Here is a 57,671-nt window from a genome sequence, read left to right on the forward strand (position 1 = left end):
AAAAATTGTGGCTCTAAAACGGTGGGGTATTAAATGGAGCGGAAGCCCTCGACTTCTGCGAGAAATAGAAGCTCGGTACCTTCCCGTAGAAAGTGAAAGTGAGGAGAGTACTGAAAAAGTCCTTTCTAGTAACTCAAAGAAGAGTAATGGCTCCGCTCATTGCAAGGCTTTCACTAAAGGCCACTGAAAAAGTTTGGTTTAAACTTTTTCAGTGGCCTTGAAAGCGAGTGGCTGGAGCACAATGGAACGAACCTGTGGCGGCTACATATTTCCGTAAAAAAAGGGAAGACCCCTCTTCTGTTTTTCATTCGATGTTATCGTGCATCGGAATAAAAGATAGGAAATGATTATTGCACTAAGACAGGAATCCATTTCCAGCCTTTCTTGGTTCTTTTGATTCGTCCTAACCCTGGGAAGGGATAGTGGCAAACAAATAGTAGTGCTGATTTGGATGATGCCTCTTCTAAGAACATTTTCCGAGTTTCTAATGCTTGTGTCGGTGCTTGCTCTACACGAATATGGGAAGGCAGATGCTCTAGCGTTACTGGATGATTAAGGATATCGGAAGCGAGCATTAGATGTTCCCCTTTTGAAAAAATAGAAAGAGATAAGTGACCTGCTGTATGGCCAGGTGTATGAATGAGACGAATGCCAGGGAGGATCTCTTTGTTTTCTGATAGCAGTTTAATATGAGTCTTTAGAGGGTGTAACTGCTTATATTCATTAGAATCTGGCTGACTTGTCCATACATCCCATTCTTCTTTGTGCATCATATATTGTGCATAGGGAAAAGTTGGTTTTCCATTCGTTAGTATTCCGCCAGTATGATCTAGATGGGCGTGAGTGATGATGACGGTTTGGATATCCTTTCGGTCAATTCCTTCTGCTTTTAAATTGGAAAGCAGTTTGCCTGCTGTTGGAGAGTGTGCATATCCAAGTCCCGTATCGACTAATATCTTCTTATCTCCAGTATCAATCAATAAAAAGTTTAAAGGAGCATTATATTGAGGTGGAATGTGTTGGATAAGCTCATCTGGTGTCTCTGAAAAGAAAAAATCTCTTGTAACAGGAAAAGCACCATCTGATATAGCTATTAATTTGAAAGCTCCCAATTGAAAAGGGTGTGTTTGATTTGTCATAATTCCTCCTTAATACAAGTCGCAATTATTACGATTTGTATTATGATAGGATAAAGTTTCAAAGTCAAATAGAAAGTATTGAGGTAGGGACATAGGAGCTATAGTCAAAGAAAATTCGAATGATAATTCAATATTCCCAAGTGATCATTAATGAATATAAGTGAGTATCCACCTCGATTCATCATTGATGTTTATTTTCCATAATGGTAACCAAGCTCATAAGCTCTATTTAACCAAGTTTCAACGTATCCTGATTTAACATTGACAGTTTCGTAGAAAAGCTCAAAGGTTGAATGAGGAATGCCACAATAATCAGCTAAACCGACATTAAAGTAGTGAGTAATCATGTGATCGTATTTTCTTTTTTCAAAACGTTCAATCGGAGCCCCTGCTAGACTCAGCCACAAAACGTGACTATGTTGAAGCTTGCCCAGTCCGTATGCAAATCCGTAATTCCAGACACGATCGATATAGCCCTTCATCATAGCTGGCATACTCCACCACCAGAGTGGAAAGATAAATGCTAATGCATCGTATTCATTTAACTTCTTCATTTCGGCTTCGACATCAGGAGAATAGCTTTGTTCAGTTGCTTTCCAATCTGGCTCATCCTTCTCCCGTAGTACCGGGTCAAAGCCACTTCGGTATAAATCGAATATTTCCGTTTCGTGACCTGCGTCCTTTAGTCCTTTAATAAATGAATGAGCTACTTCAAAGGTTAATGAGTCTGATCTTGGATGTGTAACGACGGTTAATACTTTCATTATGCATCTCTTCCTTTCTCTTTGGGATATCGTGTAGTTTCAGCTTATAATAGAATTATCATTCAGTAAAATAGATATTTATGATAAATATGATCAGTAAAAATGATAGGAGGGTTGAAATGGAGCTTCGTCATCTTATTACGTTTAGAACAATTGTTGATTTAGGGGGATTTAACAAGGCTGCTCAAAAATTAGGTTATGCTCAGTCGTCCATTACAGCTCATATTAAAGAGTTAGAAACCGAATTGGGCTATCCACTTTTTGATCGATTAGGTAAAAAAGTAACATTGACACAAACTGGCCGGCGCTTTCTCCCTTATGCGTTGGATATTATTACCTTATATACGAAATCAAAAGAAATGATTAAAGAATCGGATGAACCTTCAGGGGAGCTCACGATTGGTGTTAGTGAGTCGTTAATGATTTATTGGTTTCCAATAATCATTATGAACTTCATGGGACAGTATCCTAACGTTCAATTAACCGTTAAATAGATTGAGTATGAGAATTTAACAGATTAGCTACGAAAGGGCGAAATAGACGTGGCTATTCTAGTCGAAACAGCCGGTTGGACAACGAATGAATTGACCATTACTAAAATGGAGGATACTAGACTATCACTCATTCAATCTACAAAGTACAAAAATCACTCTCAACAGCATACGATGCTTGTATCGGAAAGTGCATGTAGCTGGCGTTCGATAATTGACGAATATATAGGTTGAATTCGAAACGAGCGACTAAGCTGAAAGCGGAAAAGCTAAAGAGGAAAGGAGGGTTACGAAAAAGCTTTAAATGGGGCACAGGGAAGGAGAGCGTTTCTTTTCTGTGCTCTTTTTGTATTGACAATGGAAAATTCGGTGTTATACTGTGTATGTTAATATATACACTATAACATTGAGTGTGATGAGGAGTGTTGCTAGATTCTCAATTAAAGAGGATATAGAATTTGTGGGTCGGTTACGTGCGTTTCACAATTACCTGAGAGAAAGCCATTGTAACGATTATGTACGTCGCAAGTAAGAAAATCCGCTATCGCGGTTTCTTATTTATTAAAACGTATTTGTGCTTTTATTGGTTTCCGGTAGTAATTGATCATTTGGAATCCACTAGAAAATCAGTCTTAAGTCTTAGATTGGAACAGACTCAAGCACGTCGAGTAGGATATTCCTTCCATGTATAGTAGAGAAGGAAATGATGTGTGGATGAAGCGTCCATGCATAACAATGAAAAAAGCGAGGGGTTTTAATGAGTATACTGCGTAAGATTTTAGAACGTAAAATTTTAATTGGACTTATGGTTGTATTGGTTTTTATCGTAGGGGCTTATTCGATTAATAAGCTTGATAAGGAACTCATACCTAGTATTGATTTTGATATGGCTCTTATTTCTGTCTATGCGGGTGATATGCCGGTATTAGATGTTGAGGAACGGATCACACAACCACTTGAGCAACTATTAAGTGGAACGGACGGAGTAGAGTCCTTTCAGTCGAATTCAGCGACAGGGAGTAGCTCTTTATATGTAGAAATAGAAGATGGACGCTTACAAGATGTGATGAGAGACCTCGAGGCTGGGGCGAGTCGTTTGGAGGCGGAGCTGTCGGAGGTACAATTTATTGAAGTGTTCCCGATGTCTACAGATCAAGGATTTGAGTTTTACATGGAGCTGTCTAATGGTTCGATGGATGAGTTGAGTAACTTTGCTCGAAATGAAGTGAAAAAAAGACTTGAAGCCCTTGCTTCAGTAAGGGAAGTTCGTTTAAGCGGGATTGAAGAGAAGGAGTATGTCATTGAATTTGATCGTGATGAGTTAGCGGAACAGGGGCTTGATATGAATCAAGTGATTGGTGTTCTACAGCAAGAAAATGTTGCGATGTCTTTAGGGGAATTGACTGAAGAAGAGAATGCACCGTCACTCCGTTGGGATACAGCCTTCCATACGCTAGAAGAATTGGAAGAGACGATGATTCCGACAATGAATGGAGCGATTAGACTCGATGAAATTGCGGATGTAAGAGAGGAAGCGAACCAACATTCATCTATCGCGTGGAAGGATGGGAGTAGGGATTTCATTCTAATCGAAATTGGTCGTGCGAATGGCTATACGCAATTAGACATGGCTGAAGCTGTTCGTGCTGAAGTAGAGGCGATGAAAGAAGAAGGGATTTCGTTTTCCTTAACGGAAATTGTTACGGAGGCTGATTATGTCAGTTCAGCGTTAGATGGAGTGACACAAAATATTATCATCGGTGGAATGATTGCGCTTGTTATCTTAATGCTGTTTTTACGAAACATTCGAGCGACAGTCATTGTTGGATTGACAATTCCTGTATCCATTCTTTTAACCTTTGCAACGATGTGGTTAATTGGATATAGCTTAAACATTTTAACATTAGTTGGCCTTGGTCTTGGAATTGGAATGATGGTCGATGCGTCAATCGTTATTCTAGAATCGATTTATCGTAAGAAAGAACAAGGTTTTGTTGGAATGGACGCTGTTATAAAGGGTGTTCGTGAGGTAGCGACTGCTGTTCTTGCCTCGATGTTAACAACAGTTGTTGTATTTGTTCCTGTAGGGTTATTTGGTGGCGATTTCGGTGTGTTTATTCTTATTTTAAGTGTCGTCGTCGTCATTACGTTAGTTAGTTCGGTCGTGGTTTCCTTTAGTCTGATCCCTTCTCTTGCGGAAAACTTTTTGAAGCTGAAAAGAAAGGCAGATAAAAAGAAGCGAGCGAGTCGAATGATTGAAGGATATGGTAATTTGATTGGTTGGTTAAGTGGCAAGAAAAGACGCCGTTATTCGATGATTGGTCTCTTCTTTCTCATATTTGTTGGCTCAATTGTGATGACAACGAAGGTACCTATTACACTCATGCCAGATGTATATGATCGTTATGCTGAGGTTGGTATTGAGCTTGAAAGTGGTTTGACTCCTGCTGAAAGAGATGAAATCGTTCAAGCAGCGAGTGAGAAGTTATCAACAGTTCCTGATGTTGAGACAAGTATTTTTCTCGATAATGTACAGTTGTTGTTTGCCCTTATTAATATGACCAAGGGTGATGATATTACGACTGATCAGGAAGAGGTGAACATTGCGATCAATGAGGCGTTAAGAGAGCTTGAAGATGAGTATCCTGTGAAAAGCGTTGGTATGATGATGGGACCAACAGGTGCTGCGCCTATTCAGTTAGTCGTAAAAGGCGATGATTTATCAACAATTCAAGAGCTAGGTGATCATTTAGTAGGGGAACTTGAAGGGATTGAAGGCTTAGTAAATGTTGGAACTTCAATCGATAACACAAGTGAGGAGCGCTTATTAGTGCTTGATGAGGATGCCTTAGAAGAGGATGGTTTAGCCGCTTCAGAGATACTTGGACAATTACAGGGGGCTTTTTCTACTACACCTGTAGGAGAAATGGATGAAGATGGTTTGACAATTCCAGTTGTAGCTAAATTAGATGTTGTGCTTGATAACGAGGAAGCGCTAGAGGAGTTCGAAATTGCGACATTGACTGGAACGAATCCGTTATCGAATTATATGAGCCTAGAGACGGTTCACTCACCATTAGAAATTAGACGACATAATGGAGAGCGTTATTTGACGGTATCTGCTGAGATGGAAGGCAGGGATTTAGGGTCAGTCTCACGTGATGTTCAACAGGTTGTCGCTGATTTTGATAGCCCTGTTGGCTATTCGGTTGAAATGTCTGGTGATATTGAATTACAGCAAGAAATGATTATGGATCTGTTAATTGTTTTAGCCATCTCGATTTTCCTTGTATACTTTGTTATGGCTGTTCAATTTAACAGTTTAGTTCATCCGATTATTGTTATGTCTGTTATTCCGATGACAGTGATTGGAGCCATTTTGGCATTATTAATCACACAACGTGAACTAAGCGTATTTTCTGCATTAGGGTTGTTAATGCTAATTGGAGTTGTATTAAATAATGCGATCTTACTAATTGATCGAACGAAACAGCTTCGTAATGAGGGACTTACCGTTCATGAAGCAGTCAAAGAAGCTGGGAAAAATCGTATTCGTCCGATTTTCATGACGACATTAACAACAGTTGGTGGGATGCTTCCGCTTGCTCTTGCAACGGGAAGTGCTAGTGCGTATCAAGCACCTTTAGCGACAGTTATTATTGGTGGATTGTTGTTTGCAACATTGATTACGTTAGTGCTAATTCCATCCGTTTATCTGCTATTTAACGACGTTGGACGTGGTGTGAAAAGGTTATTTTCGCGCAAAAAAAGAAAGGGAAATACTAGTGTAGAGAACGCATCATAATAAATGATGAAAAAACGTGTGACCGAGATTGTTATAGTCTCGGTATGCACGTTTTTTTCTATATTGGCAAAAATTATTGATAAATTTTCTAACAAATATGATGCTCATTGGCAAAAAATCATTTATTTTAAAAATACAACATAACAAGAGCGCTCAAGGGTTCCGCTTTTACAAAATGGTCTGGTCCAAGAGCTGCAACATTGGTAACAATGTGAAGTCTGGGAGGAAAAGTCCAGTGAAGAATAAAATTCTTCACTGGACTTTTTTTTAAAAGGTAAGAATTGATGAATTTCTCAGAAGAAAGTGGTGTAAGTAGATTTCTTGGAAGTATGTCGGTGGATACGTTATAGGTTTATATGAAAGAAGGTCAATTTCAAACGACATAATTAAGAAAATCTTGCACGTAAGTAGGGAGGTTGATAAGTCATTTCTAGTGTTTAATGTAAAAAAAGGAGGTAAATATATGGAGAATAAAACTGTAGATAAAGAATATTCACTATCAGCTGTACCACAAGGGAATCGTCAAGGTTTTTGGAGGATGTTTGTTGTGATGGTTGGTTTTACGTTCTTTTCGGCAAGTATGATGTCAGGAGGTTCTCTGGGGGACGGCTTGCCGTTTATGGATTTTGTACTTATTGTGTTGCTTGGTAATTTTGTCTTAGGGGCATATACTGGTTTGCTCGCTTTCATTGCTTCAAAAACGGGTCTCTCTACACACCTTCTTACTCGTTATGCATTTGGAGAAAAAGGTTCATACTTATCGTCATTTATGTTAGCTACAACACAAGTTGGTTGGTTTGGTGTAGGGGTTGCAATGTTTGCTTTGCCAGTAGAAAAAGTTACAGGGATCAATGAATATTTCTTAATTGCGGTAGCAGGTATATTAATGACAATTACCGCTTATTTTGGAATGAAGGCTTTAACGATACTGAGCTTAATTGCGGTCCCTTCTATTACAGTTTTTGGGCTCTATTCAGTTTCTGTAGCAACCGAATCAATGGGTGGAATTTCTGAATTAATGAACTATCAGCCTGTAGAAATGTTAGGAGCGGCAGCAGCATTAACGATTTGTATCGGTTCTTTTATTAGTGGTGGGACGTTAACTCCTGATTTTGCCCGGTTTGCTAACACGAAAAAGAATGCGGTAATAACAACGGTTATTGCGTTCTTTCTTGGGAATTCTTTAATGTTTCTGTTTGGTGCTATTGGAGCGATCTCCACAGGAGAATCAGATATTTCTGAAGTGATGTTTTTACAAGGTCTGATTATTCCAGCTATTGTTATTCTAGGCTTAAATATTTGGACGACAAATGATAGCTCTCTCTATGCTTCAGGTCTTGGTTTTGCTAATATTACAAAACTCCCGAAGGATAAAATTGTCATATTTAATGGAATAGTTGGAACGATTCTAGCTCTTTGGTTATATAACAATTTTGTAGGTTGGTTAACCTTCTTAGGGTCAACTTTACCACCTATTGGTGCGATTATTATGGCTGATTATTTTGTTGTTCGAAAAGGAGTTTATCCAAGCTTTGATTCTACTACTTTTAAATCAATTAATTGGATAGCAATTCTTGCTTGGGTGATTGGTGTTCTTTCTGCAACGTATGTCCCGGGAGTTCCACCTATTAATGCTCTGTTAGCTTCTGTGATTAGCTATATTGTCATTATGAAAGCAGTTGAATCTGCTTCTAATAAAAAGAATTTATTAAAGAGGGTGAGTTAATTATGCTATTCAGTGGAGCGATTTTACCAGATAGAGAAGGTCTTTGGCATATTCTAGTACGTAATGGGAAAATTGAACAAATAGCTCAAAGAATTGATACAGATGAGGATGAAAAGATAGATCTCAATGGTAAATTAGTATTACCACCATATGTAGAGCCTCACATACATTTAGATACGACGTTGACAGCAGGAGAGCCTGACTGGAATCAGAGTGGTACGTTATTTGAAGGTATTGAACTTTGGTCAAGACGAAAAAGTAGATTAACGAAGGAAGATGTTAAATTCAGAGCGCGTAAGGTGTTAAAGTGGCAGGTGGTTCATGGTATTCAGTATGTTAGAACTCATGTAGATGTGACAGATCCTAAATTTATCGCGTTAGAGGCATTGTTAGAGTTGAAAGAGGAGATGTCGCATATTATTGATTTACAGCTTGTGGCTTTTCCGCAGGAAGGAATTCTTTCATATCCAAATGGATATGAGCTATTAGAGGAAGCGATAAAAATGGGAGTGGATGTAGTTGGGGGAATTCCTCACTTTGAATTTACGCGTGAAGATGGCGTAGAATCTGTGAAAAAAGCGTTCAAGTTGGCTATGCAATATGATCGACTTCTAGATTTCCATTGTGATGAGGTTGATGATGATCACTCACGTTTTATTGAAGTTGTTGCTGCTGAAGCACTTCGCCATGGTATTGGAGAGAGGGTAACTGCTAGTCATACGACAGCCATGCACTCTTATAATGATTCTTATGTGAGTAAATTAATACGTCTATCAAAGAAAGCCAATATTCATTTTGTTGCCAATCCACTAGTGAATATTCACTTACAGGGTCGATTTGACACGTATCCAAAACGGCGAGGCATTACTAGGGTGAAAGAGTTACTAGATGCGGATATTAATGTTTGTTTTGGTCATGATAACGTATTTGATCCATGGTATCCATTAGGGACTGGTAGCATGATACAGGTTCTTCATCTAGGTCTTCATGCTTGTCATTTAATGGGCTATAACGAGATCAATCAAGCGATTAATTTGATTACTAATAATAGTGCGAAAACGTTACAGATTAGTGAGTATGGAGTGAAGATAGGGGGAAGAGCGAACTTTAATATAGTGGCAGCTGATTCAGTTTACGATTTGATTCGACGCCAAGCGCCTATTCAATATGCGATAAGGGAAGGGCAAGTCATCTTGGAGACAAGTCCCTCTCAGTCTCATATTCGTATAGGGGATGAAATAGAGGAAGTTACATTTATGAAATAAAGAAATTCTCATTCCTCATGCTACTTGCTTTGGAAAAGACGTATTTCGAAGTGAAATTCAAGGTTGTGCACGAGTTGAATATTATCTAGCAAATCAGATTATGGACTAGAACAAAGATTAGAGGATATTTCAAATGAATGTACATAGATAGTAAATTGAAAATGCGAACAAGATCGTCATCTTGTTCGCATGAATTACGTATATAGGATAATCTGATAACTTCAAGTAATTTGTAAGATAGCCGCGTCTTTCATTCTAACCTTTTAAAAACCTAAACAATGTAAGCCCTACCTCTCATACATCCTCATGCTCCGAAGCCAATCCAGTGTGAATAAGCAAAAAAAATCTTAATAGAATGCCAATAAATCTTATATATAAACTTTTATGTTTGTTCTTATCTATTACGTATCATTTGAATATAACATGTAATTGAGGTAATGTCAAGTGTAAATGAAGAAATGATGCTGTATGAGGTTCCTCTTTCCGTTATTTTCTCTTTATTTCGCTTTTTCGCGTCCTTGCGGTTCCTCATTCCTCTATTTTGGCTTTTCTTTCTCATTTCGGTATCATTTTGCTTGATTAGTGGAATGAGGGCTCCCTTTTAAGCTTTGTAAGCACTGTTTAAGCCATTTAGCGGCAGGACGATTCCCTTTGAGTGAATGATTTTTATTTAAACTACTCGTTTTTTCACTGGAATATAAATATCCATCTCCTTTTCAGACCCGTAGCATCGTTCATCATATAACTCGAATTCAGCTGTACCAGTATGTTCATAGTCTGATTGAGGGAACCATTCTGAAAAGATATAATTCCAGGTTGATTGAATATTCAAGGTGAATGATTCTTCCGTTGCTGTTGGCGTTGTAAACACGGCATACTCCATTTCAGGAAATTCCCTATAGACTAATCCATTTGGCGCATCGGTTCCTTGTTCCACTTCTTTACCAATGATGTAAATGAATTCATTGGTTTCAGGGCAGAAATCGGTGCAGATGCCTAGCTCTTCTTTTGGTTTGACTGGGTTTGGAATGTGAGTGCATAGATTGTTTTGCATATACTGCTGCCAAAATTGCGGAATGTCTCGGCTGTTTTGACCGTCGACATTTTTTGTCTTTAGTTCAAAGCCAATAATGTTAAACTTAGGTTTTGTGATCAATTTAGGTTGCATACGTTTTCCTCCAATAGTAATTTTTGGGGTGAGTTGAACTTTTCCACGTAAGGGGCCGGAGATGTAGTTGGCATTGCGGTATTGTTTAGGTGAAATTCCATAACACTTTTTGAATGCACGATTAAACGATTCTTGATATTGAAATCCGACTTCAAGTGCAATGGTAATCACTTTTTCCTCAGTGTAGTATAAACGTTCTGCTGCGGATGTCAATCTTCTTTTTCTGACATAATCCATCACTGATTCTCCAACCATCGTTTGGAATTGCGATGGTACTGGAAAGGAGAAAAGTGGGCAATTTCTGCTAAAGTTGAAAGTGATAGTTCTTCACCTAGATTTTCTTCAATGTAATCAATCGATTTTTGTATACTACATATATAATCCATTCCCCTTGAACCTCCCATATCCTTACTTTAACAACAAATCATTCTGGAATTCTTAACCTTTTTTGCTATATTTATTTTACCATTGAATTGTAGAATGGCATAAGCTAATTTAAGGGGAGGTGGGGAAATGATTCGATATATATATAATCTTTCTTTAATAGGAGCTGCTACTTCTGTAAGTGCTATATCAAATTAATGGCGAAGAAGCGTTTGTCTGTCCTAAATGTTTGGAATGTGCAGAGAGGAGAGCGTTTGTGAAAAAGAGGTAAAGCCCATAGTTGTAAAAGATTATGGGCTTACAGGAGATCTGCGATATTATGATTTAATTGCTCCTTGTGTTACACCACTAATAATGTAGCGTTGTAAAAATAAGTAGAGTATGATCATCGGGAGTAGTGCCATTAAGTAAGAAGCAAATGATAAATTATAGTTGGTTGCGAATTGACCTTGAAAGACATATTGAACGAGTGGTAACGTTTGATCAGCGCGGTTAGACAAAATAACAAGGGGTAATAGGAAATCATTCCATGCCCACAGAGCTGTTAAGATGGCAACAGTTGCATTAATGGGCGATAGAATTGGAAAAATGATTCTCCAAAAAACCCCCCATTGTGAGCATCCATCCACGATTGCAGCTTCTTCTAATTCTTTCGGGATCGTTTTAATATAACCTGTATAGAGAAAAACGTTAAATGCTAACCCGTAAACGATATAGAGTAAAATGAGCCCATTTAAATTCATCAGCCCCATCGAGCTCATTTGATTGACTATTGGTAGCATAATGATAGGGAAAGGAACGAACATGGCGCTGACGAAATAATAAAATAAGAAACGATACATTTTTTTATGCATGTTTCGTGCGATTGCGTAAGCGACAAGTGAGTTTGATAGGACTGTAAATAACACGGTAAATAAAGTTACATATACACTATTTCCTAACGCGTTAAAGAAGTTCGTCATTTCAATCGCTCTATTAAAGTTTGCAAATGAGAGTGAATCTGGTAACGCAAGAATTGAAGCTGCCGTTTCTGCAGGTGTCTTAAATGCGTTAACCACTGTAATATAAAGTGGGAAAAGAATAACGATTGTTCCAAGCATTAATAAAACGGTAACTAGCCAATTATATTTATTTTGACTCATTACATTTGCACCTCCCTTTTCTGGAGCACACGTATTTGAATGATGGAGATGGTGACGATAATGATAAAGTAAATGACCGCGTTAGCTGATTGTAAGGCAAATTGTCCACCTGAGAAACCATCCTCATAAATGAGTAAAGAGATCGATTGAGTTGAACGTCCCGGACCACCACCCGTTAGCGCAACAACATGATCGAATACCATTAAAAAGTTCTTCATTGCTAGTACCATATTAATGGTAAAGAATGGAGCGATTAATGGGAATGTTACTTTCCAAAATTTCATCCAACTGTTAGCTCCATCTAAACTAGCTGCTTCATATAGGTCTTGTTGAATGGTTGATAATCCAGCTAAATATAATATGGTATTAAAGGCTGCAGCTTGCCATACGGCAACAATGACAATTGCTATCCAAGCGTGGTCTCGACTTCCAAGAATACTTGTAGTCAAGGCAGTAATGCCCAAATTCTCTGCGATATTTGGAATGAAGACAGCAAAGATGAAATTAAAGATAAATCCTACAATTAAAATACTTAAAATGTTTGGCATAAAATAGATGCCACGTAATGTTTTATGAAATTTAATTTTGGCATTTAAGCCAAGAGCGATTATTAAGCTAATGGTATTAACTAAAATTGTAGAAACGATAGCAAATTTAAATGTAAAAAAATAAGCATTATAAATGCGGCTATCACTAAACACATTGATATAATTTCTAAACCCAACAAAGTCCCAGTTTCCATAACCACGGTAATTCGTGAAGCTATAAAAGATTCCTTGTAGTACAGGGAGAGTGTGGAAACTAAAAAATAACAACAAAGCTGGGGCGACCATAAAAAAGTAGACTGACGGTTTTTTCTTAATCATGATATGTTCTCCCTTCTTGCGAGCATGGATGTTTAAGGTCACTGAGAACAGTGACCTTAAATGAGTGTAAACCCATATTATTGTCTTGTTAATCGTTCGTATTCTGAGTCTAGTTCAGCTAAAAGAATATCAAGAGAACCATCTAATAAATAATCTTGGAACATAATGTCGACACCAAATCCTTGTGGATAATAATGGTCAGCAAACGGTGAGACTCGTTCATTATCAAAGTAAACTTGTAGCTCTTGTAATGCTTCATCCTCTTGTTCAGCCCCTTCAACAGCAGAAAACATTCGCTGTGTTTCTAAATAGACTTCTATATTTTCTCGTTGTAGTAAGAAATCTAAGAAAAGTTGGGCTTCTTCAGGATAGTCTGTATCGTCCGCAATGGCTATTGCTACATCAACACCGGAAATGACATTATTTTGATTTGCTTCATTTGTTGCTGGCATTGGAAAGACCCCTACCTGTAGATCAGGATTAGCATCTAGAATTGGACCTAATGCCCACACCCCTTGCATATACATTACAGCATCTCCATTGGCGAAAGCTGTGTTTCCAATATCATAATCTGCTCCGAATACATCGTTATTTGTATATTGAAGTAATTCTTTCATTTTTAATGCAATGTCACTATAGACGTCACTAAAAGATGTATTGCCAGCCTCAAGTTCATCAAAGAACTCCATGCCATGTATATTTGAAGCTAATGTATTTAATGGGGGAAGGATGGTCCACGCCTCACCGTAAGTTGAATAAAGTGGTGTTTCCCCAAGTTCTTGAATCGTTTCAGCAAGAGTGATAAACTCATCCCATGTTTCAGGAATGTCTAAACCTAATTCCTCAAATTTCTCCTTATTGTAAAGAACACCATTAGCATTAACTGTATGTGGTAATGCGTATAATTCATCAGTTCTACTAAGGCGTTGAAGCATTTCTTCATATTCATCAATAATGGAGTTGCGATTTTCGTAATCACTGAGATCCATTAACACACCGGCGTTAGCGATTTCACCATACGTAACACCCCCGTTAATAGTCATGATATCAGGAATGTCATTTTGTGATAATCGAGAGAATAGTACGGTGTCTGGATCAGGTACATTGTTTTGCTCGATTCGAATATTTGGATGCTTCTGTTCGAATTGTTCAATAAGAGTGTCAAATTCGCTAACTGCTTCTCCTTTGAATTGGAAAAATTCAAGTTGTACGATTTCAGTATTACCTGATGAATCTCCTTCTCCACAAGCTACTAACATTGATACAGTTAATGCACCTATTATTGTCGCTTTAAGCCATGTTTTCATGTCAATCTCCCCTTTTCATTTTGTATATATTGAAAGCGATCTCAATTACTCTTAACAAAAAACCGATTAAAGAATGAGCATTCGTTAGTAGTATTATTCATAAATAAACTAATATGGATATTAAATTGCTTCATAATCGATAAACGGTTAATTTGTGTAAGTCAATAATATGTTAACTTAATAATGTGAACAAGAGTAATTAATTGCATGATAGGGTAATATATTGCTACCTAAGAAGAAGGTTATTTGACAAACACTTCAGATATTTTTTGTTTGCCTACGCTATTTCTGAATTCAGATGGGGTAAGGGATGTATGCTTTTGAAACACTTTTGAAAAATAATTCGCACTTGAAAAGCCACATTGATTAGCGATTTCATAAATGGGTAAATCATTTTCGATTAATTTTTGAGCGGCCACTTTAATGCGTACTTTAATTAAATAGTTAATAGGTGATTCGCCGATACTTTTTTGGAAAATCCGTATAAGGTGAAACTTAGATAGTTCAGCAGCTTCGGCGATTTCATCGAGTCCAATTGGCTTGTGAAAAGAACGATCGATAAAGTGTAAGCACTTTTGAATCGGTTCAGGAGTTGAACTTGGCTTCGATTGCTGTTGAACAGCGTGGCGAACCTCCATTAAGAAGCGATAAGCGTACGAAGAATTGTCATAAATATGTTTAATTTGATCGGTTAATGCTTTTTCGAAAAGTTTGTCCCAAAATTGAAGGACGTTACTATCAGGAGCTAGGTTTATAATTCTCCCTCCGTTTTCTATGAGTGGTGCCCACAACGGATATGCGTTAAGAGTGAGAGAGAGGTATTTATATTCCCATTTTTGTTTTCCTTGTGGAATGCGATAAGAAAATGGACCAGGAATTTCGATAAGAAAGGCTTGTCCTGCTTTGATGTGGTGGACATTTCCCCCGACCTCTAGTTCTCCTTCTCCTGCAACTGTATATTGAAACAAACATTGTTTGTCCATACGATTTGTGCAATTCCAATCATATATTTCCTCGTCATTATCTGTTCGGAGTTCCCATCCGATCGAATTTAATGTTGGAAGGTCGTCCTGTTTATCTAGAAATAGGCGGACATTTCCCATTTTATGCTTAATAATCGTCAAACTACTCACCTCGTTTTTTATTATCTCCTCTTTTAGCTAGTATAACATTAACAGCAATATAATACTCTTATTGCAATTAATTACCCTTGATATAAGTGTTTATAAGAATATATAGTGTTCAGAGAAGAAGAATTCATATAGTTCTTTGAGCAATATAATGCTGTTTATTATTTTGGAGGGTGGAGTGAAAGATGGGGATTACCTTTGTAGAACAGACACGTACGTTTCACTTGCAAGCTAATGATATGAGTTATGTCTTTCAAGTGCTAGATGGAGGCTATGTAGCTCATTTGTATTGGGGAAAAAAGGTGAATCGTTATCATCATTCGAATGCGATTCGTTATGCGGATCGTGGTTTTTCTGGAAATCCGATTGCTTCAGATCGGACATTTTCATTAGATACGTTACCGCAAGAGTATCCTTCGTTTGGTCATACTGATTATCGTCTTCCTGCTGTTCATATTCAATTAGAAAATGGCAGTACGGTGATGGATTTGCGTTATCATTCACATCGAATTGAAAAAGGTAAGCCACAATTAAATGGCCTCCCAGCTACGTATGTGGAAAATGAAGATGAGGCGGAGACGCTTGAAATTACATTGCTTGATTCGCTTACACAATTACGTGTTGTGCTTACGTATACAGTCTTTGAGAAGTGGAATGCAATGACACGCTCTGTTCGTTTTGAAAATAATGGGGAAGAATCATTGAAAATAGAAAAAGCGGCGAGTGTGAATGTTGATTTTCGTAGTGCTAACTTTGAGATGCTTCGTTTACCAGGAGCTCATTGCCGTGAAAGGCATATTGAACAATCACCACTTCATACTGGGATTCAGTCTGTAGAAAGCCGTCGAGGTGCAAGTAGTCACCAGCATAACCCATTTATTGCACTAGTTGATGAAAATACGACTGAAGATACAGGTGAAGTTTTTGCTTTTAACTTGGTCTATAGCGGTAATTTTTTGGCGACTGCAGAAGTTGATCAATTTTCACAAACACGAGTCACGATGGGGATTAATCCGTTTGATTTCTCATGGTTGCTTCAACCAGGTGAGAACTTTCAAACGCCAGAAGTGGTGATGGTTTATTCTAGTAATGGTTTAACGGAGATGTCACATACATTTCATCGTCTCTATCAACAGCGTCTCTGTAGAGGAGTATTTCGTGATCTAGAACGTCCGATTTTAATTAATAATTGGGAAGCAACCTATTTTGATTTTCATGAGGATAAAATATATGACATAGCTAAAAGTGGTAAAGAGTTAGGTATAGAACTATTTGTCTTAGATGATGGATGGTTTGGTAAGAGGGATGACGATAATTCTTCCTTAGGAGATTGGTTTGTTGATGAAAAGAAATTGCCTAATGGTTTAGAAGAATTAGCACGAAAAATGACAAAGCTAGATATGCAATTTGGTTTGTGGTTTGAACCAGAGATGGTATCAGAAGATAGTGAATTGTATCGTCAGCATCCTGATTGGTGTATTCATGTTCCAAATCGAAGACGTTCGAAAAGTCGGAATCAATTAGTATTGGACTATTCACGGCATGATGTATGTGATGAAATGATTAAGCGAATTTCGACTATACTACAACAAGCTCCGATTACGTATGTAAAATGGGATATGAATCGCCATATGACTGAAGTGGGGTCGGCACAGTTATCGAAAAACAGGCAGCGAGAAACAGGTCATCGTTATATGCTAGGGTTGTACCGTGTGCTAGAGGAACTTACGATAGCCTTCCCACATGTATTATTTGAAAGTTGCTCAGGTGGTGGTGGACGATTCGACCCTGGGATGCTTTACTATATGCCACAAACATGGACGAGTGATAATACGGATGCTATTTCGCGCTTGAAGATCCAATATGGAACGAGTCTTGTTTATCCAATTCGTTCAATGGGAGCACATGTATCGGCTGTTCCGAATCATCAAGTACAACGTGAAACACCTATTGAGGTAAGGGGTCATGTTGCTATGTCAGGGAACTTTGGTTATGAGTTAGATGTGACAACGTTGTCGAGTGAGGAACACCAAGTGATTAAGGAGCAGGTAGCGTATTATAAGACGATTCGTCATATTGTTCAATTCGGTCACATGTATCGTTTAGTGAATCCATTTAAACAGCAGGATGCGGCGTGGATGTTCGTGACAGATGATCAGTCTGAAGCTGTTTTTTCTTATGTGAAAGTGTTAGGGGAAGCGAATGAGCCATTTAAGAGAATTAAATTAAAAGGTCTCATCAAGACAAAAAAATATCACATTATAGAACTGAGTGAAAGTTACTATGGAGATGAGCTAATGAATATTGGGGTTAATATTCCCCAATTAACGGGCGATTTTCAAAGTGTCATGTGGCGCTTAATAGAGGAATGAAGCGTGCTGTGATTTTCGTCATTTGGATATAATGAGCGTAAACTAAGGTGGTTGTTTCGCATAGAAGACGATCCATGAAGGTGTACTCTCGTGGATCGTCTAATTAATAGAATTTCTTCACTTCATAATCATTTCTAATACATCTCCAACTTCAGCAAGTACAACATCTTCGCCTATTGCTGTAAATACTTCTTGTAAGTCGGAAATCTGTTTATTAGGACTATGACTAAAGACTATCCTCTTCGGCTTGAGCTGTTTAATTTGTTCGTGCAGTTCATAGATGCTTGGATGGACTTTGTAACGTTTTTGTACGTATTGTGAGGATGGTTGCGTGTCTACTATTGCTACTATATTCTCTAGATAAGGTCCGGTACATAAGATGAGTAAGTTATCCGCATTGTCTACTGTTAATTCCTTTAAGAGTTCATGCTCGGTAAAGAGTCCAATTGGAAATGAATTGTGATGAAGCCATGTTGTTAATGGTATTGTTTGAAGTTGATTTGCGAGTTCATCTATTTGTCTGAGAGCTTGCTTCTTAACATTGCTTTGGTTGTGCATATATGCTTCAAAACTTGCTATAATCTCTTGACTGATGGCTGTATTTGTTAGGAAGTTAGCTCGATGATTTTGAAAATAAATAAGCAAGTCTTGCAATTTTCCATATATAGGACCGTGTAGCAGAACTTTTTTCTTTAAGATTAATGCTTGTTCAATTGCATGATAAATTTCTTCTAAGTAGACTTGTTGTGAGCATGTTTCATTCCCGTATGCTCCATCTAGGATTGCGATATCGATTGGTTTTTCAATGGTTGGTCGATCCGTTATGAGGATCGGTGACTCTGTTGAGTAATCACCAGAAAAGAAAATTTGCTCTCCGTTTATTCGAAATAGGAACCAGACAGAGCCTAGAGTGTGTCCACTATAACCGTATTGGAAATCAATTTGTTTATTAGTAGACAATGGTAACCAAACCTGTCTTGGCAATGGCTCTAGTGGTGTGAACTGCTGAGCGAAAGAGTTGTGCTCTCTATTTGGTAATGAAGCAAGTACATGCATCGATTGGCTGATTGTGGCTGATGATGCATAAATGCTTCCTTTAAAGCCGAGTTCACATAGCAGAGGGAGTGCTGCTATGTGATCTTCATGCGAGTGTGTGATGTAGACAACATCAAGGGTTTCGGCAATTTCTCTATTTAGTAATGGGAATCGTTTGTGATCGACATGGGCATTTTTCATAATGCCACAGTCGATTAAAATGGAAAATCCATTCGCTTGTAGGTGGAAGCAAGAACGTCCATATTCATTCACTCCACCTAAGAACGTTACTTTCAACTAGCATCATCCTTTTTTATTTTATAAAATTCTTAGAAGTCCAGTGAAGGAGATGGAAAAAGCCGGGTGGCTTCTTTCTTAAATAGGATATTAAGACTTGTAATGTTGAGTACGAGCTTTCAATTGCTCAATCATGATTAACATGATCGTTGTTATTCCGACTGTAACGAGTGCCATTGCCATTCCTAAGGAGGCGGTACCTTGTTCAAATTGTGAATAAATGAAGGTTGCAGACGTATGCATATTGGGAGGACGTAGGATGAGTGAACCTACGAGCTCTCTCATTGAAATAGTAAAGGTCATCATCCAGCCTGCTAATATACCAGGAATGAGTAATGGAATTAAGATTGTACGCGTCATATAGGTAGAAGAAGCGCCACTCATCTTTGCTGCTTGAAATAAAGAGTCGCCAAGCTGTCCATAGACGGCTTTAATATTTTGTACGGTAAAAGGTAAGTACAAAATAACATATGTGAGAACGAGCATTATCCAAGTGTTATAGATTGGTGCTCGATTCCAATGTGCATTCCAAAATAGAATAAGACCTACAACGACGACAATTCCTGGAACTGTATTAGGAGCAAGTGAGAAAAAGTCCATCGCTTTCTCTTGAATGCCGCGCTTTTTCATAATGATCAGCGCCACCCAGATGCCGATAACTGCACTGATTGTTGCAGCTAGAGCCGCAAGCCAAATGCTATTCCAAAGGGCGTCTTTCCCACTACTACTAAACAATTCAACCAAATGACGTAATGTTAAATTGGAGAAGCTTAAACCATGACCTTGAATATCCAATAATGCAGTTGATGCAACAGAAAAGTAGGGGACTCCAATTGAAAGAAGTAGCACAAAGGCTAAATAACCCCAAGCAAAAGCTTGTTTCCTTCCTAAGTGAAAGTTCGCTTGAGTTTGCCCTTTTCCTGTTACAACTTGGTCGTGGCGGCGACTGACAAGCCATTGCTGTAAATACCAAATGAGCATACTAACTGATAGAAGCATTGTTGACAAAATCGCAGCTGTTCCAAAATCAAGCGGCCAAATAGACGTATAACGATGGATTTCAGATGTTAAGACGTAATAGCCAATACGATTTCCTAATGTGACTGGTGTTCCGAATTCTCCGATCGTCTTAACAAAGACGAGTAAGGCTCCCATACTATAACCTGATAGAAACAAAGGGAAAATAATTCTTCTTAAGCGATTAAAGAATGAACCGCCATGTATAATCCCAGCTTCCTCTAAACGCCCACCGATGTTTTCTAAGTTATTTCGCATAATGAGGTAAATGAATGGAAAGAGATGAAGACTCATGACTAAAACCATTCCAAAATACGAAAAGAAAATTGGAGTAACATTAGCTAAAAAAGGGAAAATCTGTTCAGTATAGCCGTTTGGCTGCATCGATAAAATCCACCCCATTGCTCCAATGTATGGTGGTGTCATAAATGGAACAACTAAAATGATGTCGATCCAACGGTGTTTCTTCAGTTCAGTACGCGCCATGAAGAAGGCAAGAGGCGCCGCTAATAATGACGCCCCTATGACAACTCCGATTCCGAGTAAAACGGAATTGAGGAAAATGGACCAATAATGCTCATTCGCCAACAACCTAAAAGCAGCAAACCCTTCGAATGTGCCATCAGGCATTACACCACGTAACAATACAAAGCATAGTGGCATGAAAACGAAAATAATTAACGTTAGAAAGGCTAAAGTACGGTTAAGTGAATGAAAGCTAAGTAATGGATTCATTCGTTATCGGATCATCTCCATAAAACGCTCTAATATCGTTTGTGTATGCTCTTCTAAGTAATCCCAGTCGTAATCTAACGCTGGGATCTCATCGAGTCCAAGGCGAATATTAGCTGGTTTAATATCAACTCGCGCTGGGAGTAAATAAGCGTCTGCGACGATTTCCTGTCCTTTATCAGATAGGATGAAATCAATATATGCTTTCGCCGCATCAGGATTTTGTGTACTTTCTAAAATAAAAGCAGGGCGTGGTGTAATCATCGTTCCACTTTCAGGGAAGACAATATCCACGGGTTCGCCGTTTTCCATATTGCTATAAACCATATAATCAACACCGGCCATAACGACTGAATTAGCCCCTGAAATAACCGTTTGTAATGCTGGATTATTTGCACCTTCCATTTGAAGTCCATTGTCTTTAAGTTGTCCCAATACATCCCACCCATCTTCCTCTTCTTGATTAATATAAGCGGCTATGAAATCACGTGCCGTACCTGATTGGGTTGGGTCTGGGATCGCGATTTGATCGTTGAATTCATCAGCAGCTAAGTCCGACCAATCAGTCGGCGGCTCTGAAACTAAGTTCGTATTGTAGCTTAATCCTAAAGCAGAGGCACTAAATCCATAGAAGTGAAATTCCTCGTCATACCAATCATCGTGAAGAGATGATGCGTATGGTGATTCATAAGCGAGCGTGAGTCCTCTATCTTTGTAATCGATAGCTGGAGGCAAAGAGGCAAGAGCGACAACATCAGCAAGTGGGTTGCTTTCTTCAGCTTCAAGTCGACCAAGTACATCACCTGTTGTTCCTTGGAACATATCAACTGTAATGCCTGTTTCTTCTGTGAAGGCTTCAGCTAATTGCTCAGCCATACCTCCAGGGCCTGATGTGTAAAGGGTTAATGAGCTCGATTCTTCCTTTTCTGTTTCTTCCGCCTGTTCATTGTTGGCTGATTGTTCATTAGCATTTCCTTGTACTTCCTGTTCAGACTGAGCACATGCTGCAAGTAAGAGCAATAGTAGAAAAAGAAATAATTTAAGCTGTTTCATGAGATAATCCCCCTATTTGGTTAATAAAATGAATCGAGTCGGACACGATCGTAAAATAGATAGCTTGTCCTAGAGTTAATCGTTCGGATGAATAAGCAAACAGTCGTTTCATGTTCTTCCCGATTTGTAACGTGACTTCATACCTTTCTCCTAAAAAACTAACGGTTTCAACTACGCCCGCATGTGCATGATGAAATGGAACTTGCGAAAGGCGTACATGTTCGGGTCGAATGACAATCGTACTTTCTCCAGCGTATGATTTGTATTTCTCCTGCTTAGGGAGTTGAATAAGAATATCGGTGTCGATTTTCACGTAAGCTTGATCACCATTATGAATTATCAAACCATCAAATGGTGCCTTTGCCGATAAAAGAAGCGACTTCTTTTGAGCACGGAAAACGATAAATGTCTTCGGGTGCTCCTTGTTGCAAAATTTCTCCAGCATTCATAACGACAACGTGATCAGATATCGCCATCGCTTCATTTTGGTCATGAGTGACGTAAATGGCTGTCATCTTAAGCTGTTTTACGAGTGATTGCAATAAGATTCTCATATCATCACGTAATGTAGCATCTAGTGCGCTTAATGGTTCATCCATTAAGATGACTGCGGGATCATTGGCAATCGCTCTAGCGACAGCAACTCGCTGTTGTTGGCCACCGGATAGTTGATGTGGATATCGCTTACTATAAGATTCAAGTTGCACATTTCTTAAGGCGGTTTGTACTTTGTCATGTAAAGCTTTTCTCTTTCCGGTCGCTTTAAGGCTGTAAGCAACATTTTCAAAGACTGTCATATGTGGCCAAAGAGCAAAGTCTTGAAATACCATACCGATGCCTCTTTTTTGTGGAGGAACTTGAATGTGTTTTTCTTTTGAATAAATAGTTGAGTCATTCATCTTAATCGTTCCATTATCAGCCTCCTCTAGACCAGCAATTATGCGAAGTAATGTCGTTTTCCCACAGCCTGATGGGCCTAGCAAACTAACAAATGAACTAGATGGAATCGTTAAATGAAGTGATTTTAGTGCTTGTAAGGAACCGAAAGATTTTTCAATAGCTGTTAACTCAATCTTCAATCATAACTCTCCTTTCCGTCTAATTGTCTTGCTTATCTATTACGATAACGGTGAAATGTTAATAGAGTATTAACGCTTTTTTAACATCTAATTAATAAAATCAATAGGTTACAGATGCTACTATAGAAATAATCTATGGAGGGACGGAGAGATTTACAAATGAATGTACAGCAACTGGATATGTTTTATCGATTTTGCCAATGTAAAAGTGTGTCTAAGGTTGCACGTGATCTGAACTTAAAGCAACCGACGGTATCGTTTCATTTAAAAAAATTACGTGATTCCGTTGGGATCACGTTGTATGAGCAAAAGGGTGAGGAGATCGTATTAACATCAGCAGGGGCGATGCTTCATCAATATGCTGAGAAGATTTTGCGCCTCGTGTCTGAGACGGAGCGTGTGATGAAGGATTATCAATCATTTAATAGAGGAGAGTTACGTATAGGGGCGAGCACAATTCCTGCAAACTACGTTCTACCACCTATATGCAGTCGATTTTTTTCAAGGAGACCAAATGTTCAAATTACGTTACATGTACATTCAGCACCGACTATTAAGAAAATGGTAAAGGAAAAAGAAGTCGATTTTGGCGTTATCTCAACTCAGCCAATGAAGGATTCGTTGTTGGTAGAGAAAGAGATTGTTTCAGATAATCTCGTATTTGTTGTATCGTATTCACATGAATATGCCATTTTAGATAAACTAACACGTCACGATATAGAAAAAGTTCCTATTTATATTCACAGTTCTGGCTCGACGAGAGAGATGATTAACGAATGGGCTGAAAAAGAGAAGCTTTCTTTAAATATCCGTATGGAGCTAACGAGTATTGAGGCGATAAAAAAAATGGTCAGTATTGGAGGAGGAGGGGCGATTCTATCAAAACGTGCCGTACAGGAAGAAGCGCAGCAAAATGTGCTTGCGTTGCATTCGTTACCAGATCTTGCGCATAACCGCTCTATCTCGTTAATTTATCATTATGACCGCCCTATTAGCCCACTAATGCAAGAGTTCATAACAGATATATTTCGTGAAGTATGAGTTAGCGTTAGCGATAAAAAAGCTAACAGTAAGTTGTTTAACTGTTAGCCGTATTTTTATGATTATAATAGAGTCTAAAAACGAGATCTTGATTGTAATTGCCAAAGCCTGATCCAAAGAGGGTTAGCCCACCGACATGAGAAGCGTCTTCTTTAACTGATATTCGAAAAGACCATTGCTTATTGAGAACATTGATATCATAAATGGTTGATGAAGAGATTTGCTGGCCATCTATATATGTACCATCTTTAGAAATACGCAATATTTTTAAGATGCCATATTGGTTAATAATTCGTGGCCACCAGTCTGGTGTATATTTTCCTGGGCGATCTCCATAATCACCTGGACTTGTCCATGTTCCGATTTCGACATCATTTAATTCAAACGTAATATCAGAAGGCCAATGATCATTTGTAAATGGTGCTTCAGAAGATAGTTCAAGTGAGATCTCTAGCTCCTCGGGCTCCTGAGTAGAAAGAAGGAAGTTCGGAATTTTGTATTCGACAAATCCTTGACTAAACCAAAGGATTTTCGCATTAACTCGTTGCGGGTCAAGGAAATAACGAGGTTCGTCAAATTCACCTACATACTTTTCTGTTGTCGCTAAACCGCATGTTGGTTTGACAGAGAAATCAGTATAGTGGCCGACCGATACTTCAGTATGATAAAAGTCTTTTTTTAATTGTTGATGATTTGGAAAAAGGATTTCGATTTTTTCAGTATTTAATATACACCGCTTTTGCACCCCGCCTTTTCCAGGAATCATTTCTGTGCGGATGATTCCTGCCTTTTCTAATTTTTTTATGTGCATCGTCATGATGGCGCTACTCAAATTTGAGGCTTCAGCCAATTCACGAATATTCATCGACTTATCGGTAAGGTGTTGAATTAGGGAAAGACGAACTTTACTGGCTAGCGCCTCATAGACAGGAAGTGATTGTTGAGAGATATTTAACTGCATCTATTTCCTCCGTACGTCATATAATTAATGTTAATGTAAATAATAATACAGCTTTGTTAATATTTTAACAAGGTTATTTGATTAATTGTTAAAATTTTTGTGATAACACTTATAAATTAACTTTTTCATAATTGAAAATATGATAGAATGGAGCTAATATAAATGTATATGTAAATATATTATTCTTTTTAGGAGGGACTCTTTTGAGTTTTCATACTTCTCAATTATGTGATCAAAATGATGGACAAATCGTTGTTGCTGAAAGTTCGCTTCTTCAATATTACGGTAATAAGAAAGCCTTTTCAGGACGAGTGGTAACGGTGAAAGTATATGAAGATTATGGATTAGTAAAAAAGGTCATTGAAACAGCTGAAGAGGGAAGTGTGATCGTCATACATGGTTCTGGCTCTAGACGATCCGCTCTAATTGGAGCAGAGCTTGCGCAGCTCAGTATTGAAAAGAAAGTATCTGGATTGATCATTTACGGATGCATACGTGATTCTGAGATGATCAAGCAGCTGGATATTGGAGTAATGGCGATCGGAACAATCCCCGTGCTTAGTTCATGCGAAGGTTCAGGAGAAACTGATATTGCTTTTCATTTTGCGAGTGTTGATTGGAAGCCTGGGCAATATGTATATGTCGATCAAGACGGTGTCGTTGTTTCAGATGAGGACCTTTTACAATAAAGAATATATTCTTAAATAAGTGTTTTATAGATTGTTTCTATGTATTAATTTAAAGAGTGGTATACTTTTGAATAAAATGGAATTGACGAATATAAAAAAATATGAGAAAATACCTGATTTTTTAGAAAATTGAATACAACCTTTTCAAACAGGGTAAAGGCTTTTAACAAAGTAGATGAATATTTTGATAAGGAGCTGTTTTTTATTATGTTTGATTATACGGTTGAATCTTCTAAAAGTTTTCAAGAAACGATAGAGCATTTACAAAAGGCATTAATGGAAGAAAAATTTGGTGTATTATGTGAGTTTGATTTGCAGGCGAAATTTAATGACTTCACTATAATGAATCGTATACCGTTTTGGAAGTGTGTAATCCAATTGAGTCGAAAAAAATGCTTGAAATCAATAAGTTAGCAGGCTATTTTCTACCATGTAAAATAACCGTTTATCGGGATAAAGGTAAAATAAAGGTCGGGATGCCAAAGCCATCTGTGCTACTTCGAAGCTTAAACAACGAGGAATTAAATACGATTTCTGATGAAATTGAAAGAAGACTCATGTCAGCCATTCAAAAAAGTATTTAAAAGTGAATACGTTGCTGAAAAGCAAAGGGGTGTGGAAAGTCCTTTTGCTTTTTATTTATCCCTACATCCTCATTTTCCTCTTGATGAAGAATGATGGAAGCGTTAGTGTAGAAAATGGAGAGTGGGGAATATTATGATATGAAACAGAAACGATGGAAGAAATGGCTTTTTATTATAGGGTTAATCGTAGTTGCGTTAAATTTGCGGCCAGCTATTACATCTGTTGGTCCAATCATTCAAGATATTCGTAGCGATACAGGGGTTTCAAATGGGGTAGCTGGGATGTTAACGACCGTTCCGTTACTAGCGTTTGCCATCTTATCACCATTTGCTCCAAAGTGGGGGCGGAAGCTCGGGAACGAAAGAGCCATTTGGGTGGGGTTATGGATACTCGGTGTTGGCATTGTGATTCGGCCATTTGCATCGATCTCTTTTTTATTTATAGGTACTGTTTTAGTTGGTGCGGGTGTGGCGATAATCAATGTGTTACTTCCGGGAATTGTGAAAAGGCGTTTCCCAGCTAAAATAGGGTTAATGACTGGTGTATATTCGATGTCAATGGGACTAGCTGCAAGCCTCGGTTCCGGATTAAGTGTTCCTATGTCGCAACAATTGCATTTAGGCTGGGAGAATGGGCTTCGGTTCTGGGTAATTATTGTCATTATCGGACTACTTGTTTGGCTCCCGCAGCTAAGCAAGGGAACTACTTCAAGCCATCTGTTAAAAGAGAGCAGCACCGTTAAGTCAAGTCTATGGAGATCAAAACTTGCATGGCAAGTGACATTGTTTATGGGATTACAGTCGTTATTGTTTTACTGTATGATTTCATGGTTGCCTGAGATTTTGTCAAGCAGAGGAACAGACCTCATAACTGCGGGGTGGCTTGTAGCAGGGATGCAGCTAATTGGTTTACCAGCTACACTATTAGCACCTGCTCTGGCAGATCGATTGTCAAACCAAAAAGGGATTGTGTACGTGATTGGTCTATGTTCCTTCATTGGGATCGGTATATTATTTATTGACGTACAGTCAATATGGCTACTTGGGTTAAGTGTTCTTATGATGGGTGTCGCTTTTGGTGCTAGTATTAGTATGGCATTGACATTTATTAGTTTGCGAACGCGAACCGCAGAACAGGCGGCTAATCTTTCTGGAATGGCGCAATCAATAGGCTACTTATTAGCAGCAAGTGGACCGTTTATGCTGGGCTTTCTCTATGATTGGTTTGTATCATGGGACGTTGCATTGTTGGTTCTCTTAGCTGCAAGTATCGCAATGCTCATCATTGGTGTTGGTGCCGGGCAAGCGAAGTATGTGTTAGATGAAGAAAATGAGAAGAAAACTGTATCAGGAATTTAAAATATTGTCGTTCTCGTATATTCATTTCGGAAAGGAGCTTGTATGTATAGTTCCTTTCTTTTTTTGAGGAAGGAGCTACTATCTTGGAATATTGATATATTTACGATTTTTGTATAGTGGTAATTAATAATATTAATTTATTGATTGAATTTTTTTATATTTTTTTGAAAAATAATTAAAAAGATTATTTACATTTTATTTGATGTGGATTAAACTTACAATTGAAGAAGGGAGCTGATCGGAAATGATACATCCAGTCATCACATCTTGTCCTGTATGCAGTCAAACGATGAAAGTAACGAGGCTTCATTGTACGCACTGTCATACAACGATTGAAAATCAATTTGAATTTTCAAAATTTGCAGCATTGTCCAAAGAGCAGCTTCACTTTGCAGAAATTTTCATTACTTGCCGAGGGAATATTAAAGAGGTTGAAAAAGAGTTAGGCATTTCTTATCCAACTGTTCGCGGTAAGTTAACAGAGATCATATCAGCATTAGGCTATGAACAAGAAAAGAAAACGGTCGCGGCTGATAAGAGTAAGGTGATTCAAATGCTAGAAAATGGTGAAATTTCATCAGAGGATGCGATTAAATTATTGAAAGAGGAATAGGAGAGTGGGATTGATGAAGGACGAGATAACGAAGGTTCTGAACATGGTTCAAGAGGGGAAGATTGATGCCAAAGAAGGAACGGAATTAATTGAGCTGTTGAAGCAGGAGGACATAGAAACGACAACGAAACAATCAGAGTATTTAAAGAAGACATTGAAAATCCGTATACATTCAGAAGATAATGAAAATGTTTCGGTTAATTTACCGATCAAGCTCGTAAAAGTAGTTCTAGTGGCAGGACATAGTATTGCATCGAAAATTCCCCAATCTGAGCAATATGTGAAAGACCTTGACATTGGTCTCATTATCGAAGCAATAGATAATGAGTTAGAAGGTCAAATTGTCGATGTGAAATCCTCGAATGGGGATACTGTATCTGTCATTATTGAATAGAGAGTTAAATACATTGAAAGAAGAAAGGAAGGGATGTCATTGGATCGTTCCAACTATGCAATTGAGGCTAATGGGTTAGTGAAGGTATTTGGGGAGAATCGAGCTGTTGATGGTGTCGACCTGAAAGTGAAGGCTGGTACGGTATATAGTATTTTAGGGCCGAACGGTGCCGGAAAAACAACAACCATTCGTATGCTAGCAACGTTATTGAAATCAGATGGAGGTTCGGCGAAAATACTTGGACATGATTTAAAGTCAGACGCGAAGAAAGTAAGGAGTCGTGTAAGTTTAACGGGGCAGTTTGCTTCAATTGATGAGGATTTAACTGGCTATGACAATTTAAGAATGATTGCTCGATTGATGGGTTTTTCAAGACAAAAGGCGAAAGCCCGCGCAATTGAATTGTTACGTGCCTTTGGTCTTGAAGAAGCAGGAAAGCGTCAAGTGAAAAAATATTCAGGTGGAATGAGAAGAAGAATTGATATTGCGGCAAGTATTGTCGTGACACCGGATCTCTTGTTTCTTGATGAGCCAACAACTGGATTAGATCCACGAAGTCGAAACCAAGTGTGGGATATTGTAAGAGTGTTAGTTAGTACAGGAACGACCGTGTTATTGACGACGCAATATTTAGATGAAGCTGATCAGTTGGCCGATCGTATTGCCGTCATTGACCGTGGGAAGGTCATTGCTGAGGGGACGAGTGGGGAGCTGAAAGCTTCGATTGGCTCAGGAATGCTACACGTTAGATTATTAAACCCGGAACAACGTCCCGAAGCTGAGAAGTTGTTGCACGAGCATTTGCAGGCTGAGATGCAAGCTGGATCAGATCCGGCAGCTCTTTCAGCAAGGATTAAGGATAGTGAGAAGGCAGCGCAGGCCTTGGCAGAACTTACGAAGTCTGGAATCGGTGTCACCGACTTTTCATTAGGACAGCCGAGCTTGGACGAAGTGTTTCTTACTTTGACTGGTAGACCAGCTGAGGATGAAGAGCAAGAGGAGGAGGTGTAGAGCGATGAATTCAAATGTAAATGAAACGTTAAAAACAGCGATAGCCAATGGAGAACGACCGAAACGTGCTCGTGGCTGGACTTCGACCTTTGTTTTTACGTGGCGTGCGATTTTGAAAATTAAATATGTACCTGAACAGTTGTTTGACGTAACCATGTTTCCGATTATGTTCACGTTAATGTTTACATATTTATTTGGCGGAGCGATCGCTGGTTCTACGAGTGAGTATTTGCAATTTTTATTACCTGGTATTCTTGTTCAAACCGTTGTGTTTACATCGATCTATACGGGGACAGCATTGAATACAGATATTTCAAAAGGAATATTCGATCGGTTTCGATCCTTGCCGATCTGGGGACCATCACCACTCGTCGGGGCTCTTTTAGCTGACACGGTACGTTACTCGATTGCATCAGCGATTGTTATCATATTAGGTCTTATTTTAGGCTTTCGACCAGAGGGGGGGACACTTGGCGTTTTATTAGGGGTATTGTTGCTGCTTATTTTCGCCTTTAGCCTATCATGGATCTTTACCGCGCTTGGTTTAGTGATGCGGACGCCAAATGCGGTCATGGGTGTTAGTATGGTCGTCCTGTTCCCATTGACATTTGCGAGTAATGTGTTTGTTGATCCGGCAACGATGCCAGGTTGGCTTCGAGCATTTGTTGATGTCAATCCGATTACTCTTCTTGTCACAGCGATTCGTGGACTGATGCAAGGGACGGTGACGGCAGGGGAAATAGGTGTTGTGCTTTTATTTAGTTTAGTACTCATCGTTATTTTTGCACCATTGACGATGTTTTTGTATCGAAAGAAGTAAGCAAGTTTAAGTATGGAAGGTCGAGAATGAAATCTTTGTGATTGTATTCTCGGTCTTTTTATTTTGGGGAATTTTTGGCTGTATACGGGCTCCTGAGAGTTTCAAGCGAACCTATTATATTGGCATGAAAATTCGATTCTCCATACGCCAAGTGTAACCGTTTGCTTTTTTTATTTAGATCGGCGTATATTAGGATCGAAGGGAGATGACATCAATGCAGAATTTTGAATTTCAAAATGGAACAGCAATTATTTTTGGAAAAAATCAGGAGCAGGTTGTTGGCAAACAGACTGCTGCTTTTGGAAAGAAGGTTCTTCTTCATTATGGAGGTGGAAGTATAAAGAAGAGTGGGTTATATGACCGTGTAGTTTCTTCATTAAAGGCAGAGGGAATTGAGGTTTTTGAATTAGGTGGGGTAAAGCCGAATCCGCGTGTTGATTTAGTACGTGAAGGCGTTTCGATTTGTAAGAAAGAAGGTATCGAGTTCATTCTTGCAGTTGGTGGAGGAAGTGTGATTGATTCAGCGAAAGCGATCGCAGCAGGAGCATATTATGATGGCGATGTTTGGGATTACTTTATTGGCAAAGCTGAAGTGGATCTATGTGTGCCAATTGGCGTAGTATTAACGATTCCTGCTGCGGGAAGCGAAACGAGTGGAGGGACCGTTGTCACGAATGAGGATGGCTTGTACAAACGCTCTACAGGTCACCAAAATATGAGACCGCAATTCGCGATATTAAATCCCGAGCTTACTTACACATTACCTGCCTATCAAACGGCATGTGGTCTTACAGATATGATGGCTCACATTTTAGAGCGTTATTTCACAAATGAACAGCATGTTGATTTAACTGATCGACTATGTGAAGGTACGTTAAGATCGATTATTGCCAATGCTCATACGGTTATCGATGATCCGACCAACTACGATGCACGTGCCGAAATTATGTGGGCCGGAACAATTGCTCATAATGATTTATTAGGAACAGGTAGAATCGGTGATTGGGCAAGTCATGAAATTGAGCATGAGATTAGTGGTATTTATGATATTGCTCACGGTGCAGGGTTAGCGATTATTTTTCCTGCTTGGATGAAATATGTCTATAAACATAATGTGAACCGTTTTGCCCAATATGCAAATCGAGTGTGGGATGTTGAGATTGATCTCAATGATTTAGAAAAAACGGCATTAGCTGGTATAAAAAAGACCGAGGATTTTTTCCACTCAATTGGTATGCCGATTCGATTAACTGAGGTTGATATCGATCGTACACACTTTGATGAGATGGCCAAAAAGGCGACAGATCGTTGCCCATTAGGGAATTTCGTCAAGCTAGAAGCGAATGATGTACATAAGATATATGAATTGGCTTTAGATTAGAATAGGGAGTGTATGGCTGATGTGATTTCAGCTATGCACTCTTTTTCTTTTGATGGAGCATAAAGGGGATTTTACCAATTATTTCACTGAAACACGTTCATTGAGAAAACTAGCTATAAGGCACTGAAAAAAGGTCGTTTTTTAGCCTTTTCGTTGTTTTTAAGTACGCGAAACTAAGCTTGATACGAGTGGGTTTATCGTATTAAGTAAGAAACGAGTGAATCCATTGCTAGTCCAATCATAGGTACTACAAAAATTGGTTTGTGATTTTTTAGTGAACTCCTAGCTATTGCTTTTTCTTAAATAAATCATATAGTTTTTCTAGCTTCAATGAAGTAAGGGGTATGGTAAAATGTCTGCTATTAAATAGAAACGATCTTCTTTTTTTTGAAAGCGTTTAAAAAAGAAGTAAAAGCGAAGGTGTATATACTGTGTCTATGAAACAAACGACAAATCATATGAAGCACGTCACGTTATTTGCGATTACATGGCCGATTTTTATTGAAGTATTTTTACAAGCGATGATGAAGTTTTCTGATATATTTATGCTGAGCTTTATTTCTGATGAAGCTGTTGCTGCAATTGGTGTTGTAAATCAAGTCATGATGTTTACATTTGTCTTATTTAATTTTACTGCGATGGGCTCCGGTGTTGTTGTGGCTCAGTTTGTTGGCGCGAGAAAGAAAAAGGATGTTAGCTTAACGATTGCCAATGCAATTGTAATAAACTTATTATTTGGGGTATGTATTAGTGTGTTGGTTGTTCTGTTTCGTCAGCAGTTTCTGACACTTTTTAACTTAGCACCTGAGCTATTTGAATATGCTGATATCTATATGTTGATTGTTGGTTCTGCGCTATTTACACATGCTCTTGTCTTAACTATTTCTGCTGTGTTACAAGCAATGGGGTTTACGAAGGATGTCATGTATGTTGTATTAGCGATGAATGCTTTAAATATCTTCGGAAATTATTTATTCATATTTGGAGCGTTAGGTGTACCTCAATTAGGAGTGATGGGTGTTGCAATTGCGACGGTGATTTGTCAAGCATTAGCTTTGGTGACTTTTTTCATTCTTCTCTATCGTCGTGTGGAAGTGCGAATTAGATGGTCTGATTGGTTGGAGGTAAAAGTCGAATACGTCAAAAAAATTATGGCGATTGGTGTGCCAGCAGCTGGAGAGCACTTATCCTTTAATATGAGTCAAATCGTTATTACAATTTTTATTACGTTGCTTGGGGCGACAGCTTTGGCGACGAAAGTCTATACGCAAAATCTACTGATGTTCATGGTTGTGTTTTCGATGTCGATTTCAAAAGGAATGCAAATTTATATCGGTCAGCTTGTCGGAGCGGGGTTGAAAGAAGAGGCGTATCGTCAAATGTTTCGTGGATTACGAGTCGCTTTAACAATTGCCATTACTGTGGGCCTAGTTATCGCTATTTCTGGTGAGAGGTTGTTTGGTTTTTTTACAGATGATGCGGAAATCATTGCACTTGGCTCGATTTTGTTAATTATTGGAGTGTTATTAGAGCCTGGACGGACTTCAAACTTAGTGATTATTAGTGCGCTACGGGCTTCAGGTGATGCGCGATTTCCTGTATTAATAGGGATTGCCTCGATGTGGGGAGTGAGTGTATTGTTATCGTATATATTAGGTATTCATTTAGGCTATGGCTTAATTGGAATATGGATTGCGATGCTATTAGATGAATGGTTACGTTCGGTCTTAATGTTCTTTCGCTGGCGCAGTCGGAAATGGATGAGTAAAGGATTAGTTGAAAAGAAAGATCGATCATCGGCATAATGGATGGATACGGAAAATGTAGAAACTTTATATTGAATTAGAACGTCTCATTGCTAGGAGGGATGTACAATGGAAAAATGTACTTTGTTTTGTATCGTAACAAGCCTTACCTTAGTTGGATGTTCTTATATACATATGAGTGAAGAAGTGGCACAAGATCATGTAGAAACAATTTGTAACACGAATGTGAATGCTTTAGAGTTAAAGAGTGAGGTAGAAATTGATATGTTTAAAAGCGCAGTACGCCACGCAAAGCAAGAACCAGGATTAGTCAATATGTCCAAACATCAGTATCAATTTTGTATTGACGGAGACGCCTATTTTCTTTGGAGTACAGAAGAATCAGGGGTCATCATGCATGCTAATGATACACATACTATTTTTACATTATCGGATCAGTCGGTTGATGACGTAAATGCGTTTATTGTTCGATTAACAAAGGGGGAATAGGCGTGGTTGCATTACTTAATATCGGTAGCCTTGTGCTCGGGCTAATTGCTTGGATACTTCCTGTTGTCACTTTCATACGTATGAACAATCACCATGATCACAGTGTGTTCACACTTATTGTAACGAGCATCAGTGCTTGTGCCATTTCACTATGCTTTCAGATTTTCAGTATCAATCATCTTGTAACAATTGAGGATTGGTCTGCTCTTATGGATATCATGGACACACTTTCATTTGCCGCAGCTGTTCTTCTAATCGTTACAATCATTTTAAATGTCATTAATCTTCTAATTTATCGTAATAGGTTAGTGAAATAGAAGATGAGTGGATATGTGGTTGTTGGGGGAGGCTAGAAAGAAGATTCTAGCCCTCCCTTATGCTAGTCTTTAATCCCAACAACTCGAATTCGTTTATAGTCTGCGATCCAACGGTTGTTCGTAAATAACGTGTTACGGAGATTCTTTTCTATACTCGTATAAATCCGTTCTTTCGTTTCGGTTGTAGCATGTTTAAACATTTCTACAGCGAACATCTCGAGCCAATTTCTTAAACCATCATCCCCTTCTAAGGGAGTCGGTCTATGAAAATGTAGAGCAACGCTCACATGAAATCCTACTTCCTCCATTAAAGTAGCGTATTCACCTATACTTGGGAAGTACCAAGGAAATTGCTCAGGGCTGTATGTGACGCTTGAGAGCTTTAACTGCTTTAAGATTTCGTTTGTGATTATTTCCACATTTCCTTTACCGCCAAATTCGGCAACAAACCTTCCTCCTGGCTTCAAACTATGATAGATACAATTCAAAGCTTGCTTCGGTTTCTTCTCCCAGTGAAGCGTTGCGTTTGAGAATACCGCATTGAATTCATTTTCATATGTCAATTTAACAACATCTTTCACGTTGAATGGAATATGGGGATATTTTTTCAATGCTTGATGAATCATATTGGCAGATTTGTCCACACCAATTACGTCTGCACCGTGCTTATTTAGTTTATAAGCTAAATCCCCTGTCCCGCATCCAATATCAAGAATTTTTTCTCCTTTTTTAGGTGCTAAAAGTTCAACTAAATCATTTCCAAACTCCGATACAAATGAATGGCTTCGATCATATAATTCTGCATTCCAACGATCTTTAATCGGCATCTTCATGTTCGGCTCCCTCCTTTGTTTTGCGTTTTACCATTAATTCGAATGTGATAATTGCATTATATGGTAAAAAATATATAATTAAAATTAACAAAAAAGTTGAATTTTAATAACTAAATGTTATTAATAGTAAAGGGGATTGAATTGGATATTAAATGGTTAAAGACATTTATCATCTGTGCCAAGCTTGAAAATTTCAGAAAAGCGTCAGAGGAATTATTTCTTACGCAACCTGCGGTAACAAAACAAATTAAACGTCTCGAGGAGCATCTAAATAGCCAGTTGTTCGACCGAATAGGGAAAAACGTGATTTTAACGCAAGCTGGGTATAAATTTCTACCTTACGCAAAGGAATTTGTAGCAACGTATGAACGAGGGATGGAGCGTTTTGAATCATGGAAGCAAGGCTATCGTCGTAAATTAACGATTGCAACAGCCCCTCAAATTGCCTCATCCTTCTTACCTTCGTTATTACGAGCTTTTGTGGATGAAAACCCTGATATGGAAGTAACGATAGATGTGATCAAATCATATGAAATAGGAGAGGCAATCAGTTCAGGAAGAGCTGACTTAGGGTTATCAAAAGTAATGCCGTTACAAGCTAATATTGAGGTTGAAGCATTCGCAGAAGAACGAGTCATTTTAGTAGGATCGACTAGACATACGGGAGTAATGGCGGAAAGTGAAGCATTAACAACGTATAGACTTATCACACATAATCATCCAGACTATTGGGATTTTTTATTAAATGATATTAAGAGGCATTACCCTCAGGTACGAACGATGGAAGTGAACCAAATTGAAGTGACCAAGAAGTTTATTGAAAATGGTCTAGGTGTTTCCTATCTACCTTACTCCATGGTTGAAGAAGAAATAGCGAAAAATCATTTACTAGAAATAAAATCTGAGAAAGTCTCAACTCCTACTTCTGCAACGTATATATTAACTAGAGTTGCCACAAATGAAGTGAGTCATTTTATGGAGTTTTTGAAAGGAACTTAATTGAGCATTTCAAGAGGTGACTAAAGGAATACACTTATTATATGATTGAATTCGGACAATGGAAACTGCTAGTGCACATACATAGTAGTCATACCGCCCAGGTATGGCTTATTTTTTTGTTGTTACGTTATAAAACTAACTCAAAAAAAGGAATTTCACCTTACATGAAGAATATGTAAATGAATCGAAAGGGGTGTGGTGAATGTCATGATTTCTTTAGAGGATCGGCTATTTCTTCTATCCAAAGCCTATGCAATCATCTCTAAATATTTTGCTCATTGGGAGGATGGGCGGATCACCGAAGATCAATTAGATGATACGTATCAGCACTATTTATCGAAGACTGTACATATGAAGGATAGCTCTGAATTTATGAAACTTATGTTAGAGTTTTTAGCGTTATTTAATAATAAACATACTGTATATTTTGATCGTTCATTAGCCCCTGCTATTTGTTGGGAGAGGCTTGAAGAAGCGATGCCGTTAGGGTTTTCAATGAAGTTAATTAATGATGATTGGATCGTCGTTGATAGTGTAGTAAAAGAAATTCGTCCAGGAGATATAGTGATGAAGGTGAATGATGAGACAATTAAAAGTTGGATTGAGACGCTTAAAGGATATTTTCCAGAATTGAATGCCTCATCACAAGTCGCTCGTGCGCAATTGTTTTGGACGTTATTATATCCAAGAGACGAATATTTGATTGAATTAGTGGATCAATTCGGACAAGTGAAACGTGTAAGAGTGGATCCAAAAGAAGGCTATAGAAAGCAAAGTGAACCGATATCACAATGGTTAACAAAAGGTGAAATGGCCTATTTGAAGATTCCTTCATTTGCAAAGCAAAGCTATGAAGCACAAGTGTTAGACGAATTAAGCGAGTTTTGTCATGCAAAAGCGATTATAATGGATCTTCGCGGTAATCAAGGAGGAAGTACACCAGCTAAGTTAGTTGAGAAATTAATGAACCAAAAATGGAGGTGGTGGTCGATCGAGACGACATTGCCTATTCCAGATAATGTTGATTTAGCATGCTATTATGAACCAGCTCGTCATGCTTACGATGGAGATGTGATCTTTTTAGTTGATGGTGAAACGGCTTCTGCTGCGGAGGATTTGATCGTTCCATTCAAAGATAATCATCGAGCGATGATCATCGGTGAGACAACGGCAGGGTCAACAGGACAACCTTATCATTATGAGACGGAACGTTATTTTCTTTGTGTCGGTGCTATGAGAGCACGGATGCCTAACGGCGATCCATTTGAGGGGATAGGGATTGAACCTGATATTAAGGTGCAGCTTACGAGAGAAGATTTATATGAACAGCGGGACACTTGTCTAGCAACAGCGATTCACTATCATAAGCAGCTAACCAATAGCTAGAAAGGACATAGTATGGCTCAAGAAATGTTTTTAGATCCCCCGATGCCGGAGAGGCCACTGAAAAAGTTGCTTTTCCCTTTTTCAGTGGCCTTTAAATAATGCGCGTAGCCGTTGCCCGATTTTGAAAGCCTTGCTATGAGTGGGTTTCTCATAGCAAGGCGCGCGACGAGCGGAGCCATTACTCTTCTTTGAGTTACTAGAAAGGACTTTTTCAGTGCTCTCGATGCCGGATGGAGTATTACATTGCAAAGCTGACGATTCAAGACAATGATCAATTATTGGATGTCGATTGTAATACAGGTGATACTGAAAAGTTAATCGTGGATCAGTATCCAAAGATTCATAGCATCATCGGTCTCGATTATGAAGAGCAACGAATTAATCGAGCCAAGCAAAGGTGGGAGCAGGATGAGAAGAAGGTGGCCTTTGTTCAAGGAGATGCTGCTGATCTTCCATTTGAAGATAATAGGTTTGACAAAGTGATTTGTGCAGAAACGTTAGAGTGGGTAAAGGAGCCATTGCGGGCCATTCAAGAGATAAGAAGAGTGCTTAAACCTAATGGAATCGCACTGATTCAGCATACAGGTTGGGACCAAACGGTGTATACAACAAAAAGACCCCCGAAAAACGAGAGAGGTCATTCAAGCATTTGCCGATGCAGGTACTGATGGAATCATTGGTAGGAAGTTATTCGGATTATGTCAGCAAGCAAATTTTCAAAAAGTCACTCCCGCTGTCTATGTAATGATCAATACATGTACCGTTTAGCCCATATGATGAGAGATTGGCTCTTAAAAAAAAGAGAGATTCATTGAGAAGGAAATAGAGGATTGGTTGTCCGAGTTGGATGAGCTTTCTAAAGTGGATCAATTTTTTCTTCTCGATTAATCGCTATATGTGTATTTGTACGAAATAAGGCATTTTAAGAGGAGTGCCCAAGGTGAATAACATACCTTTTAGGGCACCTCCTTAAACACTACACCCATCATTGTTGCATGTACCTTCTCCGTCCATTTGCTTTTGTGACAATGGTTGATCTTGTTCAAGTATTTGTTTTATTGATTGGACGAAGGTGTCTGTTGGTTGTGCCCCTGTAATCGCATATTTTTGATTGATGAGGAAAAAAGGCACGCTACGAATACCATATTCTGTTGCTTGCTGCTCATCTTTGCGAACAAGCTCAGTCATTTCTTCGCTTTCGAGTAACGCAGAAACGGCTTCTTGATCTAGTCCAACTTCAGTAGCAAGCTGAATAAGGGTCGAATGATTACCAATATGCTTGCCTTCAGAAAAGTGAGCGTGCAATATTCGTTCGGTCACCTCTTGCATTAGACCCTTATTGTAAGCGTATAGCGCGAGACGATGCGCATCAAATGTATTCGTGACAACCATTTGATCAAAGTTGAAATCTAACCCTACCTCAGCAGCCATTTTCTTCACATTTTCGGTATTAGCTCTTGCCTCTGCTAGACTCATTCCATATTTTTTTGCGAGCATTTCATATATCGTTTCCTTTGATTGACCGTCAGCGTCAGGGTCTAATTCAAAGCTACGATAAACAACTTCAATCGGCTCTTCGATTTGTTTCAAGGCTTCCTCTAGGCGTCGTTTACCAATATAACAAAAGGGACAAGCGAAATCTGTCCACATTTCAATAATCATGTTCCATCCTCCTTTTGTAAACGGGTTACTATTAGTATACAGAGCGTATCTTCTTGAGTCCAAAATATTGATTGGAGGACACGATTACGTGATGATTGTTAGTATGATTAAAGTATTGTACAACCAAACGACAAATGTGCATCATAGAATGACAAGTGTATAGAACTCCTTCAAAGTCTAATTTCTCAATTTTTATGCTGAGAAATTAGACTTTGAGATATTAGAATTTTTTTAACGTTGTAAATCCGCATATTCTAACGCTATCCCTTTATCAAGTAGGTAGCACGATAGAAATTTTAGCTTTATTGTTGTTGAGAACCAGGTGGGACGTAAAATGGTGGCACTTTAATCCATCCGCGTTTGCGCATTAAATGTTTTAATCTATTCGCGAAAGCCAATTTCTCTGCTTGAAACTGAATAAACAATAAACCTACATCTGTACGAATTGATTCTGATGCAGCACCAGCAGCACGCATAATTAAGCTAACAATTTTTAAAGATAATTCGTTTGCAATTACATTATCCGTTAATTTAACACCGAGAGGAATACTGTTAGGGTCTGATATTGGCATATCTTCAGGGGCAGGAGGTAATGTAATTCCTTCCTTAATCATAAAATCATGCAGGCGTTTCCTTTGACTCGTTCCTAGTTTCAAATCTTCTTCAAGTATTGCTTTTAGTTCATTATCCGTCGTGGTATTTATACCTGCTTGAACAGCAACTTTGGCTAATTCAAGGCCTGCTAAGTAAATCCAGCATGCCATCACTTCTCCGACATGAAGAGGTTGATCTTCATCTTGAACTGCCGTGGATTTCATTGAATCCAAAAATGTTTCCAATACATTTAACATGTAAGTATCCTCCTGATTTTATAGTTTAATCATTTATATTATTTGTGTCATACGATTTTATTATTCAGAACAGACGGATCGGCGGCAAATGATGGATCGAATTACGGCATATTAAAATAGCTAGGTTGGATTCATTTTCCTTATTGCATTCTTGTAGCTGTATTCATTAGTAAAGCAATCGAGAAGAAATACGCTATTATTTTTTCATATAAACTACTGATAAGGAGGTTATAAAAATGAGTAAAGTTATTCTAAATATTTCGATGTCTCTTGATGGATTTATAGCAGGAACGAATGATAGTCAAAAACAACCTTTAGGAGATCAAGGCGAAATTTTGCAAAGATGGCTGTTTTCTGGAGATACAACGAGTCAAACCAATGACTTTTTTAAGCTTTCAACGATTGACAAAAACATTTTTGATTGGGCTGCTGAAAAAACCGGTGCAATGATTGTTGGGAGAAGGACTTATGATATTGTGAACGGTTGGGGAGGAAGTCATCCTTTAAAACATATTCCTGTATTTGTCCTAACTCACAATGTCCCAGATAGACCACCTAAAGGTACTTCACCTTTTACGTTTGTTACAGATGGAGTGGAACAGGCAGTTCAGCAAGCGAAGGAAGTAGCTGGTTCCAAGGATGTGAGTGTTGGTACAGCTAGTGTCGCTCAGCAGTGCATTCAGTTAGGTCTTCTCGATGGATTAGATCTACATATTGCTCCGGTATTGCTCAGTAAGGGAATACGTTTGTTTGATCACATTGGACAGGAGCGGGTGATGTTGAAATCGACTGAGGTCGTTGAAGGAACGGGTGTGATACATGTAAAATATGATGTGATTAAATGATTAGTTTCAAACAATCGCACCAAGAGGCTGGTCGTTCTTACGTCACTTTCACTATGAAAATAGTAGTACAAATCCTGGCCGGGGTCTGTACTACTAATCTTAATGTTTTTATTACGGGATAATAGTGTATAAGGGTTCATAAAAAGCCGATGCGCGTTTTCTATGAAAATGAAATCAAGTGAAAGTCTTGGAGAAGAATTTGCACGAAGCATATAACTATATCGCTACAGATTGATGCATCGATTCTTTCCATAATTGAAATTGATTAAAGGCGCGGCCACTGTCAATGGCATAATTCGCTTCATAAATGCCTTCTTCAATTGAAGGTGTTTTGCCACTAATCCACAAGCGAACGCCAGCGTTTAAAATAACAGTATGATAAAAGGCGAGATCTGCAGTTCCTTTTAGTACGGAAAGAGAGACGTCCATTTGGCGTTTGGCTGTCCATTTCATCTCAGGATAAGTAGCGCTTAATTCATATAAATGTGGATCAATAACATTCCACTCTTCATAGATTTCATTAAAAACATACACTCTAGATCGTCGGTCAATCGGTAAATCTTCTGAGCCTTCCATTCCTTGAACGATCATTCCTCGTTTTACACCAGATTTCTTTAATACTTCGGTCATCTTATTCATGATCGTTCCATGATAAATTCCAATTGCCATATAGGGGGATTCTGAAAAACGAAGGAGCTTTTCGATAGTATTTAGCATTGTTCTCATTCCTAATTGTTGACGAATGGGACGCAATCGTTGTAAAGGTGGACACCATTGTTCGGTTGGGAGGATGAAGACCCCGCTTTTTTTGGCTGCATGAATGATTGTTTTCTGCTCTTTATGATCAAGTGAAATGTGAATGGTCTGAAGCATGTCATATAACGTGATCCCTTGTTTTGGTGGTAATGTTGGACTACTATGCAAGGTGACTGGTATACCGAACGAACTTAATACAAATGCTGTAGCGAAAGAGGAGTAGAAGCTACGATTTCGTCCATCATATGGTCCAGAACAGTCTATACTACCTTCAATTGGATGAATTGTACTAAGTGATCTAAATTGATCAATAAATGCTAGCAGTTCATCAACGGATTCCATTTTCATTCGTTCGGCTGTTAAAAATGCACCAATTTGTGCATCGCTTGCTTGCCCAAATACAATCTGTTCAGCAGCTCGCAGCGCTTCTTCTGACGTTAAATCTCTCGCCCCACGCTTTCCACGAGCGACTTCTTTAATAAACATATCCATCATGTATTCGTCTCCCCTTTGTTAGTCATTAATAGTGGATAGATGCTGGTGATCGAAATGGCGACATCCACCATTCGTTTTCGTTCAGACATGGCTTGTTTTCGAATGAAGTCATACGCTTCTGGTTCTGATAATTGTTTTACTTCACAAAGTATCGCTTTTGCTTTTTCAATATGCTTTCGCTCTTCTATTTTCATTCGTAATTGTTCCATTTCTTTTTCAGCTTGAATTCGTTGTAAATACGTATTTGAACAAATATGGAGTGCCCAATGAAGCTCTTGGTCAGTCATTTGCGATGAAAGCATCATATCAATGTTCGCTTTAATTTGACAGTTTGCCCTGGAGCTTGCGTCCTCGTGATACCACCAAATGAATGGAAGAGAATGTTTACTAAATTCACTTTTATTAAGGGTATCAATATCCGAAACTGTACTGCAAATAATAACGGCATCGACTCGATAGATGAATAATTCAATTGATGAAACATCTGTTATTTTATGAACACGATATCCTAAATCCTGCAATCGGCTCCCTAGATTAGTTGAATCTGATGGACTGTATTGCTTCTTCATTTCAGGACTCATATACAATAAAAAGCTATCAAGCATACCATTTGACCTCCTTCCAAGGATAAGGTGAACATCATTTGAACAGCATTCATCTAGTATTAACGTAATAAAAAAATGATGAAAATGGGCGTAATTCGTTACATTATTTTACAAGGTATTGTATGACTATTTTTTGGTGTCTCTGTTCTATAAACATGTCACACATTTCATACAGGTCGTTGCAAATAAGTGTGTAATGTTTCCTAACAGAAGCGGTTGACGAATCATTTGGCTTTGGTCTAAAGTGTGATTATGCAAGCACCACTCAACGATCGAGTGTACTGAACACATTGGCGTGTTCAATTTAAAATGGAAGTCCAGCGATAGTCTGCACTTTCTATTCATCTATTTTTAAGTAGATGCTCATATTCGGCAACGAAGCCGCAAAGGAATCAAGACTCCTTTGCGGCTTTTTTTACAGATAAGAAAGTATAAAATTCGAGGGAGAAATGTGAGAGGAACCGAAGAAGCAAGTGGGATCATTCAATGAAGAGCGTTGGCTTCGCTCGTTACACGTTATTCTGAAAGAACTCCACTTTCAGAATAACTGAAATCCGTTGTAACGGCTCCGAACAACGCAATTAAGAAAAAACGCGATAGCGTTTTTCTTTACAGCATTTAAGTAAAATCATCATGTCGGACTTAAATGAATGTTATCACTACATGTAGAGTTGAAAGGGTGGAGAAAACAGTATGAAATCAGTGACGCGTAGGGAATTTTTGAAGAAATCAAGTATGGCAGGAGCAGCAGCTTTAATGGTACCAAGTGCTTTTTTAGCAGCGTGTGGCAGTACGAATAGCGGAGGTAGTAGCAACAGTGATGTCATTAAAATAGGCTTTATTCCATTAACGGACTGTGCTTCAGTCGTCATGGCAAAGGAATTAGGATTGTATGAAAAGTACGGAGTGAATGTCGAAGTGACGAAGGAAGCGTCTTGGGCCTCTGTTCGCGATAAGTTATTATCAGGTGATTTAGATGCAGCGCATTGTTTGTTTGGGATGCCGTTCTCAGTTTATACCGGGGTTGGTGGAAGTGTTGGTAGTGAATTACCGATTGCGATGATGATAAATGCAAATGGACAAGGAATTTCGTTATCGAGTGATTTCTGTCATGTTGGCTTTGGCGATATTAAAGCTGCCAAAACAGCGATTGAACAAGAGATGGCCCAACGTGAAGTAACCTTTGCGATGACCTTCCCAGGAGGAACGCACGATCTATGGCTTCGATATTGGTTAGGAGCGGTTGGCATTGATCAATCTCAAGCACAAATTATTACTGTGCCACCTCCACAAATGGTTTCCAACATGCAGGTTGGTAATATGGATGGATTCTGTGTTGGTGAACCTTGGAACGGTGTAGCCGTTCGTGATGACCTTGGTTTTACACATCTATCTTCACAGGATATTTGGAAAGATCACCCTGAGAAAGCCCTTGTTCTTAACAAGAACTTTAGTGAGAAGACAGATGAAGTGAAAGCGATCATGAAGGCTATATTAGTAGCCTCTCAATGGTTGGATGATATGAATAATCGTAAGGAAGCGGCAGAGGTGATTGGTCATCAAGCTACGTAAACGCGCCAGCAGAAGAAATTGAAAATCGTTTACATGGTCGATATAACCTCGGTTGTGGGTTAGGTGAACATATATATGAAGATGACTATATGATTTTTCATAAGGATGGGTTTGTCAATGCACCGCGAAAATCACATGCAATGTTCTTTTTGAGCCAATATGTCCGTTTCGGCTATTTAGAGGATCACCCAGATTATGAAGCAATAGCAGAGAAATTAATTATGACTGATTTATATGAAGAAGTAGCTAGTGAAATGAATATTTCGATTCCTGATGATGATATGCAGCCATTTGAATTAAAGCTAGATGGAGCTGTTTTTGATCCGAACGATCCAATTCAATCATTAGAACAATATGGAGGGTGATCATAATGAGTACACAACAAAATGTCGGTCAAAGTGTAATTCGCACAAATAGGAAAGCAGTGTTACCTACTAATTTGATAGCTGCATTAGGAAAGATCGGTTATATTGCAGGAAGTGTCGCTATTTTACTGCTCATATGGGAGATCGTTAGCTGGCTGTCGAGTGAGGCTCTTCCACGTCCAGCAACAACGTTAAGTGTGCTTTGGAGCATGGTTTCTAACCCATTTTACGATTATGGGCCTAATGATAAAGGGATAGCGATCCAATTTATGGCTTCGTTACAACGAGTATTTGCAGGATTTTTATTAGGGGCTCTTGTGGCGATTCCGCTTGGGATTGTAATGGGAATGGTTCCTTTTTGCAGACAGTTGTTTGATCCGATCGTTCAAGTACTTAAGCCTGTTTCTCCGTTAGCGTGGTTTCCGATTGGATTAGCAGCATTTCAATCGGTAGGGCCTGCAACAATCTTCATCATCTTCATTACATCGCTATGGCCAACGGTGGTGAATACGGCATTTGGTGTGTCGGCGATACCGAAGGATCATCAAAATGTCGCAGCTGTATTCCGTTTTTCTAAGTGGAAGTATTTAACGAAGGTTTTATTGCCTTATACGTTACCTCACATTTTAACAGGGTTGCGTCTAAGCCTAGGGATTGCCTGGATGGTTATCGTGGCTGCTGAAATGCTATCTGGTGGTACAGGAATTGGTTTCTTTGTTTGGGATAGCTGGAACGCATTAAGCTTGAGCGAGTGATTGCGGCGATTGTGCTAATTGGTCTTGTCGGACTTGTCTTAGATCGTGGGATTCATTACATCGAACAAAAATTCTCATACGGGAGGTAATCATTATGTCTTATTTAAACGTTGAATCGATTACTAAGGTGTTTCCAACGAAAAAAGGCGATTTTCAAGCATTAGACACGGTTCATTTGTCGGTTGAGAAAGGGGAGTTTGTCTCGTTGATTGGTCATTCTGGTTGTGGGAAGTCAACGGTGTTAAATATTATCGCTGGCTTAGAGACACCAACGACAGGCCAAATTATACTCGATCATCAAGTAGTGAAAGGACCAGGTCCAGAGCGGGGAGTCGTGTTCCAAAACTATTCCTTACTCCCATGGCTATCTGTCTATGGAAATGTGTATGAAGTCGTCGATGCAGTGTTTCCATCTTATTCAAAAGCAGAGAAGAAAAGCATTGTAGAGCATTATTTAAGTGTGGTTGGTTTATGGAAGCATCGCCACAAGCGACCTGATGAGATATCAGGTGGGATGAAGCAACGAGCAGCGATTGCACGTGCCTTTGCTGTAAGACCTCAAGTGTTACTGCTAGATGAACCATTTGGTGCATTAGATGCTTTAACGAGAGCGACATTGCAAGATGAGCTCATTCATTTAATTAAGCCTAAAGAGGAAGAAGGAGCGAAAACCGTCATTATGGTGACACATGACATTGATGAAGCCATTTATTTATCAGATCGAGTCGTCGTCATGACGAATGGCCCTGCAGCGACGATTGATACGGTTATTGATATACCATTAGAGCGCCCGAGAACACGTAAGGATATTATTCATGAGAAGAAGTACAACGAATTAAAGGAAGAGCTGCTTGAATATTTACATGGCAGTCCAGCTCATGTGTAGAACGTAAGCGGGCATAAAAAAAGGTTAATGATAAACGTCTTAGTGCACTAAGGACACAGAAAATATTAAACTACAAGCCTTTTCAGTATTCATATGAAACTAGTAGGGGGGATTTTAAGTGGGAATTGGATCAATTGGTATACCAGGGTTAATTTTAATATTAATAATAGCACTTGTCATATTCGGACCGAAGAAACTACCGGAAATCGGAAATGCATTTGGACGTACGTTACAGGAGTTTAAAAAAGGGACAAAGGAATTAACGGATAGCTTTGAAGATCAGTCAAAAAAATAATGAACAAGATCGGGAGATTGGAGGTGGTGAGTCATGGAATATGCTGAGTCAATGCCAATTGTTGATCACCTAGAGGAATTACGAAGGCGAATTATTGCGATAGGGATTGCATTTGTTTCGGTATTTTTATTATCATTCTTTTTTGTTCAAGATATTTATTTTTACTTGATTAAGGATCTTGAAGGGAAGTTAACGATATTAAGCCCAATAGATGTGCTGTGGGCCTATGTGATGATTGCCACCGTAGTGACATTAACAGTAATAGTTCCTTTTATTGGTTATCATATTTGGCGTTATGTAGCTCCTGGAATGAGCGAGAAGGAAAAGTCAGCTGGCATTATGTATATTCCGGCTTTTTTCTTCCTATTTATTTTAGGATTACTGTTTGGTTTTTACGTTATTTTTCCAACAGTGATGTCCTTTTTCACGTCGGTAGCAGACGGACAATTTGAAGTGATGTATACGGTAGATCGCTATTTTAAATTCATGTTTTCTTTAACTGTGCCACTAGCCCTTTTATTTGAATTACCGGTTGTTGTCTTATTCTTAACGAAAATAGGGATGATCAGTCCAGCGTTTCTTGTGAAAAATCGTAAGTATGCCTATTTTATTTTAATTTGTTTATCGGTTCTTGTGTCACCGCCAGATTTTCTATCAGATGTGTTAGTTATTATTCCTCTTCTCATATTATATGAAGTGAGTGTAACGATCTCACGATTTGTGTATCGTAAAGGAAATTAAGCGATAAATTGAAAAGAGTGGAGATGTCATAGAGAAGGTATACGCTACCGTCTGAGGCATCTCTTTATTTGCTTTTCGTAAGAAAGCAGGAAACGGTCTCCTTTAAGTAGAATGAGTAAAATATGTTATAATCTAAATTACTACAAATGGGGGGAACGTTCATGCAAGATCTTTATCGTGTCCTAATAGTAGATGATGAGCCGCTTATTAGACAAGGGATTAAGCATTATTTGGACTGGGAAAAGGCCGGCTTTGAAATTGTTGGTGAAGCTTCAAATGGACAAGAAGCGTTAGCTCTTATTCCTCGATGTCAGCCCCACATTATGTTGACAGATATGGTTATGCCGATAATGGATGGAGAAGTATTAACGAAGGAAATGAAGCAACATTATCCGGATATCCAAGTTGTTATTTTAAGTAGCTTTGGAGAGTATGATTATGTTCGTTCGGCTTTTCATCATGGTGCCATTGATTATATTCTTAAACCGAAATTGAATGCTAAGGATTTACATGATGTATTACGTAAAGCCGCTAAGCATATACCAAAAGGGTTAAAGCACGAAGAGACTTATGAGAAAGCTGTCTCATCTAAGTCTACTCAAATAGAAAAGGTAATAGATGGGTATAGTTCGAAGGAAGATATTGACCAATTATGTGAGGTTTTCACGTATCCATATTTTTGTTTAATAGGTGTAGTGAGCAGAAATGAAAGCGATGACATTAATAAGGTAGAATGTGCAGAAAGGTTATTGGCCCCTTTTTATAAAGAGCATGAAGATCAAGTCCGATACACGTGGATTAAAGAAGATCAACATACTGCTATGGCGATTATAAATTTGAATAATCTTGAACTATATGAACGTTTGAAAAATGTATGTCAGGTAGAAGCTCAAATATCTTTTATAATGACATCATGTTTTGAACAATTAGAGCAGTTACGTCGTATTTATTTGGAAGAATGGAAAGAGTTGACCCAGCTTCCGTTTTATTTTTCTGAGCAGTCATTAATTTGCAGTGAGGATGCTTCTTGTACAGAGAAGGAGGAATCTTTTAATTTAGATTGGTTTACAGATGAATTGAAGAACGGACATTACGATCTTGCCTTTCAATATTTACGACAATACAGCTATAGCTTAGTACAGTCGGCTCGTTTAAGTGTGAATGAGTTTAGAAGCTTCTTCAATCATATTTTTTTTACGGTGACGATTCTTTTAAGTAATCATGGTTATGAGAGATCGAAGTTAGAGCAGGTTAAGTTCTCGTATGTATCGAAAGTTAGTGCAGCGTTAAGTGCTCATGAAGTCATTGAATATATGGAAAGATTTATAGAAGAGATGAACGATACTGTTAATCAAGTAAATGTGAAGGGAAATGAAGATAGTATACAGCAAGTGATCGAGTACATCTCTACTCATTATCATGAGCCTATTAGTTTGAATGTTGTTGCAGAAATGTTCCATTTTAATGCTTCGTATTTATCAACACAGTTCTCTCATCATATGAAAGTAGGATTTAATGAATATGTAAATCGAATACGGATTGAGTACGCTTGTAAGCAATTAACGGAAGGAAAGCGCCCTATCGCTGAAATTGGCGAGGTTGTCGGTTATTCGGACCATAGTTACTTCTGCAAAGTATTTAAGAAATTAAAGGGGGTTTCACCAAGCTACTATCGACGACAGCAAAAGAAGGGTCAACTAAGAGAGTTGGGGTAAGCAATGATTCCTAAACGATTTCAGCATAGAAGCTTATTTATTAAACTATTTGTTATTACGGTGTTATTGATGATTATCGTTTCAACTTCTATTACGTGGACGACGATTCGCATGTCAGAACGTTTTTTTATTAATACATTTAGTATTACGAATTCACAAATATTAAAGCAAGTTGAAGGCTCGATTGATACGTTTCATTATTCTTTAGTAATGGCTTCCAATCAGCTCATTCAAAATAATGAGGTGAAAAATTATTTAACAAAGGAATACTCGAGCCTGGATTTGTTGAATTCCTATTATTATATGGACCAAGAAATTGAGAGAACGAAACGTTTTTTTAGTGCCCATGATATCGGTGTTCTCATCGCAGGAAAAAACGGTCAAGTGTATACATCTGAACGCTCACAATGGCCGATTTCAGATCAGGAGCTTTATGCAAGTGATATTACGAAACTATCGATGCTCTATCCGAGAAAAATGCTCTATCAAGTGGATCCTTCAGCGAGAGTGCCGATTATCGTTATTTCAAGAGCTTTCTTAGATCGGACGAATGATTCAACGTATGGGGTCATGTACTTTACGATACGAGAAGCTGACTTTCAGCCTTTCTATGAAAGCTACACTTCACCTGGAAATGATATATTGCTAATGAATCAAGCGGGTGAAGTCGTTTCTAGTAATCGCCATGATCTGATTGGGAAGCAAAATTGGTCCTTGTTGCAATATGCAAATGAGCTAGCTGATCGTCGTCTTGACTATTTGACGACGACGATTGATCAAGAAGATCATATTATCTTCTCTACGTATATCCCTTCTATTGATTTGTATTTAATTAACATGTTGAATAAAGATGTTGCCTTTGCCGATTTAATTGATACAAGGGCGATATTTCTATTATGTATGCTCATTACATTTGTAGCTGTCATTATTGTGTTCCTCGTATCACAACGGTTGACGAATTCGATTGCAACATTAGTTCGCCAAATAGACCATGTTTCTGAAAATCAATTCGATCATTATATGACGTTACAAGATACGTATGAAACGAAGAAGATTGGTCAGGCCTTTAATCGCATGTTGGATGAGCTTCACATGTATGTGGAAAAGGTGGTGGAAAGTGAAAAGCAGAAACGTCAAGCGGAGTTCGCTGCATTACAGCAACAAATTAATCCCCATTTTCTCTATAACACATTAACTTCCGTACAATTTCTTGTTCAGCAAGGAAGTAAAGAAGAGGCTGTTGATACCGTTCGTTCGTTAATTTCACTTTTACAAAGTACATTAAGTAATGGTGATGAGATGATTACAGTGAAGCAGGAAGTTGAGAATTTAAAGCATTATGTGTTCATTCAGCAGAAGCGTTATGGTGATCGAATACATGTTGATTATTTTGTAGAAGAGAGTTGCACAAATATCCTTATACCTAAATTAATTTTGCAGCCTTTTGTAGAGAATGCTTTTTTTCATGCGTTCAATGAACAGGAAACGGGATTTATCCACATCTATACATGGTTAGATGATCACAGACTTGTATGTGAAATTGTCGATAATGGTAAAGGGATGGAGTTGAAGAAGCCTATAGAAGAAGGACAACGTAAAAGTTCATCGTTCTTTAAAGGAATTGGTATAAAGAATGTCGATGAACGTATTCAATTTTTGTATGGAGAGTCATATCGTGTGCTCGTGCAAAGTGAACTTCAACAAGGTACAAGAGTACGCTTGACCCTTTCTGTTAAAGGAAGGCGCTGAAACAATTCGGTTTTTAACCTTTCCGTTTCCTTAATAAGGAGGGGAATTATGGAGGCACTGAAAAATAACTGCTTGGTATTTGCTTCAGTGTCTTTACGTGTGGATATACTCTAAAAGGGTTAACAAAGAAATATCCTAATTTCCAAAGAAAGTACTAGTCGACGTTGTGTGAAAACGATAAAAAGTCCAAATATAACTAGAAATCTTCCTAACAGTATAAGTAGGTAAGGTGTTAAAATTTTAATATAAGTAAGCGCTTACAATTAAAAGACAGGGGGATTTAAAATGAAAAAATGGTTGATTGCGATCTTAATGGTAGCTCTTTTCGTGTTAGTGGCTTGCTCTGACTCTACTGAAGAGTCATCTACAGAGAACGGATCAGATTCAGATGATACAGAAGATGTAACAGAAGGGGCTAGTGGAGAAGGAAAGGTTACGGTATGGGCTTGGGATATGAACTTTAATATTAAAGCACTAGAAATCGCCAAAGAGCATTATCAAGCGATCAATCCAAATGTTGAATTCGAAATTATTGAAAATGCTCAAGATGATATTGTACAAAGGTTAAATACGAGCTTGAGCTCTGGTACAACAAGAGGTTTACCAAATATTGTTTTAATAGAAGATTATCGTGCTCAAAGCTTTTTAAATGCTTATCCAGATTCTTTTCACCCAATTACGGGAGCGTTTAACGCAGATGACTTTGCTCCTTATAAATTAGCACCGACAAGCTTTGGTGGAGAGAATTATGGCCTTCCATTTGATACAGGCGTAACGGGCTTATTCGTTCGAACTGATTATTTAGAGGAAGCAGGCTATACAGCAGATGACTTATCAAATATTGATTGGCACGAATATATCGAGATAGGTAAGGATGTGTATGAAGCGACAGGCAAGAAGATGATTACCACTGATCCTAGTGATTTAGGTCTTATTCGTACGATGATTCAATCGGCAGGGTCATGGTATATGGAAGACGATGGGGTTACACCAAATTTAGCGAACAATGAAGCATTGAAAGCGTCCTTTGAAGTGTATAAAGAAATGGTTGAAGCGGATATTATGGGCTTTCATTCAGACTGGAGCCAGTTCTTACAAGGCTTCAATAGTGGAGACGTTGCGACTGTGCAAACAGGAAATTGGATTAGTCCTTCAATCAGGGCAGAAGATTCTCATGCTGGCTTATGGAAAGTCGTTGAACAACCGAGACTAAGTGGAGTTGAGGGAGCAGTAAATGCCTCAAACTTAGGGGGATCGTCATGGTATGTGATTGATATCGATGGGAAAGAAGATGCCGTTGATTTCTTAGCACAAACGTTTGGTTCGAATGTTGATTTTTACCAAGATTTAGTTACTGAAATTGGTGCAATCGGGACATATTCACCTGCAGCAGAAGGAGACGCGTATCAATTAGAAGATGATTTCTTCCAAGGTCAAAGTATTATTGCGACTTTCTCAGAATGGGCCGAGGATATTCCGCAAATTAACTATGGGATGCATACGTATGCGATTGACGACATTCTAGTCGTGGAAATGCAAAACTATTTAAATGGAAAGGATTTAGATGATGCGTTAGCAGATGCACAAGCACAAGCGGAAGCTTCATTAAATTAAACAAGGGAGAGTGTGGATGTCCTAAAAGGTGAAAAGTATCCCCTTTAGGACATTCACTACATCTAACGCTTTTTTTCTTAAATTAAGAGAGGGGTGGGGAAAGTGTTAACTGCCAAGCAAGAAAACCAACCAACTCAGCTTAAGCCGAAGCGACCATTAACTCGGTTACGTATTAAAAAATCGATGATTGGATGGTCTTTTATCATTTTATCTGTTTTCATGATCGGGCTTTTTTATTTTTATCCAATGCTACGAGCGTTCATCTTATCCTTTCAATCAGGATCAGGGAATAACTTAGAATTTATTGGATTTGCTAATTATACGAGACTGTTTTCAGATCCTGTTTTTATAACCGCCGTACAGAATACGGTACTTTATTTTCTTATTCAAGTACCAGTGATGTTAATTCTTGCGTTATTTTTTTCAGTGCTACTCAATGATCGAACGTTAAAAGGGAGAGGATTCTTTCGGATTGCGATCTTTCTTCCTTGTGTAACATCGTTAGTGGCGTATTCTGTTGTATTTAAGTATATGTTTGGTGCAGATGGGTTCATTAATGTGATGCTTCTAAATTTTTCATTAATCTCAGAGCCCATTCAATGGCTCACGAATTCGTTTTGGGCGAAAGTAACGATTATTATTGCGATTACGTGGAGATGGACAGGATATAACATGATCTTTTATTTGTCGGCGCTGCAAAATATTGACCCAGCTATTTATGAAGCTGCACGGATCGATGGAGCATCGTCATTTACCCAATTTTTCCGAATTACGGTGCCAATGTTAAAACCGATAATTTTATTTACATCGATTATGTCGACGATTGGAACATTACAATTATTTGATGAGGTGATGAATATAACGGGTGGTGGTCCAGGTAATGCGACGATTACCATTTCGCAATATATTTATAACATTTCATTCAAATACACTCCTGACTTTGGCTATGCTGCAACTGTTTCGTATGCGATCGTAGTGATGGTTGTGTTCTTTTCCATTATTCAGTTTAAAGTAGCAGGTGATAAAAATGCGTAACGTTAAACGGATTTTCACATATTTATTTTTGTCAGTGGCCGCCCTTATTTCGATCCTTCCGTTTCTTTGGATGGTTGTTAGTTCAACGAATCGTTCTGTAGATGTGACAGGTGGTCGATTACTACCGGGAACACATTTATTTGAAAATATCCGTAATTTATTTGCGACTGTTGATATTGTGCAAGCTCTTTGGAATTCAACACTTATTGCTGTTGGAACAACTGTCCTAGCCCTATTGATAGGTTCATTAGCAGGATATGGATTTGAAATTTATCGAAGTCGAACAAAGGATATTGTTTTTTCGATTTTATTATTATCAATGATGATTCCTTTTGCCGCGTTAATGGTTCCATTGTTTCGTTTGTTTGGAACGATTTCACATATTATTCCGGCGATTGGCATTGATACACTTGCAGCAGCAGCTCTTCCGACCATTACAACAGCCTTTCTTATTTTTCTATTTAGACAAAATACAAAGTTCTTTCCGAAAGATATATTGGAAGCTGCTAGAATTGATGGTGTATCAGAGATTGGAATCTTTTTTCGAATTTACATGCCAACGATGAAAGCAACGTATGCAGCAGCAGCCATAATTACGTTTATGAATAGCTGGAATAACTACCTATGGCCGTTAGTTGTATTGCAATCTCAGGATCGGCAAACGATTCCATTACTAATTTCAACATTAGGTTCAAGCTATTCTCCTGATTATGGTTTAATCATGACTGCGATTGTCATAGCAACGCTACCTACGGCGGTTATTTTCTTTTTGATGCAACGACATTTTGTAGCGGGAATGCTTGGTTCAATCAAATAGTTGTAAATTCTCTTTTATTAATTCATCCCGTATGTAAGGAACGAATGAAATCCTTACATGCGGTTTTTTTATTGTTTAAAAAATGAACAACTTCGAATAAAGATAGTATTTGTCATTTTGTTGCGAATATCATAGAATAATAGTTATACATGGAATGATATGGAATTTTATAAGGTTTTACGGACTAGAACTTTAGATTCATATGTATGTTAGGGGGTCATTTTTTTGTGATGGTAAATGTCCTAATCATTGATGATGATAATGAATCATTACGTAAACTTACACTTTATTTAAATCGTTATCGTACAGTAAATGTGGTAGGTAGTTGTTCGGATATTAACCAAGGGTTAATGAAGTTACAAATTAAGTCAGTTAATCTTATTTTTGTAGCTAGCAAATGGCGATTTATTGTTGATAGGAAGCAAAGAGAGAAACGAAAGGAACAAGAAGTGAAACTTATTGAATTAACAGATGACTATGTTGAAACATCGCTATTGTGTAAAACGATTCCTTATTGTTTAAAAAAACCGGTGATTGAAGGTGAGATTAATCAAATTATAACAACTTATTTGAGAGTAAAGGATGAAGACAAAATCGAAGTTTCGTTTTTAGGAGCCTTTCATATACAAGTAAATGGAAAAGAAATACAATGGGATGATCCAAAAGAAAAGGAACTTTGTGCCTATTTCTTTCATCAGCATTCTATTGTACCTCTTGCAACTATTTTAAAAGATGTGTGGTCGTTCTTGCCAGCTCACATAGCAAAATCTTATTTTTTTCAATATGTAGCAAGTTTGCAACGGAAATTTCATGAATGCGGTAGTCAGTATGAACATTTTCAATGTATAGAAGGTCCAATGATTTGGGGAGAAGCTAACATATTTTGCGATATTGATCAAGTAGCTTACTTAGCACAACAAGTAGTTAATAAACCAATTGAACTATTAAGAAATCGAATTGAACACGTTTGTTCCTTGTATAGGGGACATTATTTAGAAGATGAGAATTATCAATGGGCCACTACTAGGCGTGACATTGTCAAAAGTCAATATTTATTCTTGCTACAGCAAATAGGTTTCTATTATTATGCTGAGCAAGATTGGGAGAAAAGCATTCTATGGTTAAAGAAGATGGTGTTGGAGGACCCTACGTTTGAAGAAGCTTCTTCTAAGATCATGAATGCTTACTTAGAACTTGGTAAGAAAGTCGATGCATTGAAATTCTATATTCAATTAAAGCGTCAACTTCAATTGAATGGTCAAGAACCCCCCTACAAATCGTGAATCTTTTTAAACAACTTAAGAAAGAAATGACCATAATATGCTCAGATAATTAAGCTAGAGTCAAGTGGATTCTAGCTTTTACTAACTAAGGGTATCTTTATTATATTGTGTCACTTGTTTATACATGTTAAAGTTAATATCTGAAGTAGAAAATATAATTTTTAAGGTTTAATCTTTAGTTTGTAGAGTGACTGAACTAAGTCTTTAAATATACAATGAAAGGGCTTACAGGAAAGGTAAGCAATTTCAAAAAAGGGGGAATTGCAGTATGTTTATTAGTAAGAAAAACTTTTTCTTATGTCTAGCGTTGGCGCTAATGTTAGCGTTAGTCGCTTGCTCAGGTGACAATACGTCAGGTGATGAGTCAAGTGATACAAACGACGATTCTAGTACTGGAGAAGAAACAGCGGCGGACAATGAACCATTTACGTTTTCGTATTTCAATGGTTCAACGACACTTCCGAATATTAACTCAAGAGAAACAACAATTGGGGCTATGTTTGAAGAGGAATTGAACACCACTGTTGACATGGAGTATATTACTGGGGATCTTAACACACGTATTGGTACGATGGTCGCATCGGGTCAATATCCAGATGTTATTGAGCCAAATGAAGCAATTGATGCCTTATTGGATGCTGAAGCATTCATCCCGTTAAATGATTTAATTGATGAATATGCGCCTGACTTGAAAGCGCTTTATGAGCCGTACCTTGATGCGATGACTCATGAAGATGGAAATATTTATTATATTCCAATGGGAGCGGATCAAGGCTTTATCCCTCCAGCTAACCAAGATCAAGGAGCATTTTGGATTCAACGTGAAGTATTACGTGAGTTTGATTATCCTGAAATTACGACGTTAGATGAATATTTTGATTTAATTGAAGCTTATGCTGAAAAGTATCCTGAAATTGACGGTGCTTCGACAATTGGTTATACAGCTTTGACGTATGATTGGAGATTCTTTGCACTATCCAATGTACCAAACCATTTAGCAGGCTATCCGAATGATGGTGGCGTATGGGTAGATATGGATACACATGAAGCGGAAATTTACGCTGACAAAGAAGAGACAAGACGTTATCTTGAGAAATTAAATGAAATTAATGCAAAAGGGTTATTTGATCGAGAAGCATTTGTTGCGAACTATGATGAATATTTAGCGAAAATTTCTTCTGGTCGACTATTAGGTTTCTTTGACTATGGTTGGCAAGCAAATGTGGCTATGAATGTTCATCGACAAGATGGCGACCATTACAAAGAGTACATGGGGCTTCCGATTGTATTTGATGAAGATATTACAGATCAGTACCTTGATCCACCAGCATTTGTTACGAACCGTGGTGTAGGTATTACGACAAGCGCTGATAATCCTGAGCGTATTATGGAATTCTTTAACCACATTGCTAAGGAAGAGACGCAAAAGCTTGTTATGTGGGGAATTGAAGGAGAAACATATGAAGTCGATGAAGATGGTATGTACTATCGTACACCAGAACAAATTACGATGACTGAAGATGAAGATTGGAGACAAGATTTCGGGTTCGCCTACTTTGAGTGGTATTGGCCTCGTGGAGGCGGTGTATTCTCAGATGGGAATGCTTGGGAGCCTCGCCGACAGCCTGCCGTTGTACAAGAAACGTATAATGACGTAGACCGTGAATTCTTAGATGCATACGGATTAGAAACGTTTACGCAAATTTTTGCTGAGCCAGAGGATCGCCCTTGGTACCCAACATGGAGTGCTAATATTGAACAAGGTTCAGATCCTGAAATTTTCGAACAGCGTCTAGAAGATATTCAGCGTGATTTCTTCCCGCGTTTAGTACTATCAGATCCATCAGAGTTTGATGGTATTTGGGAAGATTATGTTGCACGAGTGAATGAGCTTGATGTTGAAGGATATGAAGCGTTCTTCACAGAAGTTGTTAAGAGTCGTGTTGAAGCATTTGAAGGTGAATAAGTAAGTGATGAAGAAGCTAGCTAAAGGCTGGCTTCTTTTTCTGTATAGAGCAAATCAATAATAAAGCGCTTACTAAAAAGATTGCTTTTTCCTATATTTCAGTTATAATCAAAATTGAGAATATTTAGTAATCTGAATGGACTGTTTTCTCATTCGAATAGGAATAGCCAAAACCACCGTTTGTTTGGTATTCTATAAGGGAAAGGATGAGACAACATGGGATTTTGGAATAAAGAACGATTCAAGAGT

The 57,671-nt window shown here is 38.3% G+C and carries 53 protein-coding genes and 2 pseudogenes (1 of these 55 running past the window's edge); 37 read left to right on the forward strand and 18 right to left on the reverse strand.

All coding sequences use genetic code 11. The annotated features are described in order from the left end of the window. Window positions 1-347 precede the first annotated feature (347 nt). Window positions 348-1,139 carry an MBL fold metallo-hydrolase gene (locus tag JCM9152_RS05925; protein WP_035342046.1) on the reverse strand — a complete coding sequence of 264 codons (792 nt, stop codon included), beginning with the start codon at window positions 1,137-1,139 and terminating at the stop codon, window positions 348-350. A 191-nt stretch (window positions 1,140-1,330) separates the two neighbouring features. After that, window positions 1,331-1,903 carry an NAD(P)H oxidoreductase gene (locus JCM9152_RS05930; protein ID WP_035342048.1) on the reverse strand — a complete coding sequence of 191 codons (573 nt, stop codon included), beginning with the start codon at window positions 1,901-1,903 and terminating at the stop codon, window positions 1,331-1,333. A gap of 119 nt (window positions 1,904-2,022) precedes the next feature. Here JCM9152_RS05930 and JCM9152_RS21315 point away from each other — a divergent pair, with 119 nt between their 5' ends. The 5 genes from JCM9152_RS21315 to codA all read left to right on the forward strand — a co-directional run bounded on the left by JCM9152_RS21315 (window position 2,023) and on the right by codA (window position 9,190). Continuing rightward, window positions 2,023-2,397: a LysR family transcriptional regulator gene (locus JCM9152_RS21315; protein ID WP_052015655.1), complete on the forward strand. Its 375-nt coding sequence runs from the start codon at window positions 2,023-2,025 to the stop codon at window positions 2,395-2,397. Window positions 2,398-2,445: 48 nt separating this feature from the next. Next, window positions 2,446-2,628, forward strand: coding sequence for a hypothetical protein (locus JCM9152_RS22290; RefSeq protein ID WP_148296443.1), 183 nt, complete (start codon window positions 2,446-2,448; stop codon window positions 2,626-2,628). Window positions 2,629-3,151: 523 nt separating this feature from the next. Then, entirely contained in the window at window positions 3,152-6,199 is a 3,048-nt protein-coding gene (locus tag JCM9152_RS05940) for an efflux RND transporter permease subunit (RefSeq protein ID WP_035342050.1), read from the forward strand. Between the two features lie 463 nt (window positions 6,200-6,662). After that, a complete protein-coding gene (gene codB / locus JCM9152_RS05945) occupies window positions 6,663-7,925 on the forward strand; it encodes a cytosine permease (protein WP_035342052.1) in 1,263 nt (420 codons plus the stop codon). A 2-nt stretch (window positions 7,926-7,927) separates the two neighbouring features. Further along, a complete protein-coding gene (gene codA, locus JCM9152_RS05950) occupies window positions 7,928-9,190 on the forward strand; it encodes a cytosine deaminase (RefSeq protein ID WP_035342054.1) in 1,263 nt (420 codons plus the stop codon). 670 nt (window positions 9,191-9,860) lie between these two features. On the opposite strand, the gene JCM9152_RS05955 is transcribed toward codA, so the two are convergent. From JCM9152_RS05955 to JCM9152_RS05975, 6 genes are all read right to left on the reverse strand, one after another. Then, on the reverse strand, window positions 9,861-10,595 hold the full coding sequence (locus JCM9152_RS05955; protein WP_035342056.1) for an AraC family transcriptional regulator: 735 nt from the start codon (window positions 10,593-10,595) through the stop codon (window positions 9,861-9,863). Beyond that, entirely contained in the window at window positions 10,595-10,744 is a 150-nt protein-coding gene (locus tag JCM9152_RS23180) for a hypothetical protein (RefSeq protein WP_235715638.1), read from the reverse strand. Before JCM9152_RS23180 ends, JCM9152_RS05955 begins: the two co-directional genes overlap by 1 nt. A 315-nt stretch (window positions 10,745-11,059) precedes the next feature. Next, the gene (locus tag JCM9152_RS05960; protein ID WP_035342058.1) at window positions 11,060-11,884 is read right to left on the reverse strand and encodes a carbohydrate ABC transporter permease; all 825 of its coding nucleotides are present in this window, start codon (window positions 11,882-11,884) and stop codon (window positions 11,060-11,062) included. Then, entirely contained in the window at window positions 11,884-12,750 is an 867-nt protein-coding gene (locus JCM9152_RS05965) for a carbohydrate ABC transporter permease (protein WP_148296444.1), read from the reverse strand. Before JCM9152_RS05965 ends, JCM9152_RS05960 begins: the two co-directional genes overlap by 1 nt. Window positions 12,751-12,827: 77 nt before the next feature. Next, window positions 12,828-14,057, reverse strand: a complete 1,230-nt coding sequence (locus JCM9152_RS05970) for an ABC transporter substrate-binding protein (protein WP_035342061.1) — start codon at window positions 14,055-14,057, stop codon at window positions 12,828-12,830. A gap of 242 nt (window positions 14,058-14,299) precedes the next feature. Continuing rightward, entirely contained in the window at window positions 14,300-15,190 is an 891-nt protein-coding gene (locus tag JCM9152_RS05975; protein WP_148296445.1) for a helix-turn-helix domain-containing protein, read from the reverse strand. Window positions 15,191-15,372: 182 nt separating this feature from the next. Between JCM9152_RS05975 and JCM9152_RS05980 the strand changes: the two genes are divergently transcribed. After that, entirely contained in the window at window positions 15,373-17,559 is a 2,187-nt protein-coding gene (locus tag JCM9152_RS05980) for an alpha-galactosidase (protein ID WP_035342065.1), read from the forward strand. Between the two features lie 117 nt (window positions 17,560-17,676). On the opposite strand, the gene JCM9152_RS05985 is transcribed toward JCM9152_RS05980, so the two are convergent. The 4 genes and pseudogenes from JCM9152_RS05985 to JCM9152_RS06005 all read right to left on the reverse strand — a co-directional run bounded on the left by JCM9152_RS05985 (window position 17,677) and on the right by JCM9152_RS06005 (window position 22,772). Continuing rightward, the gene (locus tag JCM9152_RS05985) at window positions 17,677-18,891 is read right to left on the reverse strand and encodes an MBL fold metallo-hydrolase (RefSeq protein WP_035342067.1); all 1,215 of its coding nucleotides are present in this window, start codon (window positions 18,889-18,891) and stop codon (window positions 17,677-17,679) included. A 90-nt stretch (window positions 18,892-18,981) separates the two neighbouring features. Then, the gene (locus JCM9152_RS05990; RefSeq protein WP_035342069.1) at window positions 18,982-20,643 is read right to left on the reverse strand and encodes an ABC transporter permease; all 1,662 of its coding nucleotides are present in this window, start codon (window positions 20,641-20,643) and stop codon (window positions 18,982-18,984) included. A 3-nt stretch (window positions 20,644-20,646) separates the two neighbouring features. After that, window positions 20,647-21,693, reverse strand: coding sequence for an ABC transporter substrate-binding protein (locus JCM9152_RS05995; RefSeq protein WP_035342072.1), 1,047 nt, complete (start codon window positions 21,691-21,693; stop codon window positions 20,647-20,649). Continuing rightward, a pseudogene (locus JCM9152_RS06005) lies at window positions 21,680-22,772 on the reverse strand (ABC transporter ATP-binding protein). The gene JCM9152_RS05995 and the pseudogene JCM9152_RS06005 overlap by 14 nt, the downstream one beginning before the upstream one ends. Before the next feature lie 159 nt (window positions 22,773-22,931). Here JCM9152_RS06005 and JCM9152_RS06010 point away from each other — a divergent pair. Beyond that, a complete protein-coding gene (locus tag JCM9152_RS06010) occupies window positions 22,932-23,813 on the forward strand; it encodes a LysR substrate-binding domain-containing protein (protein ID WP_035342078.1) in 882 nt (293 codons plus the stop codon). A gap of 37 nt (window positions 23,814-23,850) precedes the next feature. Here JCM9152_RS06010 and JCM9152_RS06015 read toward each other — a convergent pair whose 3' ends face one another. Further along, the gene (locus JCM9152_RS06015; RefSeq protein ID WP_035342080.1) at window positions 23,851-24,774 is read right to left on the reverse strand and encodes an ArsR/SmtB family transcription factor; all 924 of its coding nucleotides are present in this window, start codon (window positions 24,772-24,774) and stop codon (window positions 23,851-23,853) included. A gap of 203 nt (window positions 24,775-24,977) precedes the next feature. Here JCM9152_RS06015 and rraA point away from each other — a divergent pair, with 203 nt between their 5' ends. The 12 genes from rraA to JCM9152_RS06070 all read left to right on the forward strand — a co-directional run bounded on the left by rraA (window position 24,978) and on the right by JCM9152_RS06070 (window position 34,197). Continuing rightward, window positions 24,978-25,463 carry a ribonuclease E activity regulator RraA gene (gene rraA / locus JCM9152_RS06020; RefSeq protein ID WP_035342082.1) on the forward strand — a complete coding sequence of 162 codons (486 nt, stop codon included), beginning with the start codon at window positions 24,978-24,980 and terminating at the stop codon, window positions 25,461-25,463. A 207-nt stretch (window positions 25,464-25,670) separates the two neighbouring features. Then, window positions 25,671-25,877 carry a DUF302 domain-containing protein gene (locus tag JCM9152_RS24340; protein WP_500778234.1) on the forward strand — a complete coding sequence of 69 codons (207 nt, stop codon included), beginning with the start codon at window positions 25,671-25,673 and terminating at the stop codon, window positions 25,875-25,877. Beyond that, on the forward strand, window positions 25,856-26,047 hold the full coding sequence (locus JCM9152_RS23985; protein WP_369384532.1) for a DUF302 domain-containing protein: 192 nt from the start codon (window positions 25,856-25,858) through the stop codon (window positions 26,045-26,047). The genes JCM9152_RS24340 and JCM9152_RS23985 overlap by 22 nt, the downstream gene beginning before the upstream one ends. A gap of 138 nt (window positions 26,048-26,185) precedes the next feature. Beyond that, on the forward strand, window positions 26,186-27,406 hold the full coding sequence (locus tag JCM9152_RS06030; RefSeq protein WP_035342352.1) for a CynX/NimT family MFS transporter: 1,221 nt from the start codon (window positions 26,186-26,188) through the stop codon (window positions 27,404-27,406). Between the two features lie 244 nt (window positions 27,407-27,650). Continuing rightward, window positions 27,651-28,019, forward strand: a complete 369-nt coding sequence (locus tag JCM9152_RS06035; RefSeq protein ID WP_035342084.1) for a DUF2089 domain-containing protein — start codon at window positions 27,651-27,653, stop codon at window positions 28,017-28,019. A 13-nt stretch (window positions 28,020-28,032) separates the two neighbouring features. Continuing rightward, window positions 28,033-28,413 carry an SHOCT-like domain-containing protein gene (locus tag JCM9152_RS06040; RefSeq protein WP_035342086.1) on the forward strand — a complete coding sequence of 127 codons (381 nt, stop codon included), beginning with the start codon at window positions 28,033-28,035 and terminating at the stop codon, window positions 28,411-28,413. Between the two features lie 33 nt (window positions 28,414-28,446). Then, the gene (locus JCM9152_RS06045) at window positions 28,447-29,424 is read left to right on the forward strand and encodes a daunorubicin resistance protein DrrA family ABC transporter ATP-binding protein (RefSeq protein WP_035342088.1); all 978 of its coding nucleotides are present in this window, start codon (window positions 28,447-28,449) and stop codon (window positions 29,422-29,424) included. A gap of 4 nt (window positions 29,425-29,428) precedes the next feature. Further along, entirely contained in the window at window positions 29,429-30,244 is an 816-nt protein-coding gene (locus JCM9152_RS06050; protein WP_035342090.1) for an ABC transporter permease, read from the forward strand. Between the two features lie 214 nt (window positions 30,245-30,458). Then, on the forward strand, window positions 30,459-31,625 hold the full coding sequence (locus tag JCM9152_RS06055; protein ID WP_035342092.1) for an iron-containing alcohol dehydrogenase: 1,167 nt from the start codon (window positions 30,459-30,461) through the stop codon (window positions 31,623-31,625). 437 nt (window positions 31,626-32,062) lie between these two features. Next, complete coding sequence (locus tag JCM9152_RS06060) at window positions 32,063-33,430, forward strand: MATE family efflux transporter (RefSeq protein ID WP_035342354.1); 1,368 nt, start codon at window positions 32,063-32,065, stop codon at window positions 33,428-33,430. A gap of 69 nt (window positions 33,431-33,499) precedes the next feature. Then, window positions 33,500-33,880, forward strand: a complete 381-nt coding sequence (locus JCM9152_RS06065; protein WP_035342094.1) for a YhfM domain-containing protein — start codon at window positions 33,500-33,502, stop codon at window positions 33,878-33,880. A 2-nt stretch (window positions 33,881-33,882) separates the two neighbouring features. After that, a complete protein-coding gene (locus JCM9152_RS06070) occupies window positions 33,883-34,197 on the forward strand; it encodes a hypothetical protein (RefSeq protein WP_035342096.1) in 315 nt (104 codons plus the stop codon). Between the two features lie 62 nt (window positions 34,198-34,259). On the opposite strand, the gene JCM9152_RS06075 is transcribed toward JCM9152_RS06070, so the two are convergent. Further along, complete coding sequence (locus JCM9152_RS06075) at window positions 34,260-35,030, reverse strand: class I SAM-dependent methyltransferase (RefSeq protein ID WP_052015658.1); 771 nt, start codon at window positions 35,028-35,030, stop codon at window positions 34,260-34,262. 141 nt (window positions 35,031-35,171) lie between these two features. Between JCM9152_RS06075 and JCM9152_RS06080 the strand changes: the two genes are divergently transcribed. The 3 genes and pseudogenes from JCM9152_RS06080 to JCM9152_RS06090 form a co-directional block, all read left to right on the forward strand. Further along, window positions 35,172-36,029: a LysR family transcriptional regulator gene (locus tag JCM9152_RS06080; RefSeq protein WP_035342098.1), complete on the forward strand. Its 858-nt coding sequence runs from the start codon at window positions 35,172-35,174 to the stop codon at window positions 36,027-36,029. A gap of 207 nt (window positions 36,030-36,236) precedes the next feature. Continuing rightward, window positions 36,237-37,415, forward strand: coding sequence for a S41 family peptidase (locus JCM9152_RS06085; protein ID WP_035342100.1), 1,179 nt, complete (start codon window positions 36,237-36,239; stop codon window positions 37,413-37,415). A gap of 227 nt (window positions 37,416-37,642) precedes the next feature. After that, a pseudogene (locus tag JCM9152_RS06090) lies at window positions 37,643-38,083 on the forward strand (class I SAM-dependent methyltransferase); the annotation flags it as partial. Window positions 38,084-38,384: 301 nt separating this feature from the next. Here the strand turns inward: JCM9152_RS06090 and JCM9152_RS06095 are convergent. Together JCM9152_RS06095 and JCM9152_RS06100 are read right to left on the reverse strand one after the other, a co-directional pair. After that, entirely contained in the window at window positions 38,385-39,077 is a 693-nt protein-coding gene (locus JCM9152_RS06095; RefSeq protein WP_035342102.1) for a DsbA family oxidoreductase, read from the reverse strand. 302 nt (window positions 39,078-39,379) lie between these two features. Next, window positions 39,380-39,928 carry a DUF3231 family protein gene (locus tag JCM9152_RS06100; RefSeq protein WP_035342105.1) on the reverse strand — a complete coding sequence of 183 codons (549 nt, stop codon included), beginning with the start codon at window positions 39,926-39,928 and terminating at the stop codon, window positions 39,380-39,382. A gap of 236 nt (window positions 39,929-40,164) precedes the next feature. On the opposite strand from JCM9152_RS06100, the gene JCM9152_RS06105 reads away from it, so the two are divergent. Next, a complete protein-coding gene (locus JCM9152_RS06105; protein ID WP_035342108.1) occupies window positions 40,165-40,773 on the forward strand; it encodes a dihydrofolate reductase family protein in 609 nt (202 codons plus the stop codon). A 216-nt stretch (window positions 40,774-40,989) separates the two neighbouring features. Here the strand turns inward: JCM9152_RS06105 and JCM9152_RS06110 are convergent, their stop codons facing one another. Continuing rightward, a complete protein-coding gene (locus tag JCM9152_RS06110; protein ID WP_052015661.1) occupies window positions 40,990-42,024 on the reverse strand; it encodes an anthranilate phosphoribosyltransferase in 1,035 nt (344 codons plus the stop codon). After that, the gene (locus tag JCM9152_RS21320; RefSeq protein WP_052015663.1) at window positions 42,021-42,629 is read right to left on the reverse strand and encodes an ANTAR domain-containing response regulator; all 609 of its coding nucleotides are present in this window, start codon (window positions 42,627-42,629) and stop codon (window positions 42,021-42,023) included. Before JCM9152_RS21320 ends, JCM9152_RS06110 begins: the two co-directional genes overlap by 4 nt. A gap of 693 nt (window positions 42,630-43,322) precedes the next feature. Between JCM9152_RS21320 and JCM9152_RS06120 the strand changes: the two genes are divergently transcribed. From JCM9152_RS06120 to JCM9152_RS06175, 14 genes are all read left to right on the forward strand, one after another. Then, on the forward strand, window positions 43,323-44,201 hold the full coding sequence (locus JCM9152_RS06120; RefSeq protein ID WP_201768788.1) for a CmpA/NrtA family ABC transporter substrate-binding protein: 879 nt from the start codon (window positions 43,323-43,325) through the stop codon (window positions 44,199-44,201). Between the two features lie 89 nt (window positions 44,202-44,290). Then, on the forward strand, window positions 44,291-44,566 hold the full coding sequence (locus JCM9152_RS22950) for a hypothetical protein (protein WP_201768789.1): 276 nt from the start codon (window positions 44,291-44,293) through the stop codon (window positions 44,564-44,566). Between the two features lie 5 nt (window positions 44,567-44,571). After that, window positions 44,572-45,321 carry a nitrate ABC transporter permease gene (gene ntrB / locus JCM9152_RS06125; protein ID WP_052015665.1) on the forward strand — a complete coding sequence of 250 codons (750 nt, stop codon included), beginning with the start codon at window positions 44,572-44,574 and terminating at the stop codon, window positions 45,319-45,321. Window positions 45,322-45,415: 94 nt separating this feature from the next. Then, window positions 45,416-46,207: an ABC transporter ATP-binding protein gene (locus JCM9152_RS06130; protein WP_052015667.1), complete on the forward strand. Its 792-nt coding sequence runs from the start codon at window positions 45,416-45,418 to the stop codon at window positions 46,205-46,207. A gap of 124 nt (window positions 46,208-46,331) precedes the next feature. Then, window positions 46,332-46,502, forward strand: coding sequence for a twin-arginine translocase TatA/TatE family subunit (gene tatA / locus JCM9152_RS21785; protein ID WP_173402062.1), 171 nt, complete (start codon window positions 46,332-46,334; stop codon window positions 46,500-46,502). A 33-nt stretch (window positions 46,503-46,535) separates the two neighbouring features. Beyond that, window positions 46,536-47,243 (forward strand): twin-arginine translocase subunit TatC, encoded by a 708-nt coding sequence (gene tatC, locus JCM9152_RS06135; protein WP_035342114.1) that lies wholly within the window; start codon window positions 46,536-46,538, stop codon window positions 47,241-47,243. 161 nt (window positions 47,244-47,404) lie between these two features. Beyond that, window positions 47,405-48,958: a response regulator transcription factor gene (locus JCM9152_RS06140; RefSeq protein WP_035342116.1), complete on the forward strand. Its 1,554-nt coding sequence runs from the start codon at window positions 47,405-47,407 to the stop codon at window positions 48,956-48,958. A gap of 3 nt (window positions 48,959-48,961) precedes the next feature. Beyond that, window positions 48,962-50,707 carry a sensor histidine kinase gene (locus JCM9152_RS06145; protein ID WP_035342119.1) on the forward strand — a complete coding sequence of 582 codons (1,746 nt, stop codon included), beginning with the start codon at window positions 48,962-48,964 and terminating at the stop codon, window positions 50,705-50,707. A 285-nt stretch (window positions 50,708-50,992) separates the two neighbouring features. Beyond that, entirely contained in the window at window positions 50,993-52,321 is a 1,329-nt protein-coding gene (locus JCM9152_RS06150; protein WP_035342121.1) for an ABC transporter substrate-binding protein, read from the forward strand. Window positions 52,322-52,504: 183 nt separating this feature from the next. Further along, window positions 52,505-53,356: a carbohydrate ABC transporter permease gene (locus JCM9152_RS06155; RefSeq protein WP_081727926.1), complete on the forward strand. Its 852-nt coding sequence runs from the start codon at window positions 52,505-52,507 to the stop codon at window positions 53,354-53,356. Further along, a complete protein-coding gene (locus tag JCM9152_RS06160) occupies window positions 53,349-54,173 on the forward strand; it encodes a carbohydrate ABC transporter permease (RefSeq protein ID WP_035342127.1) in 825 nt (274 codons plus the stop codon). Before JCM9152_RS06155 ends, JCM9152_RS06160 begins: the two co-directional genes overlap by 8 nt. A gap of 230 nt (window positions 54,174-54,403) precedes the next feature. Beyond that, window positions 54,404-55,456 carry a BTAD domain-containing putative transcriptional regulator gene (locus JCM9152_RS06165; RefSeq protein WP_235715646.1) on the forward strand — a complete coding sequence of 351 codons (1,053 nt, stop codon included), beginning with the start codon at window positions 54,404-54,406 and terminating at the stop codon, window positions 55,454-55,456. Window positions 55,457-55,724: 268 nt separating this feature from the next. Further along, window positions 55,725-57,422 carry an ABC transporter substrate-binding protein gene (locus JCM9152_RS06170; protein ID WP_173402061.1) on the forward strand — a complete coding sequence of 566 codons (1,698 nt, stop codon included), beginning with the start codon at window positions 55,725-55,727 and terminating at the stop codon, window positions 57,420-57,422. Between the two features lie 216 nt (window positions 57,423-57,638). Further along, window positions 57,639-57,671, forward strand: partial view of a hypothetical protein gene (locus JCM9152_RS06175; RefSeq protein WP_035342132.1) — the start only. 264 nt of this gene lie beyond the right edge of the window; only the first 33 of its 297 coding nucleotides appear in the window; the start codon lies at window positions 57,639-57,641; the stop codon falls past the right edge of the window.

Source organism: Halalkalibacter hemicellulosilyticusJCM 9152 (genome assembly GCF_000513115.1).
Taxonomy (GTDB): domain Bacteria; phylum Bacillota; class Bacilli; order Bacillales; family Bacillaceae_D; genus Halalkalibacter; species Halalkalibacter hemicellulosilyticus.

Coding starts and splice junctions, on each gene's coding strand:
- JCM9152_RS05925 (WP_035342046.1), bottom strand. CDS start 1,139: ATGACAAATCAAACACACCCTTTTCAATTGGGAGCTTTCAAATTAATA.
- JCM9152_RS05930 (WP_035342048.1), bottom strand. CDS start 1,903: ATGAAAGTATTAACCGTCGTTACACATCCAAGATCAGACTCATTAACC.
- JCM9152_RS21315 (WP_052015655.1), top strand. CDS start 2,023: ATGGAGCTTCGTCATCTTATTACGTTTAGAACAATTGTTGATTTAGGG.
- JCM9152_RS05940 (WP_035342050.1), top strand. CDS start 3,152: ATGAGTATACTGCGTAAGATTTTAGAACGTAAAATTTTAATTGGACTT.
- codB (WP_035342052.1), top strand. CDS start 6,663: ATGGAGAATAAAACTGTAGATAAAGAATATTCACTATCAGCTGTACCA.
- codA (WP_035342054.1), top strand. CDS start 7,928: ATGCTATTCAGTGGAGCGATTTTACCAGATAGAGAAGGTCTTTGGCAT.
- JCM9152_RS05955 (WP_035342056.1), bottom strand. CDS start 10,595: ATGGATTATGTCAGAAAAAGAAGATTGACATCCGCAGCAGAACGTTTA.
- JCM9152_RS23180 (WP_235715638.1), bottom strand. CDS start 10,744: ATGGATTATATATGTAGTATACAAAAATCGATTGATTACATTGAAGAA.
- JCM9152_RS05960 (WP_035342058.1), bottom strand. CDS start 11,884: ATGAGTCAAAATAAATATAATTGGCTAGTTACCGTTTTATTAATGCTT.
- JCM9152_RS05965 (WP_148296444.1), bottom strand. CDS start 12,750: ATGATTAAGAAAAAACCGTCAGTCTACTTTTTTATGGTCGCCCCAGCT.
- JCM9152_RS05970 (WP_035342061.1), bottom strand. CDS start 14,057: ATGAAAACATGGCTTAAAGCGACAATAATAGGTGCATTAACTGTATCA.
- JCM9152_RS05980 (WP_035342065.1), top strand. CDS start 15,373: ATGGGGATTACCTTTGTAGAACAGACACGTACGTTTCACTTGCAAGCT.
- JCM9152_RS05990 (WP_035342069.1), bottom strand. CDS start 20,643: ATGAATCCATTACTTAGCTTTCATTCACTTAACCGTACTTTAGCCTTT.
- JCM9152_RS05995 (WP_035342072.1), bottom strand. CDS start 21,693: ATGAAACAGCTTAAATTATTTCTTTTTCTACTATTGCTCTTACTTGCA.
- JCM9152_RS06010 (WP_035342078.1), top strand. CDS start 22,932: ATGAATGTACAGCAACTGGATATGTTTTATCGATTTTGCCAATGTAAA.
- JCM9152_RS06015 (WP_035342080.1), bottom strand. CDS start 24,774: ATGCAGTTAAATATCTCTCAACAATCACTTCCTGTCTATGAGGCGCTA.
- JCM9152_RS24340 (WP_500778234.1), top strand. CDS start 25,671: ATGTTTGATTATACGGTTGAATCTTCTAAAAGTTTTCAAGAAACGATA.
- JCM9152_RS23985 (WP_369384532.1), top strand. CDS start 25,856: ATGCTTGAAATCAATAAGTTAGCAGGCTATTTTCTACCATGTAAAATA.
- JCM9152_RS06030 (WP_035342352.1), top strand. CDS start 26,186: ATGAAACAGAAACGATGGAAGAAATGGCTTTTTATTATAGGGTTAATC.
- JCM9152_RS06035 (WP_035342084.1), top strand. CDS start 27,651: ATGATACATCCAGTCATCACATCTTGTCCTGTATGCAGTCAAACGATG.
- JCM9152_RS06040 (WP_035342086.1), top strand. CDS start 28,033: ATGAAGGACGAGATAACGAAGGTTCTGAACATGGTTCAAGAGGGGAAG.
- JCM9152_RS06045 (WP_035342088.1), top strand. CDS start 28,447: ATGTCATTGGATCGTTCCAACTATGCAATTGAGGCTAATGGGTTAGTG.
- JCM9152_RS06050 (WP_035342090.1), top strand. CDS start 29,429: ATGAATTCAAATGTAAATGAAACGTTAAAAACAGCGATAGCCAATGGA.
- JCM9152_RS06055 (WP_035342092.1), top strand. CDS start 30,459: ATGCAGAATTTTGAATTTCAAAATGGAACAGCAATTATTTTTGGAAAA.
- JCM9152_RS06060 (WP_035342354.1), top strand. CDS start 32,063: ATGAAACAAACGACAAATCATATGAAGCACGTCACGTTATTTGCGATT.
- JCM9152_RS06065 (WP_035342094.1), top strand. CDS start 33,500: ATGGAAAAATGTACTTTGTTTTGTATCGTAACAAGCCTTACCTTAGTT.
- JCM9152_RS06075 (WP_052015658.1), bottom strand. CDS start 35,030: ATGAAGATGCCGATTAAAGATCGTTGGAATGCAGAATTATATGATCGA.
- JCM9152_RS06085 (WP_035342100.1), top strand. CDS start 36,237: ATGATTTCTTTAGAGGATCGGCTATTTCTTCTATCCAAAGCCTATGCA.
- JCM9152_RS06095 (WP_035342102.1), bottom strand. CDS start 39,077: ATGATTATTGAAATGTGGACAGATTTCGCTTGTCCCTTTTGTTATATT.
- JCM9152_RS06100 (WP_035342105.1), bottom strand. CDS start 39,928: ATGTTAAATGTATTGGAAACATTTTTGGATTCAATGAAATCCACGGCA.
- JCM9152_RS06105 (WP_035342108.1), top strand. CDS start 40,165: ATGAGTAAAGTTATTCTAAATATTTCGATGTCTCTTGATGGATTTATA.
- JCM9152_RS06110 (WP_052015661.1), bottom strand. CDS start 42,024: ATGATGGATATGTTTATTAAAGAAGTCGCTCGTGGAAAGCGTGGGGCG.
- JCM9152_RS21320 (WP_052015663.1), bottom strand. CDS start 42,629: ATGCTTGATAGCTTTTTATTGTATATGAGTCCTGAAATGAAGAAGCAA.
- JCM9152_RS06120 (WP_201768788.1), top strand. CDS start 43,323: ATGAAATCAGTGACGCGTAGGGAATTTTTGAAGAAATCAAGTATGGCA.
- JCM9152_RS22950 (WP_201768789.1), top strand. CDS start 44,291: ATGATTTTTCATAAGGATGGGTTTGTCAATGCACCGCGAAAATCACAT.
- ntrB (WP_052015665.1), top strand. CDS start 44,572: ATGAGTACACAACAAAATGTCGGTCAAAGTGTAATTCGCACAAATAGG.
- JCM9152_RS06130 (WP_052015667.1), top strand. CDS start 45,416: ATGTCTTATTTAAACGTTGAATCGATTACTAAGGTGTTTCCAACGAAA.
- tatC (WP_035342114.1), top strand. CDS start 46,536: ATGGAATATGCTGAGTCAATGCCAATTGTTGATCACCTAGAGGAATTA.
- JCM9152_RS06140 (WP_035342116.1), top strand. CDS start 47,405: ATGCAAGATCTTTATCGTGTCCTAATAGTAGATGATGAGCCGCTTATT.
- JCM9152_RS06145 (WP_035342119.1), top strand. CDS start 48,962: ATGATTCCTAAACGATTTCAGCATAGAAGCTTATTTATTAAACTATTT.
- JCM9152_RS06150 (WP_035342121.1), top strand. CDS start 50,993: ATGAAAAAATGGTTGATTGCGATCTTAATGGTAGCTCTTTTCGTGTTA.
- JCM9152_RS06155 (WP_081727926.1), top strand. CDS start 52,505: ATGATTGGATGGTCTTTTATCATTTTATCTGTTTTCATGATCGGGCTT.
- JCM9152_RS06160 (WP_035342127.1), top strand. CDS start 53,349: ATGCGTAACGTTAAACGGATTTTCACATATTTATTTTTGTCAGTGGCC.
- JCM9152_RS06165 (WP_235715646.1), top strand. CDS start 54,404: ATGGTAAATGTCCTAATCATTGATGATGATAATGAATCATTACGTAAA.
- JCM9152_RS06170 (WP_173402061.1), top strand. CDS start 55,725: ATGTTTATTAGTAAGAAAAACTTTTTCTTATGTCTAGCGTTGGCGCTA.